This window comes from Brevundimonas sp. AVps4 (assembly GCF_058681525.1).
The window spans coordinates 2,211,983-2,268,518 of record NZ_CM178741.1 but is presented as its reverse complement, the minus strand read 5'-3'; the positions used below and the strand labels follow the sequence as shown (position 1 = coordinate 2,268,518).

51 protein-coding genes, 4 tRNA genes and 2 pseudogenes (2 of these 57 cut by a window edge) are annotated in these 56,536 nt (G+C 64.8%); 40 read left to right on the top strand and 17 right to left on the bottom strand.

Annotated features, from left to right (window positions below):
- The 3 genes from rpsI to msrB form a co-directional block, all read left to right on the top strand.
- Positions 1-308, top strand: the 3' portion of a protein-coding gene (rpsI, locus tag ACW178_RS11210; RefSeq protein WP_054765954.1) for a 30S ribosomal protein S9. Its footprint begins 184 nt before the window's first position; 308 of the gene's 492 nt are visible here — the last part of the coding sequence; its start codon lies beyond the left edge, outside the window; the stop codon is at positions 306-308.
- Between the two features lie 103 nt (positions 309-411).
- The gene (argC, locus tag ACW178_RS11205; protein WP_152950367.1) at positions 412-1,350 is read left to right on the top strand and encodes an N-acetyl-gamma-glutamyl-phosphate reductase; all 939 of its coding nucleotides are present in this window, start codon (positions 412-414) and stop codon (positions 1,348-1,350) included.
- A gap of 51 nt (positions 1,351-1,401) precedes the next feature.
- Positions 1,402-1,899, top strand: coding sequence for a peptide-methionine (R)-S-oxide reductase MsrB (msrB, locus tag ACW178_RS11200; protein WP_054765952.1), 498 nt, complete (start codon positions 1,402-1,404; stop codon positions 1,897-1,899).
- Here msrB and ACW178_RS11195 read toward each other — a convergent pair.
- Both ACW178_RS11195 and phaC read right to left on the bottom strand, forming a co-directional pair.
- Complete coding sequence (locus ACW178_RS11195) at positions 1,896-2,273, bottom strand: hypothetical protein (RefSeq protein ID WP_228184286.1); 378 nt, start codon at positions 2,271-2,273, stop codon at positions 1,896-1,898. The genes msrB and ACW178_RS11195 overlap by 4 nt on opposite strands.
- Positions 2,270-4,291, bottom strand: coding sequence for a class I poly(R)-hydroxyalkanoic acid synthase (gene phaC, locus ACW178_RS11190; RefSeq protein WP_492024576.1), 2,022 nt, complete (start codon positions 4,289-4,291; stop codon positions 2,270-2,272). The genes ACW178_RS11195 and phaC overlap by 4 nt, the downstream gene beginning before the upstream one ends.
- A 130-nt stretch (positions 4,292-4,421) precedes the next feature.
- On the opposite strand from phaC, the gene ACW178_RS11185 reads away from it, so the two are divergent.
- The 12 genes from ACW178_RS11185 to ACW178_RS11130 all read left to right on the top strand — a co-directional run bounded on the left by ACW178_RS11185 (position 4,422) and on the right by ACW178_RS11130 (position 12,239).
- A complete protein-coding gene (locus ACW178_RS11185) occupies positions 4,422-4,859 on the top strand; it encodes a hypothetical protein (protein WP_054765950.1) in 438 nt (145 codons plus the stop codon).
- Between the two features lie 39 nt (positions 4,860-4,898).
- Positions 4,899-6,710 (top strand): single-stranded-DNA-specific exonuclease RecJ, encoded by a 1,812-nt coding sequence (gene recJ / locus ACW178_RS11180; protein WP_492025055.1) that lies wholly within the window; start codon positions 4,899-4,901, stop codon positions 6,708-6,710.
- Positions 6,711-6,805: 95 nt separating this feature from the next.
- Positions 6,806-6,880 (top strand) — tRNA-Glu (locus ACW178_RS11175).
- Between the two features lie 233 nt (positions 6,881-7,113).
- Entirely contained in the window at positions 7,114-7,656 is a 543-nt protein-coding gene (locus ACW178_RS11170) for a cold-shock protein (protein WP_464158738.1), read from the top strand.
- A gap of 19 nt (positions 7,657-7,675) precedes the next feature.
- Complete coding sequence (locus tag ACW178_RS11165) at positions 7,676-8,155, top strand: DUF192 domain-containing protein (RefSeq protein ID WP_054765944.1); 480 nt, start codon at positions 7,676-7,678, stop codon at positions 8,153-8,155.
- A 46-nt stretch (positions 8,156-8,201) separates the two neighbouring features.
- A tRNA-Pro gene (locus ACW178_RS11160) sits at positions 8,202-8,278 on the top strand.
- 78 nt (positions 8,279-8,356) lie between these two features.
- On the top strand, positions 8,357-8,662 hold the full coding sequence (locus ACW178_RS11155) for an ETC complex I subunit (protein WP_492024575.1): 306 nt from the start codon (positions 8,357-8,359) through the stop codon (positions 8,660-8,662).
- Positions 8,663-8,679: 17 nt separating this feature from the next.
- Positions 8,680-8,756: transfer RNA gene (locus tag ACW178_RS11150), tRNA-Arg, on the top strand.
- A gap of 31 nt (positions 8,757-8,787) precedes the next feature.
- Positions 8,788-9,747, top strand: a complete 960-nt coding sequence (gene trhO / locus ACW178_RS11145; protein WP_492024574.1) for an oxygen-dependent tRNA uridine(34) hydroxylase TrhO — start codon at positions 8,788-8,790, stop codon at positions 9,745-9,747.
- A gap of 218 nt (positions 9,748-9,965) precedes the next feature.
- Positions 9,966-10,334 carry a plasmid mobilization relaxosome protein MobC gene (gene mobC / locus ACW178_RS11140; protein ID WP_492024573.1) on the top strand — a complete coding sequence of 123 codons (369 nt, stop codon included), beginning with the start codon at positions 9,966-9,968 and terminating at the stop codon, positions 10,332-10,334.
- Positions 10,331-11,614, top strand: coding sequence for a relaxase/mobilization nuclease domain-containing protein (locus ACW178_RS11135; RefSeq protein WP_492024572.1), 1,284 nt, complete (start codon positions 10,331-10,333; stop codon positions 11,612-11,614). Before mobC ends, ACW178_RS11135 begins: the two co-directional genes overlap by 4 nt.
- A gap of 454 nt (positions 11,615-12,068) precedes the next feature.
- Positions 12,069-12,239 (top strand): hypothetical protein, encoded by a 171-nt coding sequence (locus tag ACW178_RS11130; protein ID WP_492024571.1) that lies wholly within the window; start codon positions 12,069-12,071, stop codon positions 12,237-12,239.
- A gap of 56 nt (positions 12,240-12,295) precedes the next feature.
- Here ACW178_RS11130 and ACW178_RS11125 read toward each other — a convergent pair whose 3' ends face one another.
- The 5 genes from ACW178_RS11125 to ACW178_RS11105 are packed head-to-tail and all read right to left on the bottom strand — an operon-like array spanning position 12,296 to position 19,463.
- Positions 12,296-15,283: a type I restriction endonuclease subunit R gene (locus ACW178_RS11125; RefSeq protein ID WP_492024570.1), complete on the bottom strand. Its 2,988-nt coding sequence runs from the start codon at positions 15,281-15,283 to the stop codon at positions 12,296-12,298.
- A complete protein-coding gene (locus ACW178_RS11120; RefSeq protein WP_492024569.1) occupies positions 15,280-15,996 on the bottom strand; it encodes a TIR domain-containing protein in 717 nt (238 codons plus the stop codon). The genes ACW178_RS11125 and ACW178_RS11120 overlap by 4 nt, the downstream gene beginning before the upstream one ends.
- Entirely contained in the window at positions 15,993-17,249 is a 1,257-nt protein-coding gene (locus tag ACW178_RS11115) for a restriction endonuclease subunit S (RefSeq protein ID WP_492024568.1), read from the bottom strand. Before ACW178_RS11115 ends, ACW178_RS11120 begins: the two co-directional genes overlap by 4 nt.
- Positions 17,246-19,270, bottom strand: coding sequence for a type I restriction-modification system subunit M (locus ACW178_RS11110; RefSeq protein WP_492024567.1), 2,025 nt, complete (start codon positions 19,268-19,270; stop codon positions 17,246-17,248). The genes ACW178_RS11115 and ACW178_RS11110 overlap by 4 nt, the downstream gene beginning before the upstream one ends.
- Entirely contained in the window at positions 19,260-19,463 is a 204-nt protein-coding gene (locus ACW178_RS11105; protein WP_492024566.1) for a type II toxin-antitoxin system Phd/YefM family antitoxin, read from the bottom strand. The genes ACW178_RS11110 and ACW178_RS11105 overlap by 11 nt, the downstream gene beginning before the upstream one ends.
- A 593-nt stretch (positions 19,464-20,056) precedes the next feature.
- Here ACW178_RS11105 and ACW178_RS11100 point away from each other — a divergent pair.
- The 4 genes from ACW178_RS11100 (at position 20,057) to ACW178_RS11085 (ending at position 24,208) form a co-directional block, all read left to right on the top strand.
- Positions 20,057-20,251, top strand: a complete 195-nt coding sequence (locus tag ACW178_RS11100; protein ID WP_492024565.1) for a hypothetical protein — start codon at positions 20,057-20,059, stop codon at positions 20,249-20,251.
- Positions 20,252-20,337: 86 nt separating this feature from the next.
- Entirely contained in the window at positions 20,338-21,108 is a 771-nt protein-coding gene (locus ACW178_RS11095) for a hypothetical protein (protein WP_492024564.1), read from the top strand.
- A 141-nt stretch (positions 21,109-21,249) separates the two neighbouring features.
- A protein-coding gene (locus ACW178_RS11090) for an IS3 family transposase (protein WP_433935296.1) occupies positions 21,250-22,436 on the top strand; the annotation gives its coding sequence in 2 pieces (ribosomal slippage) (positions 21,250-21,511 and positions 21,511-22,436; 1,188 coding nt in all).
- Positions 22,437-22,561: 125 nt separating this feature from the next.
- Positions 22,562-24,208 carry a type IV secretory system conjugative DNA transfer family protein gene (locus ACW178_RS11085; protein ID WP_492024563.1) on the top strand — a complete coding sequence of 549 codons (1,647 nt, stop codon included), beginning with the start codon at positions 22,562-22,564 and terminating at the stop codon, positions 24,206-24,208.
- Here the strand turns inward: ACW178_RS11085 and ACW178_RS11080 are convergent.
- Complete coding sequence (locus ACW178_RS11080; RefSeq protein ID WP_492024562.1) at positions 24,180-25,055, bottom strand: hypothetical protein; 876 nt, start codon at positions 25,053-25,055, stop codon at positions 24,180-24,182. The two genes, ACW178_RS11085 and ACW178_RS11080, sit on opposite strands and share 29 nt — an antisense overlap.
- Before the next feature lie 165 nt (positions 25,056-25,220).
- Here ACW178_RS11080 and ACW178_RS11075 point away from each other — a divergent pair, with 165 nt between their 5' ends.
- The 3 genes and pseudogenes from ACW178_RS11075 to ACW178_RS11065 form a co-directional block, all read left to right on the top strand.
- Entirely contained in the window at positions 25,221-25,673 is a 453-nt protein-coding gene (locus ACW178_RS11075) for a hypothetical protein (protein ID WP_492024561.1), read from the top strand.
- Positions 25,674-25,915: 242 nt separating this feature from the next.
- Positions 25,916-26,215, top strand: coding sequence for a hypothetical protein (locus ACW178_RS11070; protein WP_492024560.1), 300 nt, complete (start codon positions 25,916-25,918; stop codon positions 26,213-26,215).
- Positions 26,212-26,607, top strand: a pseudogene (locus tag ACW178_RS11065) (recombinase family protein); the annotation flags it as partial. The gene ACW178_RS11070 and the pseudogene ACW178_RS11065, both read left to right, overlap by 4 nt.
- A gap of 204 nt (positions 26,608-26,811) precedes the next feature.
- Here the strand turns inward: ACW178_RS11065 and ACW178_RS11060 are convergent.
- Positions 26,812-27,111 carry a hypothetical protein gene (locus ACW178_RS11060; protein ID WP_492024559.1) on the bottom strand — a complete coding sequence of 100 codons (300 nt, stop codon included), beginning with the start codon at positions 27,109-27,111 and terminating at the stop codon, positions 26,812-26,814.
- Positions 27,112-27,114: 3 nt separating this feature from the next.
- Between ACW178_RS11060 and ACW178_RS11055 the strand changes: the two are divergent.
- Positions 27,115-27,186, top strand: a pseudogene (locus tag ACW178_RS11055) (hypothetical protein); the annotation flags it as partial.
- Between the two features lie 538 nt (positions 27,187-27,724).
- Here ACW178_RS11055 and ACW178_RS11050 read toward each other — a convergent pair.
- A tRNA-Ser gene (locus ACW178_RS11050) sits at positions 27,725-27,814 on the bottom strand.
- A gap of 146 nt (positions 27,815-27,960) precedes the next feature.
- Between ACW178_RS11050 and ACW178_RS11045 the strand changes: the two genes are divergently transcribed.
- The 6 genes from ACW178_RS11045 (at position 27,961) to ACW178_RS11020 (ending at position 32,733) form a co-directional block, all read left to right on the top strand.
- Positions 27,961-28,713, top strand: coding sequence for a septal ring lytic transglycosylase RlpA family protein (locus ACW178_RS11045; RefSeq protein WP_492024558.1), 753 nt, complete (start codon positions 27,961-27,963; stop codon positions 28,711-28,713).
- 38 nt (positions 28,714-28,751) lie between these two features.
- Complete coding sequence (gene tmk, locus ACW178_RS11040; protein ID WP_152950353.1) at positions 28,752-29,384, top strand: dTMP kinase; 633 nt, start codon at positions 28,752-28,754, stop codon at positions 29,382-29,384.
- Entirely contained in the window at positions 29,381-30,373 is a 993-nt protein-coding gene (locus ACW178_RS11035) for a DNA polymerase III subunit delta' (RefSeq protein WP_492024557.1), read from the top strand. The genes tmk and ACW178_RS11035 overlap by 4 nt, the downstream gene beginning before the upstream one ends.
- The gene (locus ACW178_RS11030) at positions 30,373-31,155 is read left to right on the top strand and encodes a TatD family hydrolase (RefSeq protein WP_287103596.1); all 783 of its coding nucleotides are present in this window, start codon (positions 30,373-30,375) and stop codon (positions 31,153-31,155) included. The genes ACW178_RS11035 and ACW178_RS11030 overlap by 1 nt, the downstream gene beginning before the upstream one ends.
- The gene (locus ACW178_RS11025) at positions 31,152-31,946 is read left to right on the top strand and encodes an MBL fold metallo-hydrolase (RefSeq protein ID WP_191558014.1); all 795 of its coding nucleotides are present in this window, start codon (positions 31,152-31,154) and stop codon (positions 31,944-31,946) included. The genes ACW178_RS11030 and ACW178_RS11025 overlap by 4 nt, the downstream gene beginning before the upstream one ends.
- Positions 31,947-32,046: 100 nt before the next feature.
- Entirely contained in the window at positions 32,047-32,733 is a 687-nt protein-coding gene (locus ACW178_RS11020) for an acyl carrier protein (protein ID WP_183215323.1), read from the top strand.
- A gap of 129 nt (positions 32,734-32,862) precedes the next feature.
- On the opposite strand, the gene ACW178_RS11015 is transcribed toward ACW178_RS11020, so the two are convergent.
- A complete protein-coding gene (locus ACW178_RS11015; RefSeq protein ID WP_191558013.1) occupies positions 32,863-34,476 on the bottom strand; it encodes an NAD(P)/FAD-dependent oxidoreductase in 1,614 nt (537 codons plus the stop codon).
- A 91-nt stretch (positions 34,477-34,567) separates the two neighbouring features.
- On the bottom strand, positions 34,568-36,655 hold the full coding sequence (recG, locus tag ACW178_RS11010; RefSeq protein WP_191558017.1) for an ATP-dependent DNA helicase RecG: 2,088 nt from the start codon (positions 36,653-36,655) through the stop codon (positions 34,568-34,570).
- A 144-nt stretch (positions 36,656-36,799) separates the two neighbouring features.
- On the opposite strand from recG, the gene ACW178_RS11005 reads away from it, so the two are divergent.
- Together ACW178_RS11005 and mfd are read left to right on the top strand one after the other, a co-directional pair.
- Positions 36,800-37,126, top strand: coding sequence for a succinate dehydrogenase assembly factor 2 (locus tag ACW178_RS11005; RefSeq protein WP_182713089.1), 327 nt, complete (start codon positions 36,800-36,802; stop codon positions 37,124-37,126).
- Positions 37,126-40,593, top strand: coding sequence for a transcription-repair coupling factor (mfd, locus tag ACW178_RS11000; RefSeq protein WP_492024556.1), 3,468 nt, complete (start codon positions 37,126-37,128; stop codon positions 40,591-40,593). The genes ACW178_RS11005 and mfd overlap by 1 nt, the downstream gene beginning before the upstream one ends.
- Positions 40,594-40,597: 4 nt before the next feature.
- Here the strand turns inward: mfd and ACW178_RS10995 are convergent, their stop codons facing one another.
- Complete coding sequence (locus ACW178_RS10995) at positions 40,598-41,905, bottom strand: diguanylate cyclase domain-containing protein (RefSeq protein WP_287104691.1); 1,308 nt, start codon at positions 41,903-41,905, stop codon at positions 40,598-40,600.
- Positions 41,906-42,189: 284 nt separating this feature from the next.
- On the opposite strand from ACW178_RS10995, the gene ACW178_RS10990 reads away from it, so the two are divergent.
- The gene (locus ACW178_RS10990; RefSeq protein ID WP_492025054.1) at positions 42,190-43,053 is read left to right on the top strand and encodes a YihY/virulence factor BrkB family protein; all 864 of its coding nucleotides are present in this window, start codon (positions 42,190-42,192) and stop codon (positions 43,051-43,053) included.
- 10 nt (positions 43,054-43,063) lie between these two features.
- Here the strand turns inward: ACW178_RS10990 and ACW178_RS10985 are convergent, their stop codons facing one another.
- Both ACW178_RS10985 and ACW178_RS10980 read right to left on the bottom strand, forming a co-directional pair.
- The gene (locus tag ACW178_RS10985) at positions 43,064-43,291 is read right to left on the bottom strand and encodes a sulfurtransferase TusA family protein (protein WP_054765913.1); all 228 of its coding nucleotides are present in this window, start codon (positions 43,289-43,291) and stop codon (positions 43,064-43,066) included.
- Positions 43,288-43,779 (bottom strand): CinA family protein, encoded by a 492-nt coding sequence (locus ACW178_RS10980; RefSeq protein ID WP_191554049.1) that lies wholly within the window; start codon positions 43,777-43,779, stop codon positions 43,288-43,290. Before ACW178_RS10980 ends, ACW178_RS10985 begins: the two co-directional genes overlap by 4 nt.
- A 40-nt stretch (positions 43,780-43,819) precedes the next feature.
- Between ACW178_RS10980 and ACW178_RS10975 the strand changes: the two genes are divergently transcribed.
- A complete protein-coding gene (locus ACW178_RS10975) occupies positions 43,820-46,117 on the top strand; it encodes a spermidine synthase (RefSeq protein WP_287104694.1) in 2,298 nt (765 codons plus the stop codon).
- A gap of 10 nt (positions 46,118-46,127) precedes the next feature.
- Here ACW178_RS10975 and ACW178_RS10970 read toward each other — a convergent pair whose 3' ends face one another.
- Positions 46,128-47,282 (bottom strand): bifunctional 2-C-methyl-D-erythritol 4-phosphate cytidylyltransferase/2-C-methyl-D-erythritol 2,4-cyclodiphosphate synthase, encoded by a 1,155-nt coding sequence (locus ACW178_RS10970; protein WP_191554048.1) that lies wholly within the window; start codon positions 47,280-47,282, stop codon positions 46,128-46,130.
- Between the two features lie 93 nt (positions 47,283-47,375).
- Here ACW178_RS10970 and dusB point away from each other — a divergent pair, with 93 nt between their 5' ends.
- The 7 genes from dusB to ACW178_RS10935 all read left to right on the top strand — a co-directional run bounded on the left by dusB (position 47,376) and on the right by ACW178_RS10935 (position 56,283).
- A complete protein-coding gene (gene dusB, locus ACW178_RS10965; protein WP_287104696.1) occupies positions 47,376-48,431 on the top strand; it encodes a tRNA dihydrouridine synthase DusB in 1,056 nt (351 codons plus the stop codon).
- A complete protein-coding gene (locus ACW178_RS10960) occupies positions 48,428-50,695 on the top strand; it encodes a sensor histidine kinase NtrY-like (RefSeq protein WP_492024555.1) in 2,268 nt (755 codons plus the stop codon). The genes dusB and ACW178_RS10960 overlap by 4 nt, the downstream gene beginning before the upstream one ends.
- A gap of 10 nt (positions 50,696-50,705) precedes the next feature.
- Positions 50,706-52,112, top strand: coding sequence for a nitrogen assimilation response regulator NtrX (gene ntrX / locus ACW178_RS10955; RefSeq protein ID WP_287395385.1), 1,407 nt, complete (start codon positions 50,706-50,708; stop codon positions 52,110-52,112).
- On the top strand, positions 52,112-52,975 hold the full coding sequence (locus ACW178_RS10950) for a D-amino-acid transaminase (RefSeq protein WP_054765906.1): 864 nt from the start codon (positions 52,112-52,114) through the stop codon (positions 52,973-52,975). Before ntrX ends, ACW178_RS10950 begins: the two co-directional genes overlap by 1 nt.
- Before the next feature lie 104 nt (positions 52,976-53,079).
- Complete coding sequence (hfq, locus tag ACW178_RS10945) at positions 53,080-53,325, top strand: RNA chaperone Hfq (protein ID WP_054766962.1); 246 nt, start codon at positions 53,080-53,082, stop codon at positions 53,323-53,325.
- The gene (gene hflX / locus ACW178_RS10940; protein WP_287104702.1) at positions 53,326-54,639 is read left to right on the top strand and encodes a GTPase HflX; all 1,314 of its coding nucleotides are present in this window, start codon (positions 53,326-53,328) and stop codon (positions 54,637-54,639) included. It abuts the gene before it with no gap.
- A 3-nt stretch (positions 54,640-54,642) separates the two neighbouring features.
- On the top strand, positions 54,643-56,283 hold the full coding sequence (locus ACW178_RS10935) for a Na+/H+ antiporter (RefSeq protein WP_287104703.1): 1,641 nt from the start codon (positions 54,643-54,645) through the stop codon (positions 56,281-56,283).
- Between the two features lie 3 nt (positions 56,284-56,286).
- Here the strand turns inward: ACW178_RS10935 and ACW178_RS10930 are convergent, their stop codons facing one another.
- Positions 56,287-56,536: the 3' end of an HAD family hydrolase gene (locus ACW178_RS10930; RefSeq protein ID WP_287104704.1), read on the bottom strand. Its footprint extends 407 nt past the window's final position; 250 of the gene's 657 nt are visible here — the last part of the coding sequence; the start codon falls outside the window, past its right edge; it ends in the stop codon at positions 56,287-56,289.

Genomic DNA, 56,536 nt, shown 5'->3' with positions numbered 1-56,536 from the left:
CCATCAACGGCAAGGACCAGGAGCAGTATTTCGCCCGTCCCGTGCTGCGCATGATGATCGCCCAGCCGCTGACCGTTTCGGACCGCGCCACCCAGTATGACGTGATCTGCACCGTCGAAGGTTCGGGCCTGTCGGGCCAGGCCGGCGCCATCCGTCACGGCCTGTCGCACGCCCTGACGCATTTCGAACCGGAACTGCGCAAGGTCCTGAAGCCGCACGGCTTCCTGACCCGCGACAGCCGCGTCGTCGAGCGTAAGAAGTACGGCCGCGCCAAGGCTCGCCGCAGCTTCCAGTTCTCGAAGCGCTGATCGCGGTCTCGCGGTTTGGATTTGGGGCGCTTCGGGGAGACCCGGAGCGCCCTTTTTCTTGCCCATCTCCTCCGGCAGGAGCGGGACGGCCAGGGAGCAGCCTATGACGACCCACACCATTTTCATCGACGGCGAAGCCGGCACTACCGGACTGGAGATCCGCGAACGTCTGGAGGCGCGTGGCGATCTGGACCTGATGCTGCTGGGCGACCGGCGGCGCGATGTGGACGCACGGCGCCAAGCGCTGAATGCGGCCGATGCGGTGATCCTGTGTCTGCCTGACGACGCCTCGCGCGAAGCGGTGGCCATGATCGAAAATCCGTCAGTCAAGGTGATCGACGCCTCGACCGCCTATCGGGTCGATCCGGACTGGACCTATGGCTTCGCCGAGATGGATGCGGACCAGCGCGCGGCGATCGCCGCCTCGACACGGGTGTCCAATCCCGGCTGCTATCCCACCGGCTTCATCGCCCTGATGCGGCCCTTGGTGAAGGCCGGGCTGGTCCCGGCCGAATGGCCGGTTACGGTCAACGCGGTGTCCGGCTATTCCGGGGGCGGCAAGGCCATGATCGCAGAGTTCGAGGCCGACGACGCCTCGACCGCCTATCGCGCCTACGGCCTGACGCTGAAGCACAAACATGTGCCCGAGATGACCAAACATTCGGGCTTGTCGCGCCCCGTCCTGTTCGCTCCCGCCGTCGGAAACTATCGCCAGGGGATGCTGGTCGAGGTTCCGCTGCATCTGTCCGCCCTGCCGGAGACGCCGTCGGTCGAGCGGCTGCACGGCGCCCTGGTCGAAGCCTATGAGGGCCAGCGGTTCGTCGAGGTCGCCGACCTGGAAGAGACCGAGGCCCTGACGGGGATCGAACCCGAGGCCCTGAACGGCACCAATCGTCTGCGTCTTCACGTCTTCGGCGACCGGGGCGGAGAGCAGGCGCGCCTGGTCGCCCTGCTGGACAATCTGGGCAAGGGGGCGTCAGGCGCGGCGGTGCAGAATCTGAACATCATGCTGGGACTGGATGAGGCGACCGGGCTGAACTGAGCTTGGAGGACGGGAGAGAAACCTTTTCCGACTCGCCTTCGTACTGAGAGCATGACCCTGTCCGTGCTCCCCCATCGCCGCAGCCTCTTGACCGGCGTCCTCGCCCTGGCCGCCTGCTCGCCAGAGCCTACGGCGGCGGGCGAGGCCCAATACGCCGCCTCGCCCTATCGCCGGATTTCGGACGCGGAATGGCGGCGGCGGCTAGGCGACGCCGCCTGGCGGGTTCTGCGGCATGAGGCGACCGAACGTCCTTTCACCAGTCCCTTGAACGATGAGCATCGACGGGGGACCTTCGTCTGCAAGGGGTGCGACCTGCCCCTGTTCCGCTCGAGCTGGAAGTTCGAGTCCGGCACCGGCTGGCCCAGCTTCTATGAGGTCATGGGCGCCAACATCGGCCGCAAGCGCGATTTTGCGATCGGCATTCCTCGCACGGAATATCATTGCGCCCGCTGCCTGGGACACCAAGGCCACGTCTTCAACGATGGTCCCCGCCCGACCGGACTGCGTTATTGCAACAACGGCGCGGCCCTGAGGTTCGTTGCGGCCTAGGCTCGATTGGCCCGGATGGCGGAATCGACCGCCACGCCGAACCAAACCGAGGCGATTAGGATCAGGAGGCCATAGTCATGACCCGGCAGAAAGACCGGCGCGGCGGCGGCGAAGATCAACACCAAGGGAAACAGGCCGGCCCAGACGGCGGAGGCTGCGGAGGCCGGATGGATCATCGGCTGGGGCGTGGGGCGTTTCAGAAGCCGGTTCATCCCGCCGTTGAAGGCGACGAACAGGGCCGAACAGACGACGGCGGTGATCAGATATTTCGCCGCCTGGCCCGGCGCTCCGAACGCCGTCGCCGTCATGATCAAGAGCGCCAGGGCGACGCCCGTGCTGAAGGCCAGCATGAGGTTGGGTTCCAGACGGTTCAAGACTTCACCTTCACATAGGCGCCGGGGGCGGGTTCAAGCGGGGGCAGGGGGCCGGCCGACGGATCGCGCGCCGCGACGGGCTCGCCCGATCGCGCCCGCAGCCAGGCCGCCCAGTGTTCCCACCAGCTGCCGGGCGCCTCCACCGCGCCCGCCTGCCATTCGGCCAGGGTGTCGGGCAGTTCGGCGTTGGTCCAGTGCTGATACTTCTTCGCCGTCGGCGGATTGATGACCCCGGCGATATGGCCCGAGCCCGCCAGGGTGAAGGTGACGTCCTTGCCGCCGAACAGTTTGGCGGACCGATAGACCGAGTTCATCGGGGCGATGTGGTCCTCTCGGCTGGCCTGGAAATAGAGGGGGATTGTCACCTTGGAGAGATCCGCTGTCAGCCCGCCGATCTTGAACGCCCCCTGGGCCAGGGCGTTGGCCCCGTACATCTGGCGCAGATAGGCCAGGTGAAGGGCCTTGGGCATCCGGGTCTGGTCGGCGTTCCAGAACAGCAGGTCGAAGGCGGGCGGATCCTTGCCCAACAGATAGTTGCTGACGAAGAAGGACCAGATCAGGTCATTGGACCGTAGGGCGTTGAAGGTGTCGGCCATGGCCGCGCCGGGCAGGACGCCGCCGGCGGCGTCCATCTGGCGCTCGATCTCGGCGATCCAGTGGTCGTCTGTGAACAGCAGGAGGTCGCCCGCCTCGGCGAAATCGTGCTGGGCGGCGAAGAAGGTGGCCGCAGCGATCCGCTTATCGTCCCTGGCGGCCATATGGGCCAGGGCTGCGCCCAATAATGTGCCGCCGATGCAATAGCCGACGGCGTTGAGCCGATCGGTCCCGGCCTGCTCCAGCGTCTTTTCGACGGCGCGGTAGACCCCCTTCTCCAGATAGTCGTCAAACCCGTAGCCCGCCTTGTCGCGATCGGGATTGACCCAGGAGCAGACGAAGACGGTGAAACCCTGGCTGGACAGCCAACGGATCAGGGAATTGCCTGGCTGAAGGTCGAGGATGTAGAATTTGTTGATCCAGGGCGGGAAGATCAGCAGCGGAATCCGGTGCTGGGTCTCGGTCGCTGGGGCGTACTGGATCAGTTCGAACAGATCGTCGCGCCAGACCACCTGCCCCGGCGCGGTGGCGACGTTCTGACCGACGACGAACTTGCCGTAGTCCGCCTGGCTGATCCGCAGCGATCCGGCGCCCCGTTCCAGATCGGCGGCGAAGTTCTGCATGCCCTTGACCAGCGATTCGCCGCTCGTCTCCGCCAGGGCCTTCAGGGCGACGGGATTGGACGCCAGGAAGTTCGACGGCGAAAAGGCGTCCGTCAGCAGACGGGTGAAGAACTGGGCGCGCCGCTTCACCGCCGGATCGACGTCCTCGACCCCCGCGATCAGGCCGTTCATCCAGTCGGACGTCAGCAGATAGGAGCGGCGCATCAGGTCGAACATCGGGTTCTCGGACCATTCCGGATCCTTGAACCGCTTGTCGGCGGGGGCGGGCTTCGCCGGTTCGCCGGCCGCCTGACGCGCCGTATCGGCCCACAGGTCCATGTAGCGGCCGAACAGATCGGCCTGGGCCTGAAACAGCTTTTCGGGGCGCGCCGCCAGACCGCCCATGATCGACGTCAGGGCGGGCGCGATGTTGAAGGGGTCGGGCGACAAGGCCGCCGGACGGTCGGCCTGCGACAGGGCGGCTTCGGCCAAGGCGCCCTGCGCCATCATCGCCGCCTTGGCCAGGTTCATCGACAGAGTCTCGATCAACTGGGCCTGGTCGGCGCCGAAGGGCGGGGCGACGTCCTCGGTTTCGGGCGGCCTCGTATCCGCCGGAGCGGGCTTGGGACCGCGCTTAGCGGCGGAGGCCGCAGCCTCCGATGCGTCGGCCTTCGCGGCCTTCGCGGCCTTGGGGGCCGTCTTGGCTTTTGAAGGGCGGGGCTTGGCCGAGGTCGGGCGTCCCGCCTTTCGCGGGCTCTTGGCGGTCGGCTCGGCGCGGGGCGCGCCCGGCTTGGGCGGGCTGTCTTCGGGAGCGCGGGCCATTGGTTTCCTCCACCTTCTTGTTCGCGTCACGCCGGTTCGAACCCGCGCCCTTCCGCAGAGGACGATGATGGCATAAGACGAACCTCGAAATGAACGCGCACTTATCTAAAATGAAGCCGGCGGGCCGAAAATGAGGCGAGCCGCCTCCGTCGTTTGTCTGACGGGTCTCATCGCAGCCTCGGGCGGTTGTGCGCGGTCGCTGGGTCTGGACACCGATCCCGCCTCGCCGATCGCGCCGCGCGTCCAGGCTCTGGTCGACGCCAATCGAGACTATCCGCGCTGGCGTGATTTCCCCGCCGCCCCGACCGATCTGCCGCAGGTCGCTGAGGTCGGGCGATCAATCGATCGGCTCCAGGCCGAGGGCTCGACCCTTGCGCAGGAGGCGGCGCGAATCGAATGGACGATGACCGACGCCGAGGCTGAAGCCGCGGCTGTCCGCGCCCAGGTTGGGGCCGTTCCCGTATCGCCCGACGCGGCCCGCACCCAGGCGGATATCGAGGCCTTCGCTCAGGAACTGAGAGATCGCGCCAAGGCGCCGCCGCCGGTCGATCGCCGACCGATCCCATGAGGCGGTCGCCGGGGCGGAGAATCCCCGGATGATGCGATGATGGCGGACGACGGCGGCTTCAAGATCGACAGCGGTTTCCTGGGCGTGTCCCAGTCCCTGTCCGGGCGGGCTTGGCGGCAACGCCCGGCGGACCCGGCCCTGATTCGCGCCCATCGTCAGGGCCTAGGTCTCGAGGAGCCGGTAGCGCGGGCGCTGGCGGCGCGCGGCGTGGGCGCCGATCAGGGAGCGGATTTTCTGACCCCGACCCTGCGGGCGCTTTTCCCCGATCCGTCCAGCTTCATGGATATGGACAGGGCGGCCGAGGCGATCGTCGATGCATTGCTGGCCAAGGCTCGGGTGCATGTCTTCGCCGACTATGATGTGGACGGCGCGTCGAGCGCGGCCCTGCTGGTGCGCTGGTTCCGGGCCATGGGCGCCGACCTGCCCCTGTATGTGCCCGACCGTCTGACCGAGGGCTATGGCCCGTCGGCTCGCGCCTTCGATACGCTGAAGGCGGCCGGGGCCGATCTGGTCGTGACGGTGGACTGCGGCGCGGCGGCGAACGAAGCCCTGGCCCACGCCGCCGCCATCGACCTGAAGGTCGTGGTGATCGACCACCATCTGATGCGGTCGGAGCCGCCGCAGGCCCTGGCGGTGGTCAATCCCAATCGACCCGGCTGCAACTCAGGTCAGGGCAATCTGGCCGCGGCCGGGGTGGTCTTTGTGCTGTTGGCCGCCTTGAACCGCGAGGCGCGGCGGCGAGGCCTGTTCGCCGACCGGCCTGAGCCCGACCTGCGCCAGTGGTTGGACCTCGCCGCCCTGGGGGCCATCTGCGACGTCACCGGCCTGACGGGGTTCAACCGCGCCCTGACCAGCCTGGGTCTTAAGGTCATGAGCGACTGGAGAAATCCCGGTCTGCGCGCGCTTCTGGCCGCTGCGGGCGCGGAACAGGGCGCGGCCAAGAGCCATCACGCCGGCTTTATCCTGGGGCCGCGCATCAATGCAGGTGGTCGGATCGGGCGCGCGGACCTGGGGGCCCGATTGCTGTCGACGGACGATCCGGCCGAGGCGCAGCAGCTGGCGCTGGAGTTGGATGCGCTGAACCTGTCTCGGCGCGACGTCGAGCGCGCTGTGACCGACGCCGCCGTGCGCAAGGTGGAGGCGACCGGGGCGCACATCGATGATACGCCCGTGATCGTGGTCGCCGGTGAAGACTGGCATCCCGGCGTGGTCGGCATTGTGGCGGGGCGTCTGAGGGAGCGCTGGCGCAAGCCCGTGATCGTCGTCGGATTGGATCCGGTGACGGGAGTGGGCAAGGGGTCGGGCCGGTCCCAGCCCGGCATGAACCTGGGCCGGGCGGTCCAGGCGGCTTGGGAAGCAGGGCTGCTGCTGGCCGGGGGCGGCCACGCCATGGCGGCCGGGTTGACGGTCGAAGGCGGCCGACTGGCCGAACTGACCGCCTTTCTGGCGGAGCGGCTGTCCGGCGAACGGGAAGACGCCGTGGCGATGGATGTGCTGGAGATCGACGCCCTGATCGATCCGGCCGCCGCTCGCCGCGATCTGTTCGAGTCGTTCGAACGTCTGGCGCCGTTCGGTCCGGCCAATCCCGAACCCGTCTTCGCCCTGGCCGGGGTCCAGACCCGGGAGGCGGTGCAGATGAGCGGCGGTCATGTGCGCTGTCGTCTGGTCGGTCCTGACGGGGCGTCCGTCCGCGCGGTGGCCTGGCGTTGCGCCGATCTGCCGATCGGCCGGGCCCTGCTGTCGGGCCAGGGGGGGCTGAATGTCGTCGGTCGTCTGAAGGCGGACGACTGGAACGGCCGGCGCGGCGTTCAGTTCGAGATCGAGGACGTGGCCGATCCCCGTCGCATATGACGGTCGCCGCTTCGAGACCAGGCTGCTGAAAAACTCGAAATCCGCGCTTGCACCCTTTTGAGGGCGCGGCTATATCGCCGGCTCTCCCGCGCAGCGGTCCCTTCGTCTATCGGTTAGGACGTCAGGTTTTCAACCTGAAAAGAGGGGTTCGATTCCCCTAGGGACTGCCACGCGGTGAAGCTGAGGCTCTGGCCTCCGGCTGCCTCACCTACAGAAATCCTCGCCAATTCAATCGTTGAGCGGTGCGCCGGATCGGTGTCGTTGGTGCGACACAACCGAGGCGTTTCTGCTGACCTGAGGCAATATTCCCACCCTCTGCGGCCAGATTCCGCTTTCCAAAGATTCGCGGAACAGTGTTAAACGGAATCTAAGGGTCCGTAGAGGAGCGGACGGGGGTATTAGGTTGACTGACTACCACGGGATTGAAACGGCGGAGACCGTTCGTGTCGTCGGTCGCGTCAAATGGTTCGATCCGACGAAGGGCTATGGCTTCATCGTTCCGGATGATCCGACTTTGACCGATCTGCGGGACGTGCTGCTGCACATCAGCAGTCTGAGAGACAAGGGGCGCGACCATGCGGAAGAGGGCGCGCCCATCGTGTGCGACTGCGTGCGGCGCGCCAAGGGATGGCAGGCCGTCCAGGTTCACGACCTGGGCGTCGGCGACGTCGCGGCGGTGGCGAGACGGCCCGGTACCGAGGCCGACAAGCCGGCGCCGCCGCTTGACGCCGGCGCGACGCTGGAGCCCGCCGTGGTCAAATGGTTCAATCGCACCAAGGGCTACGGATTCGTCGTGCGTGATCGCGAACCCGGCGATATCTTCGTCCATATAGAGACGCTGCGCCGTTGTGGACTGGACGATCTGGTTCCCGGCGACGCGGTTCAGGTGCGGTTCGCCAGCGGCCCCAAGGGGCTGGTGGTGGCGGAAATCAGAACGGGCGGCTGAAGGCCGCCCCGGAGGGCGGATGGTCGATCTGGTGCGACGTGCGTTTTCAGCCGGCTTGATGGCGCTGGCGCTGGCTGGGTGCGCCGCCAAGGCGCCGGTGGGCGTGAACGGCGAGCCGATGCAGCGGCTGGCGGTCGTCACCGCCTCGGGCGAACACGCCTTCTGGGTTGAGATTGCGGACGATGAGCCCGAACGGCAGCGCGGGCTGATGTTCCGTCCCCCGTTGGCGGACGATCAGGGCATGCTGTTCCAATGGCCGGGAGAGCCGCCGCGCGAACAGAGCTTCTGGATGCGCAACACCCCCAGTTCGCTGGACATTCTCTATATAGATCCGAAAGGGCGAATCGTCTCCATCGCCTCGCACGCCACGCCCTTTTCCGAGACGCCGATCCCCTCGAACGGCGCCGCCAACGGGGTTCTGGAACTGCGCGCGGGGCGGGCCTCCGAGATCGGCGCCAAGCCCGGCGACAAGGTTTTGCACCCTTATTTCAAGCCATGATTTGCGGATTGCGCGCTGAAGTGCCAATAGAGCGCTCCGTTCGGTCCGGGGTGTAGCGCAGCCTGGTAGCGCATCTGGTTTGGGACCAGAGGGTCGGAGGTTCGAATCCTCTCGCCCCGACCAAGGAACGGCCGCTGGATTCCGTGTCCGGCGCGCGTTATGGCAGGTCCACAGGACCTGACGATCACTAGGGATTTCGCCATGCTCGCCCGCATCTACCGCCCGGCCAAGACCGCTATGCAGTCCGGCAAGGCCAAGAGCCGCGATTGGCGCCTGGAGCTCGAACCGGCCTCGGCCCGCACGATCGACCCGCTGATGGGCTGGACGGGCAGCTCCGACATGAACGGCCAGGTGCGTCTGACCTTCGATTCGAAGGAAGAGGCCGTCGCCTATGCCGAACGTCACGGCATTCCGTTCCGGCTGCACGAGCCGCACGAGGCGCCGACGATCATCAAGGCCTATGCCGACAACTTCGCAACCAACCGCAAACAGCCCTGGACGCACTGACGTCGGGCCTTTGCCGAGCGCCCTTAGCTCAACCGGATAGAGCACCCGCCTTCTAAGCGGACGGTTGTAGGTTCGAGTCCTACAGGGCGCGCCATTCTCCGGCGGCGGCGATCAGAGCTTTCTCGATGACAGACCCCGCTTTCGCCTCTCCTCAGATTCGAGTCGCCGCCCTGTATCGGTTTGCGCCGATAGGGGAGAACGAGCTTGTCCTGGTGCGGGATCGGCTTCAGGCGGTCTGCGACGCGTGCGGCGTCAAGGGCACGCTTCTGGTCGCGACCGAGGGGCTGAACGGCACAATCGCCGGGCCGGAGGCGGGGATTGAGACGGTGCTGGGTGAGATCCGCGCCTTGCCGGGGTTCGCCGATCTGGACGTCAAATACGCCTGGACGGGGGAGGCGCCCTTCCTTCGGATGAAGGTCCGCATCAAACGCGAGATCGTGACCATGGGTCAGCCCGATCTCGACCCGGCGCGCCAGGCGGGGGTCTATGTGGCGCCTCAGGACTGGAACGCCCTGATCGCTGATCCGACCACCTTGGTCATCGACACCCGCAATGACTATGAGGGCGAGATCGGCGCTTTCGAGGGGGCGGTGCAGCCGAACACCGGCAGCTTCCGCGACTTTCCCGACTGGTTCCGCACGGAAGGCCGGGCGCTGCTGGACGAACGCAAGCCGCAGCGGGTCGCGATGTACTGCACCGGCGGCATTCGTTGCGAAAAGTCGACCGCCTTTCTGAAAGCGGAAGGGGTGGAGAACGTCCACCATCTGGAAGGCGGCGTCCTGCGCTATCTGGAAGAGGTCGATCCCGCCGACAGCCTGTGGCGGGGCGACTGTTTCGTTTTCGACGAGCGGGTCTCCGTGGGGCACGGTCTGGTCCGGGGCGAGCACACGCTCTGCCGGGGCTGCCGCATGCCTATGGATGCGGCGGGGCGGGCCTCGCCCCATTTCATCGAAGGCGTCTGTTGCGACCGTTGCAGGGACACGCGCGACGACGCCCAGAGGCTGCGCTATGCCGAGCGGCAAAGACAGATCGAGTTGGCCCGAAGGCGAGGGCAGGCGCATCTGGGGCGTAGCGGCTCCGACTAAGTGGCCGAACGGCCCCGAACAGGCGGTCGGCGGACCTGATGGGATCAGGTTCGAACCAACTGTCGGACATGCTAATGGAATGGTCAGCCGTTCTCAAGCATTCCAGCCTCGGTTGCCCACAGGCCGAAAACAACAATGACCGGAAGGATGGACGCGCCCCGCGCGATAGCCGTCCGGCTGTCGGGCGGAGGCGCAAGACGGCATAGGCGGGGGGCAGCATGGCGGACAAACGCCCAGCCCCTTTCTCGCTCAGGCTCACTTTCGAGCAACGCGCCCGATTGGAACAGGACGCGGGCGGCATGTCCCTCGCGGCCTATATCCAGTCGCGCCTCTTTGATTCTGAAAATCCCGCCCCGCGTCGCCGGGGCAAACGTCCGGTCAAGGACCATCAGGTCTTGGCACAGGTGTTGGGCAAACTCGGTCAGTCCCGGCTCTCGGCAAACCTGAACCAGTTGGCCCGGTCGGCCAATTCGGGGAGCCTGCCTGTCACCCCCGACACGGAGGCGGCGCTTCTCGCCGCCGTTGCCGAAATCCGGCAAATCCGCCTCCTGTTGATCGAGGCGCTGAATCTTGAGGTCGAGCCATGATCCTCAAGGGCTCCCAGCGCAGCGGCGCAAAGCAGCTCGGCCTCCATCTGATGAAGACGGAGGAAAATGAGCATGTCGAAGTGCATGAGGTCAGCGGCTTCATGTCCGACGATCTCATGGGTGCGATGAAGGAAGCCCATGCGCTGTCGCTCGGGACCAAGTGCAAGCAATTCCTTTTCTCGGTGTCTCTTAATCCGCCTGTCTGCGAGTCGGTTCGGATCGAGGTTTTCGAGAAGGCCTGCGACGTGATCGAAGAGCGGCTAGGACTGAAAGGCCAGCCGCGCATGATCGTCTTCCATGAAAAGGAAGGGCGTCGTCATGCCCATGCGGTCTGGTCGCGCATCGACGCGGACACGATGACCGCGAAGCCGCTGCCGTTCTTCAAAACGAAGCTGCGGGACATCGCCAAGGAACTCTATCTCGAAAACGGCTGGAAGATGCCGGAGGGCTTTAGGGATTCCAATCTGCGCGATCCCCGCAATTTTACGCTCGACGAATGGCAGCAGGCGAAGCGGGCGGGCCTCGACGCCAAGCAAATCAAAGCGACTATTCAAGAATGCTGGGCCATGTCGGACAACGGCCCTGCCTTTGCGAAGGCGTTGGAGGAGCGCGGCCTGTTCCTCGCGCAAGGTGATCGGCGCGGGCATGTCGCTGTCTCGATAGAGGGCGAGGCGTTCGCCATCGCCCGCATGATCGGCAAGAAATCGAAGGAAGTCACGGCGCGGCTCGGCGATCCGAAGGCGCTACGCTCGGTGACAGATACCGCCCGCCATATAGGCGAGACGGTTGCTCCGCGCCTTTCGCGCTTCATTTCGGAAGCCAAGCGCGTAGCCCAGAACGCCATCAGGCCGCTTAATGAGCAAAAGGCGGCGATGAAGGACGCCCATCAAGTAGAGCGGGCAAAGCTGGACCGGATGCAACGCGAGCGTCGGGACAGCGAACAACGTGATCGCTCGGCCCGCGTCCGCACGGGCGCGAAGGGTCTATGGGACATCGTGACCGGGCGCTATTTCAAGGTGCGGAAGCAGAATGAGGTGGAAGCCTTCTTCGGGCTTCAACGCGACCGGGCGCAGCGGCATGATCTGGTTTCGGCTCAGCTTAAAGAGCGGGCGGGCTTGCAATCTCAAATGAGCGTCATGCGTGATCGTCATGCAAGACAGTTGCTCGGCCTCTATCGGGACGCGGCCCAATATCGCCGCATGATGCGGGATGGACAGTTTGATCGCGATGACACGGAACGCGCTCGGCCTGCGCCGCGCGGCCCGGAGTTAGGGCGATAGTTTAGTCAGTCACCAAGACATTCATTGCAAATAATAACTCCGCCCGCATTCGATCCTTCCCCTAAATTGAACCGCTTGTGGCAATGGACACATTCGAATTCATAGCAATCATTTTTGACATCCATTCAGGACCTTCCAGCTTTTTCAAAGATATAATTTTATCAGACTGCCGGGATAAATGCCAACAGTCCAAATTGACGTCATATACCCCACTGACCGTTTTCACCGCATCATATCGCTTTGGCCTTCCAGTTTTCCTCCGATGTCTTTCGCGCCCCGCCGGGTCGCGTTGTGATCGTTTTATCGTCCGGTGAATGTCGATGGGTGCAAGGCGTGTGAACAGCCTTCTCCACGTCCGTTTCGCTTGGCGGGCAATGCACCTCATTCATCCGGCCTGATTTCTCCGTCTCAACGCGGCCCAACGGGGGCGGCGCAAGACAGACAGGAGGAATCCATGTTCAAAATGACCAAAGGCGATCTGGCCTCGAAAACGAACGCTCAGCTTTTCGCTATCTTTCAAGAGGCAAGCAAAGGCCTGATCGCCACCAAATCCGACCTCGCATCGGCTCAATCGCTTCTCGCGATGATCCGCGCCGAAATCGCGAAACGCGGTCCTTCCCCATAGGGAGGCGAAGGGGCGCTATCCGCGCCCCTTTTTTCAGTGATCGCCGTTAACCTACTTCACGCAGAAGGTCGTACTTCTCGGAGCGCACGATTGAAAAAATGACGAGTCGCTTGATCGCGAGCGGCGGCGTCTGTTAAAACGATATTTCGCATTTCATTGTCACGCTGGAACATGCGAATTGCTCCTTGGAAGAATGCCTGCGCAAAGGCGGTGTAAACAACATCCGGGGGATTGTTGAGGAGCATCTCCGATAGGTCCGTATTCAAAATCTCGGCGTTGACCTGCTCGAAGCGTATCATGTCGGCCTCGGTGAATTGCGTCCCGTGGCGTTCGTTGAACGCCTTCACAATCTGCGAAAGCTCCTTCTTCTCATCCTCGGTGTAGGGTTTTGCCCCGAACTCGCTGATTGCTTTTAACGGGCTCATGTCACCTGCGGCGAGCGAGGCGTCACTTTGCTCCTTCTGAACCACCTTAAACTTCTGAAGACGAAGCATGGCATCGGTGATTTCGACTTCCGGCGGGATTTCCCGATTAGGGAGCAAGCGAGCGAGCCATGAGCCATAGGAATAGAGCTTTTCCAAGCCCGTATCCTCCAGCTTCATCACCTGCGCGATGAAGCTGTAGAAGCGCATGTAGCTGCGCAGAAGCTGGCGAAACTCCTCCTGCCGCCCCTCATCGTCATCGACCTCAAACCGGCCGACGGCTTGACGGACCAACCCTTCGAGCCGCGCACGGTCACCGCCGTCGAGCGCCCCCTTATAATAGGTCGCCGCGAACCGTTCGATCTCGTCCTTGTCTAGATAAGCGAATTTGAACAGCCGTCCTTCAAGATCGTAAACGAGATTGGGGTCGGAATTGGCTTCGAGCGCTGTCACCTCGAAGTAGGGCCGAAAAGCGTCTTGTATGTCCTCGATGGTGTTCTGGAAGTCCAAGATGAAGGTCTGATCCTTGCCGGGGCGGGTGCGATTTAGGCGGGACAGGGTTTGCACTGCCTGAAGGCCTGCCAGCTTGCGATCCACATACATGGCGCAGAGCTTGGGCTGGTCGAAGCCGGTCTGATATTTCTCAGCAACGATCAGGATTTGATACTGCTCGGGATAAGATGTGCCGTCAGGCTTGAAGCCGTCGAAGCGGCCCGGAAGTTCAGTTTCGCTAAAGCCCGTCAGGTCCGCTTCAGTGTAGGTATGGCCATCGACGGTCAACTCGCCCGAGAAAGCGACAAGCGCGCGAAGGTCGGCATAGCTCTGTGCTTTGATGTAGTCGCGCACACCGAAGAAGTAACGCAAGGCATGATCGCGGCTGCCAGTGACAATCATGGCCTTGGCCTGTCCGTCCAGCATTTTGGCGACATGGCGACGGAAATGCTCGACGATGATTTCGACCTTCTGGCCAATGGCGGTGGGATGTAGATTGGCGTAGCGCGCAACGCGGCGCTGGCCCCGTCGCCCGCTCAGTTGCGGGTCGTCCTCAATGGCCTTTTCCAGCTCGTAATACGCTTTGTAGGTCATGTAATTCTGGAGAACGTCCAGAATGAATCCTTCTTCGATAGCCTGACGCATTGAATAGAGATGGAAGGGTTGCGGCAGCCCATTCGCGCCTTTGGTCCCAAAGCGTTCCAGCGTGACATTTCGCGGAGTTGCAGTAAAAGCGAAGAAACTGATGTTCGCCTGCGGGCCGCGCGCCTTCTGATACGCGGCGATGATGTCCTCGATGTCGTCGCTGGAGTCCGCCTCACGCGTGAGCGCGTCGGTCATGGCTTGGGCGGATTTGCCGGACTGACTGCTGTGTGCCTCGTCCACGATGACGGCAAAGGTGCGGCCACCCTGGCCGGAAATCTCTTTCAGGTGCTCGGTCGAGAATTTCTGGATCGTGGTGACGATGATACGAGCGCCTTTGGCGATAGCCTGTCTAAGCTGCTTCGATGTGCCGTCAATCTTGCGCACGACGCCCTGCGTCTGCTCGAACTGCGAGACGGTGCTTTGAAGCTGGCGGTCCAGAACGATACGGTCGGTGACGATGATCGCGGTGTTAAATACCGCCTTGTCACCTGCGTCGTGCAGGTTGATCGCGTGGTGCGCGAGCCAGCCGATAGTGTTGGATTTGCCTGAACCGGCGGAGTGCTGGATCAGGTAGTTGCGCCCCGCACCAAACTCGCGCGCGTGCGCCATGAGGCTGCGCACGGCGTCAAGCTGCTGGAAGCGCGGAAAGATCAGGGCTTCTGCCTTTCCACTGGTGTCGAGGTGTATGAAACGCCCGATGATGTCTAGCAGCACGGCTCGCGAGAATATCGCTGCACCCCATTCGCCAGAGTTATAAAGATAGGCGACGCGGAACTCGTTCTCAATGTCAGGATTCCCGGCCCCTCCATCGCGGCCGCGGTTGAAGGGCAGGAAATGTGTGCGACCATTCTGAAGCCGCGTGGTCATGGATACGTTATCTTCGTCCAGCGCGAAATGGACCAAGGAGCCGCGCTTGAAGGTCAGCAACGGTTCGCCCGCTGGGGAGCGGTCCTGCCGGTATTGCTTCTCGGCGTGGCGGAAATTTGAGCCGGTAAGGAGGTTCTTCGCCTCCATCGTGGCGACGGGTAGGCCGTTGAGGAACAAGGCCACGTCCAACCGACCTCCGTGGCGTTCGCTGTATTCAACCTCCTTCATCACCGAGAGAATATTGGCCTCGTATTCGGCGACGCGTTTAGGTTCCAATCCGCTGGCGGGGCGGAAGTAACAGAGCGCAAACTTGATGCCGGGGACAATTTTGATCCCCTGCCGCAGCACGTCCAGCAGCCCGCGATCTTTAAGGGATTTTTCGAGCTGCTTGAAAAAGGTGTCTTCCGCCGCTGTGGTGTAATGCCCTTCCAGCCTGGCCCATTCGTCGGGCTGGGTGCCTTGGATGAATCGCAAGACCAAAGCCCTGTCCATCGCCAGCGCACGGTCATAGTCAGCCTTGGCATCGCGCAGTTCATAGCCCTGACCGGCGACGAGCCGGGCGATCAGGTGATCCTGCACTACCTGTTCTTTGTGGGCATTATGCGCAGTGGTACTCATGCAGACGCCCCTGCAATGCTTCTAGGGTCGATGTTGAACCCTGCGCCTTGAAGTCGCTGCGCCAGCTTAGGAACGATTTCCCGCACATGGTCGTTGAACTCGATGTAGAGAATGCCCGCCGCATCAGAAGGCATTTCAAGCGCGCCTTTCTTGAGGATGACCATTTTGTCTCGCCCGAGCGCTGCCATCACCATGCCCATTTCGAGGATCACGTTTTGCCGAGCGCGTGGTTGCTTTTCAGTTTCCCCAGCGGCCTTGGAATATCCGAAGTCGTCAGGGGTAAGAAGAACTATACCGAAGGCGGCCTCCCGGTAGATGTTCTTCTCCAAAGCTTCGATGACGGTTTTGCTTTCGCCATCGGAGTTTTGAAGGATGAAAGGCTGCAATCCAAGCCGCATGAGGACCAATTCCAATTGGTCCCGTGCATCGCGGTCATGACCATGCACAACAAATATCTTGGCGCTTGTCGCTACTGCTACAGCGCTAACCGGGCCAGCGCCACTTATAGCTGCATTCAATGAAGTTCGGAACGCGTCTGCATTGCTGCCCTGAAATTGAAGCGTTCCGCTGCTTGGCCACCAGTTCAAAACCTCCCCAGTCCGCCCCCGGAATGAGTGGTTGTTCGCCTTTACATTGTCGGTCCAAACCCCAACCAAACCGCAGGAATCTACCGCGGACTTTAGCTCATCAATAGCCCCATGAAATTTGCTCATACTTTCATGCCCCCCCCAATCTTATCAAATTGTCGCTCCGTCTGGCCTCGCTTGTGCCAGCTCGCCACATTGATCCGGCCGGTAACGGCGGCCGTGATTAGGGCTGCGCGAAACTCCCCCAACCGGGCAATCGAATGTTCTGTTTTTCTCTTCAATCGTCGTTCGAATTCGACCGCCTGCTCAACAGCCTTTTGCAACTCTGATCCGGGGACGGGGATTTTCTCCTTTCCAAGGCGGCGCGCGTTTAGGGGTCTGTTACGGCCAGCCGAACCTCTCGATGCTTCGTTGAGAAGGAAGTCACCGTAGCTGCTTCGCAAGAGGCCGAGCAAATAGGAGTTGTTAACCCCGGACTTGCCACGATAGACAGGGTACCGGTGTGAAACAACGCAACCTTCTTCTTCGGCAGTGGCGAGGGCCACTGCACCCTCCCATGCGAACTGACCGCTAAGGATTAGGTCTCCAGCTTTAACGAAGAAGAACTCGGAATCGCCCATGCCTTCTTCATCGGCGGCGGGCTTTTTGAAAATGCCGCGCCCCCGGTTATAGAGGCCAAGCCGAACCAGCTCATCATGCTCGGACAGCGTGACAGGCCGAGAAACACGGTGTGTTAGGTGTTCAAATCGTATATGTGGCACATTGGGGTCTGAAATCGCTTGGTCAACAAGAGCCTCGATCCGGCGCGCCACGCTCATCAAGAAACGACGTTTTTTCTCGATTAACTGGTCGATGCGGGCTGTTTCGCGGTCCAGAAAATCGGCAATAGATTTCTGCGTTTCGAGATTAGGCGTCCTTACCCAGTCGTTTGGAAAATCGTTGAACTTAATGGACTGGCGAACGCCCGCCCCAAGTGAATAGTAATATTTGGCGAGATCGAGCGCGAGAAGCGTATAGGCCCAAAATCGCGCGTCATGCTCCTTGGCAACCTCCAAGGCGTCATAAGCCGACGTGATGATCCCGCGCTCCGTTACCAAACCTTGCCGGATGCTACGCTTATCGTTTTGCAGGTCCGTGAGCCGCATAACTATATTGCCCGGTTCAACGATCTGGTAGGTTTCAAAGCTCTCCGGTAACAAACCTTCGTTGGCGTCGATGTCCTTCCGGATTATACGGCCATAACTGAGGGAAAGCAGGTTATCCTCCTGCATACCCGTGTTCTTCATTCCCCTGCGGACGTGCAGGACATTACGGAGCTTGTTCGCTTGCCAACCGGCTGGCGGCAATGTTCCGTGAACGCGCTCTTGCAGGGTAATCACGCCGCCACCTCTTGCAGCAGCCCCGCGATCTCGGCCTCAAGCGCCTTTAGCTCCGTGTCAATCTCGTCCAACGGACGGGGCGGCGTGTAGCGGTAGAAATAGCGGTTGAAATTGATCTCATAGCCGACGCGGCCAATCTCGCGGTCGCGGGCATCACGGTAGGATTCGTCCACCCAAGCGTCGAGAGCGAAGGGCGTTACCTCGCGTGCGACATACTCACGCCAGTCCTCCTTCAGTGGTACAAGCTCGTGGTCGCGCCGTTCAGTATCCGGTTCGGGGTTGCCGTCCTTATCGATGCAGATGTCCGCTTCCTCATCGCGCCTGGAAAGTGCCGCGAGAATTGCCTTCTTTACTGGCCCGGCGATCCTCACGCCTTCGGCTTTGAAAGCCTTGGTCAAAGCCTTTTCAAAAGCGTCGCGATTGGTGAAGAGCGTGTCCCGCAACGCCAGCAAGACGACCTCGATTTCTTCCTTTTCGTTCTCGGACAGGCGGGCAAAAACCTTCTCCTCCGCGAGGCGCGCGATGCGCTCCTGACTTGCCTGAAAATTCAAGCGCAGCGGACGTTCGACCCGGATCTCGCGGTAGCCGAAGTCGGCAACATCGAAGATTTTAGCAACGTCGCCTTCGCCGTGCCCACCGTTCAGAAAACCCTCGTAGATGCGCACGATGTCGGCGCGAGCCTCATCCGGAATCTCGCGGCGTTTTGAGCCGAGGGATTTACGCATGGAGCGCCAGAATCGCTCGCCGCTGGCATCGATTAACTGCACCTTGCCCCGTCGATTGGCGGGCTTGCGGTTAGTCAGCAACCACACATAGGTCTGAATACCGGTATTATAGAACAAGTCGGTTGGTAGGGCGACAATCGCCTCGACCCAATCGTTCTCGAACATCCAGCGGCGAATTTCGCTCTCGCCAGACGCAGCCCCGCCAGTAAATAGCGGCGAACCATTCATCACGATACCTATGCGCGAGCCGATTTCATCATCGCGCATTTTCGAGATCATGTGTTGCAAGAATAAAAGCTGACCATCAGAGATGCGCGGTGTTCCTGCACCGAACCGACCTTCGAAGCCCATTGATACCGCTTCGTCCTTGATCGGGTCTTGATACTTCTTCCAATCCACGCCGTAAGGGGGATTGGACAACATGTAGTGGAACTTCTTATCTTTGTGGGCATCCTGCGTAAGCGTATTGCCAAAGGCAATCTGCTCGGGATCGTGGCCCGTCACGAGCATATCCGACTTACAGATACCAAACGACTCGCCGTTCAACTCTTGTCCGAACAGTTCGACACGGATCGACGGGTTGAATTCCTGCAAGGCAGCTTCGGTGAGGGCTAGCATACCGCCCGTGCCGCAAGCCGGGTCATAGACCTGCCGAATGATGCCGCGCCCGGTCAGCTTGGTGTCATCGTTGGCGATCAGCAAGTCAACTATAAGGCGGATCACCTCCCGTGGAGTGAAGTGTTCACCTGCGGTTTCGTTGGAGATTTCGGAGAAGCGGCGGATCAGCTCCTCAAAGAGGTAGCCCATCTCGATATTGCTGACCGCATCGGGGTGCAAGTCTATCTCGGTGCAACGCTCAAAGACATTCCAAAGAATCCCGCCTTCCTTTAGTCGTTTCAGCTGATCGGTAAATAGAAACTTATCGAGAAAGATGTCGCGGACATTGGAAGAAAACTTCGTGATGTAATCGACTAAATTAGCGTGGAGTTGGCCAGGTTCCTGTCCCTTTAGTGTAGCAAACGTGAAACGCGAAAGGTTGTAAACCTTGATATTGCCGCCGACCGTGCCGAAAAGGATCATGTCGCGGGTTGCGTCGTCCACCCCCTCAGGAAGAGATTTGGCGGCCTCCAACAACGCATCCTTCTTTTCCTCAAGGATGCAGTCGAGTCGCCTTAGCACGACGAAAGGCAGAATAACTTTGCCGTATTCTGACTGCCTGAAGTCTCCCCGGAGAATTTCAGCAATCGACCACGCGAAGCTGCTGAGCTTCTGGACGGTAGCGTTACTAGACGGCACGGTTATCCCCCGGTTGCGAGTTATCCGGTGGAGAATGGGACGAAGCGCCACCCGCCAGCCGGTCATATTCTTCGATGCTGATGACCACGACCACCGCGCGATTGTGCTTCTCAATCAGGACGGGTTCGTGGCGGGCGAGATCAATAAGGTGACCGAAGGCGTTTTTCGCCTCGGCAGCAGAGAGCCTTTTCATGATCCCCTCCCAAGAGGGGCCCATAATGGCCAATTTAGCCAGATTCGGCAATGGTCCTGTTTCACGGCTGGATGACCGCCTCGATGGGCGCAACCATCGTGCAGGGTCCAGGGCGGCAAACGGTTTGATCGAGGTGTCCAGAGGAGCGCGAAAGCACCTTGGTCATGGGTCAATGGGAGCAGGAACGCTCCTTTGCCGCGCTGGAGGCGGCTGGGTTCCATAGGGGCAGGAACGCTCCTTGGTCGTCTCAAGGGGCGAAACCATTGTGCAGGGTCCACGGGCGGCATACGCTCTGGTCATGGGTTCAAAGGGAGCAGGAACGCTCCTTTGTCGATGGGGTGTGGGGAGCGCCGGAGGCTCCCCATTGGTGCGGAACAGGCTCGATGCCGTATGCCGCGCCACTGCCAGAGGGATGCAACGGGAGAGCGCAGCGTCTCCCTTGCCAAGATAGGCGTGGTACTACCACGCACATCTTGCGGTAAGCGTAAGCCCGTCTTTTCTTCTGCCTTCTCGCTGTCACATACTCGTATGCCCCCGGCCTGCAAGCACCAGAATGCAACGCATGACGCCTAACCCGAAGAGGAGGCAAGGTCATGATTCACGTCGCTAAGGTGAGCCAATTCTCGTTCAGCATCCAGTTCGATGATGGCATGAAGGAAACGCTTGCCGAGATCGCCCAATGGGGGCCAGTCGAAAAATCCCTTCAGGGCTTACTGTCAGACTTTCTGCTCGGTCCAACTTTACCGGAAGACTGCGATGGCGGTCCGGACAACGATTATCCTTTCTGATCCTTATCCCCCCGCTCCGAACTGAGCGGGCCTTATCGCTTCATGAAGCCGCAGGGTGCTGCGGCTTCACTCTTTAGGAGGCGATAGTGCAGAACAATCCCCCCGATCTCCCGCCCATGAAGCCCGTGGGAACAGCAAAACCGTCACCTTCAGCTGCTGGTCCGCTTCCTTCCGCTACGCCTTCGGCGCGTACTGAATTTCGCGGCACACGGCGGATGAAGCAAATCCTCATGGCCATTACTGGCGGCGGTTTGCTTCTCACTGCGAGCGTCGGTGTAGGCGAGCTGGTTCTGCGGCCCGGTATCCGGCCCACTGATATCCTCGCCACCATCGAGGCACGGACGGAACTCGGCATCTTCAATCAGAAGATGGGTGCAGCTCCCGGCGAGTTTTCGATGACAGAGGATCAATACCGCCTCAAGATCGCCGAAGCTGAGCGTGCTGGCCAAGCGAAGGCTGAACTCGCTTATCAGCGCGATCTTGCCGCTGTCCAAGCCGACAAGGAACGTGTGGTTGGGGCGTATCAGGCCCTATACGAGCGGACGGGTATCATCGTGCAGGCCGCTGTGCAGATGGAAGCCGTTGCCCAGCAGTTTCGCCAACGTCTGGTGGAACAGACCAATGGAGGCCGCGCCGTCGTCATTAGTGTCTATGACGGCCTGTGCGCTCTGGGCAGTCCCGAAGCTTGCGAGTCTGCCCGGCAGGCGAGAGAAGGCATGATCCGGGAAGCTGGGCAGCTGACGGAAGGTAATCTGGCGCAGAAGATGGCTGAGCTGATGCAGGGCATCCCAGACCCTGCCACTTTCGTCGCGAATGAAGACATTCGCAGAAACGGCTCTCCCGCTTTGCAGCGGTGAAGCGAAGCATCCGAAATCCGGCCCCGGCGCGTCACATGATGCGTCGGGCTTTTTCTTATGGATCGAAACATGACGATTGACGTGCCCCTGAGAATTTCCTCCACGTGGAGCTAGAGTCCGGCCCTTGAAAGGACGGACGGAATGAAACGAGCGAGATTCACGGAAGAGCAGATCATCGGGATCCTGCGGGAGAACGAGGCCGGCGCCAAAGCGGGCGAGCTGGCGCGCAAGCACGGCGTGTCGGAAGGCACGATCTACGCCTGGAAAGCCAAGTTCGGCGGGATGAGCGTGTCGGACGCCCAGCGCCTGCGCGCCCTGGAAGATGAGAACGGAAAGCTGAAGCGCCTGCTGGCCGACGCCATGCTCGACAAGGCGGCGCTGAACGATCTGCTCTCAAAAAAGTGGTAGGGCCCGCGGCGATGCGCCAGGCCGTCGCCCATGTGAAGGCGACGTTCGGCGTCAGCGAGCGGCGGGCCTGCTCCATCATCAAGGCCGACCGCAAATCGGTGCGCTATCGCTCTTGCCGCCCGCCAGACACGGCGCTGCGGGAGCGGCTGCGCGCCCTGGCTGTCGAGCGGCGACGGTTCGGTTATCGCCGGCTGTTCGTGCTGCTGCGACGTGAAGGCGAGCCTTCGGGCAAGAACCGGATTTACCGGCTCTATCGCGAGGAAGGCCTGACGGTGCGCAAGCGCCGCTCACGCCGTCGGGCCATCGGCACGCGGGCGCCGATCCTGGTCGAGGCCAGGCCGAACGCCCGCTGGTCGCTGGACTTTGTGCACGACCAGTTCGCCACGGGCCGCCGCTTCCGCATTCTCAACGTGGTCGACGACGTCACCCGCGAGTGCCTGGCGGCGATCCCCGACACCTCGATCTCGGGACGCCGGGTCGCGCGTGAGCTGACAGCGCTGATCGCTCGGCGGGGCTGTCCTGCCATGATCGTCAGCGACAACGGCACGGAGTTCACGTCCACGGCCATCCTGGCCTGGGCGCAGGATCATGGCGTCGACTGGCACTACATCGCGCCGGGCAAGCCGACCCAGAACGGGTTTGTGGAATCCTTCAACGGCCGGATGCGCGACGAACTGCTCAACGAGAGCCTGTTTTTCAGTCTGGATCACGCCCGCCAGAAGGTCGCTGCCTGGGCGCTGGACTACAATACCCGCCGGCCGCACTCGTCTATCGGCTACCTCACCCCGGAGGCTTTTGCCGCCAGTCTGACCGCAACAGGCCGACCCGCTGCGCAGGATGAAAGCTGCGCGGTCCGGCCTGTTGCTCATCCCACGCTGCGAGGCGTAACTAACCCAAGGACTCTGGTCGCCGCTGGATGAAAATTCAGAGGCACGTCACGATCTTGGGTGATTTTCCGCGCGGTGTTCCGGGCGACTCTTCACATGACGCGCCTCTCGGAACGGCTCGATGGGCGGATATCTCGGCGGAATGGCGAGAAGGTCTGTTGTGGCTCGGACGCAATGACGATGGCACTGCCATCGGGCACGGCGATGATCGGCATGTCATCACGCTCGCCGGGTCTCGCTCAGGCAAGGGGCGATCCGCCATAATCCCGAACGTCCTGCTCTGGCCGGGAAGCTGCGTCGTCACCGATCCGAAGGGTGAGAACGCCTCTCGCACGGCGGTCGCTCGTGCGACGCGCGCCGGGCATCGCGTCGCCGTCATCGATCCCAGTCGCGCGTCCGATGTCCCTGACGCCCTTCGCATGGGGTTCAATCCGCTCGACCTGATCGACGGCGATGCAGAGGATGCCATCGATCTGGCGGCTGCGATTGGCGATCCCGTGATGGTCGATAGTGGCGACGGCAAGGACATTCACTGGGTCGAAAGCGCCCGCCAGATTTTCGAAGCCGTCCTGCTTCATGTTGCCACAAGCGAGGTGGGGCAGAGGCGCTCCCTGATTCGTGTTCGCCAACTCCTCACCGTAGGTGATCCTGAATATGCCGATCAGCTCTATGCCGAGCGCGTGGCAAAGAAGGGAGACAAGGCGGTCGAAGTCTCTCCGCTCGATGCCCTTTGGATTCAGATGTCCAGCTCCATTGCGTCCAACGGGGCGGTGCGCGATGTGATCGCCGGAGCCGCGAATTCGATCCGCGATATGGGCGAGAACGAGCGGGGGAGCGTTCTATCCACCGCGCGGCGGAACACTAAATTTCTGGATAGCGTATGGCTGCAATCCTGTCTCGATGGGTCGGGAGGAGCCTGCCTGAATATCGACGACCTGAAAGAATTCGCTGGTGGGCTTTCGGTTTATCTCTGCCTTCCTGCGCGGTTCATTCCGACGCATGCACGGTTTCTGCGCCTGATGCTGAACCTCATGCTGTACCGGATGGAAGCGCAGGGGCTGGAGCAACCGCGCTGCGGCTACCCGGTTCTCTTCGTCCTCGATGAGTTCGCAGCCTTGGGCCGGCTAGAGGTGATCGAGAAGGCGGCGGGCCTGATGGCAGGCTATGGCGTCAGGCTGTGGCCGATCTTGCAGGATTTGGGTCAGCTCAAGCGTCACTATAAGGAATCTTGGGAAACCTTTCTCGGCAACGCCGGAATTTTGCAGTTTTTCGCGAATGCCGACCTGACGACGCTCGACTGGCTGTCCAAGCGCATGGGGCAGATTGAATTGGTGCGCGAGACGCGCGGGTCGTCGAGCGCGAGGACAACCCAGATGTCCAGGAGTCAGAGCAGAACGGAGAGCGCAGGCTGGACGGAGTCGAATGGCACGTCTCAGGGGCAATCGGAGATGCCTGATCTGTCGCGGCTCGCGGCGCGTGATGGCGGATCGGGCCTTCTGCCCTTCATTGCCCGGTCCTCGGCCAGCGGCACTGGTCACAGCGAAGGCGTTACGAACCAGAAGGGCGTCTCTGGCGGCGAGAGCATTCAGCACGGTGATAGCAGCTCGTCAGGTTCAAGTGAGACCGACACGATCAATCAGGGGTTACACCGGACCCCGCTGCTCAATCCGGATGAAATCGCACGCCTCTTCGACCGCCAGACAAAACGCCAGATCGTCTTCATCAATAGCCTCCCGGTGGCTCTCTGGCGCACAAACTGGGACGAGGACGCCATGTTCAACGCCAGCCAACCACGCCGCGCCTGAGAAACTGTGTGATCTCCTTGTGAGCGCGTATCTCGGCTTTGAAGCGATCCGGTTCAAAGGTCTGGGGAACGAATGGCTTGGCAGCGCGGCGCATCGTGATCGGATACGCGCTCGATAAAGTTCCCCGCGCGCCAACCAGCAGCGTTCCGTCACCGCGCGAATAACCGCCCGATTTCGGGTCTATCGGAAAACTCGACATGACGAAGATGAACGGTGCGCCCGTTTCTTTGAGGCGTCCCTGAAAGAGGATGCAGTCCTGATAGGGAATTGCGAAACCCTCGACCTGCTCGGTGGAGGGTTCATCCTCGTCATCTAAAAACGCCATTTCGATCTGGAATCGCGAAGGGTCGTCGTCGGTGCCGCACGTCATTGACATCAGCATGACGTGATCGAGGTTCACGAACGAGGGGCGGTAGACCGCATACTCGCCTCTGAGCAGTTCAAGCGCAGGAAGGTCTATCGCCTTCTGGCTGGGTGAAAGAAGGGCGTGAAGCGCAGGCGCGACCGCGTTCGGCACGCTGACATGTTGATCTGGCGTCGTATACCAAAGCGGCTCGATAAGGTAGCGGTGCTGTTCGAAGAACCAGTTCCAAGCAAGCAGGGGCAAGTCACGTTCGTTGGACGTGTAAGTGGCATCGCGCGCGACAAAGCGATGCCACTTCCTGCGATCGATACTCACCGCATAAACACCCTGCCAGCGGGAAGCGTTCTCGCGCGACCATGCAGTGATCCGCTCGGCCTGAGCGGCGAGGGACATATAAGGCTGCAACGCCTTCGCTGCCGCCTTCAGAACCGCAATCGATCTCGGCGTCCCGTCGTAAGTTGGCGCTTCCGCTTCCCCGGTCATGTCGCAGAGATGTCGCGGCGTGTCGCGCTTTTGTCAACGTCCTGTGCCGCTCGAAAACAGGTTGAGCTTGCGACATCGCCGAGACGGAGGCGCGTTTCCTAAGTCCTTTGGGGAACGTCATCTTCTCAGCATCTTCTCCTTGAGTTTGGTGGAGGAGAAAAGCAAATGAACAACTGCGGCATCTGCAAGCTCTCGGGCCTTGCCTGCACCTGCGGCGCAGCCGCGAATGACAACTGCCAGTTCGATCCCACCTTCATCCGGCTGCCGCCAGATGGTGTTCTCGCGAACGAGTCAGCCGTTCATCGGCTGGCGATGGCCTATCGCGGCAAGGGCCTGTCACGTCGCGCGATCCTCGATCATCTGACCGATGCGTTCGTTTCGTTTGAAGGTGTGGCCGTCGATGCGCGCGGCAATCGCATCGAAGTTCCGGGAATCGAAGTGGACGATACCTTCCGCACAGAAGACGATCCCTCCGAACGCTGGATTTCGGATTTCCTCCGCGCTGGCGTCGCTATGCCAAGGCGAAAAGCGCAGGCAAGAGTTCTTCCTCGCTTGCGGCTGTTGTGGCTGGCTCTGGCTATAACCAACCGCGTGCAGGCTGAACTGGCAGTCGCCTGATGAGGAGCGCCGCGATCAAGGTCGCGGGCTTCGTTGCAAAAGTTGCAATAAAGCCAAGCATCATGGTAATATTATTACATGCGCGTGAGATGCGCGCGGGGCCATCGGGGGGAACTCAGGCCCTTATGATTTAACGAATGCGCTTGGGGAGAGTAATTCCCCCCGACTGCCAAACAGGCATCTGTAAATCGGACTGACCTTGCTCATTCGAGCGCTGCTAAATGCGGCGGGACAGGCTTTCGATGAAGACGCTATCGCCCGAAGAGTTGCTGGAACTGCGCCAGGAGATTTCCGGCATTGCCATTCCGCAAGATCGCGCGGACGAACTGATCCGCCTCATCGACGCCATCGCCATATCCTTCATCGATCAGCATTTCGGATTGGATAGCGTCCAGCTCTCTCTTTCTGCGCGGGCTAACTACGCTTTTTCCTGCCAAGACTCTTGCGAAAGAGTCCAGTCATCCGATAGATTCAACGCAATAGCTGCGGATAATAATCACGCGGCTCTAACAGATAGTGCGGCGAGGCACTTAGCGCCATGACAAGAAAAACCAATCAACAGGCTCTTATTTACTGCCGTGTCAGCACGAAGCGGCAAGCTAAGGAGGGCAACGGCCTTTCCTCGCAGGAAACAAGATGCCGTGAATATTGCCAACACCGGGGCCATCAGGTGCGAGCCGTATTCACGGATGACGTGTCTGGTAGCCTCGCTGAGCGTCCCGGCTTCGACGATATGCTCGCCTATGTGCGCAAGAACCGGAAGCTGGGGCTGGTTGTCGTTATCGACGATATCAGTCGGATGGCTCGTGACGTTCGCCATCACTTCGACCTTAAAGAGCTGATCTTCCGCGCAGGCGCTACCCTTGAGTCTCCTTCCATCGAGTTCGGCGAAGACTCCGACAGCATCCTGATCGAGCATCTGCTCGCCAGCGTATCCCAGCATCAGCGTCAGAAGAATGGCGAGCAAGCCAAGAACCGGATGCGTGCGCGTATGCTCGGCGGGTACTGGGTGTTCAACGCGCCTATCGGCTATCGCTATCAGCGCAGCCCGGCTGGTGGCAGCATCCTTATCCGTGAAGAACCCGTTGCCTCTATCATCAGCGAAGGGCTGGAAGGCTACGCAAGCGGGCGCTTCAACTCACAAGCTGAGGTGAAACGCTTCTTCGAAGCGCACCCGCAATTTCCCGTGACGCGCCACGGCCACCTGACGAACGAACAAGCCAATCGGATCATGACCAATCCGGTTTATGCCGGATATGTCGAGAGCGAAGTCTGGGACGTGTCTCTTCGCAAAGGGCAGCATGAAGGCGTCATCTCGCTTGAGACGTTCCAGCGGGTTCAGGAACGGCGCGCCGGAAAGCCCGTCGCGCCCGCACGGGCAGACATCCATGCTGACTTCCCGCTGCGCGGCTTTGTCGTCTGCGGCGATTGCAGCCATCCCATGACCGCAAACTGGACCAAGGGCCGCACCAACACATACCCTTATTACGTCTGCCGCCATCACGGTTGCGAGCGCTTCGGCAAATCCGTGAAGCGCGCCGTTGTCGAAGGGGCCTTCGAGGAACTGCTGCGTCAGCTTGTGCCGAGTGCGGACCTCTTCAATCTTTTCTCCAAGCTGTTCCGCAAGCGGTGGGCCGAAGCGGAGTCGAAGGTGAAGGAGATACGCGCCGCGCTGAAGCTTGAAGGCGCTGCCATCGAAAAGAAGATCGCTCAGCTGCTCGACCGCATCGTCGAGTCTGAAAGCCAGACGGTGATCGGCGCGTATGAGCGCAAGGTTGAAGAGCTGGAGCGCGAGAAGCTCGTCATCGCGGAAAAGACTGCCCGCTGCGGCACTCGTGCAGACAGCTACGACGAGACTTTTCGAACCGCTTTCGAGTTCCTCGGAAACCCTTGGAAACTATGGGAAAATGGCACGTTCGAGGATAAGCGAATTGTGCTGAAACTGACGCTCGCCACTCATCTGGAATATGACTGGGATGAGGGCGTTCGAACCGCTGAAATATCCTTGCCGTTCAGGCTGTTACAGGATGTTTGCGACCGAGAAAAGGTGATGGCGGAAGCGGTGGGATTCGAACCCACGGACGGCTCGCACCGTCGCTGGTTTTCAAGACCAGTGCCTTAAACCACTCGGCCACACTTCCTTGCCGGATCGCCCGGTCGGGCGGACGCCATAGCAGGCGAACGCCCCATTAACCAAAGCGGAAATGTCTTCGGTCATCCTGTTTTTGGACGAGTGTGACGAGGCGTGCCGATGCGAATTGGACAGTGGATCCGGAGCGGCCTGGTTTTGGGGCTGTTCTCGCTGCTGGCGGCCTGTTCGACATTGGGCGGCGGGCGAGGCGGCGGCGCCGCGCCGGTGGTCAAGGATCCGGCCCCGATCGTGTCGGGCACGATGCGGCCCTATCAGGTGCGCGGGCGGTGGTATACGCCCAAGGAACAGCCCGATTATGACGAGGTCGGTCTGGCCTCCTGGTACGGCGACGCCTTCAACGGTCGGCCGACCTCGACCGGCGAACGGTTCGACATGCGCCAGCTGACCGCCGCGCATAAGACCCTGCCGCTGCCGGGCCTGATCGAGGTCACCAATCTGGAGAACGGCCGGCGGATCGTGGTGCGGGTCAATGATCGCGGGCCGTTCGTCGATGGGCGAATCATCGATCTGTCGCGGGGCGCGGCGCAGGAGCTGGATCTGCTGCGGCAAGGCGTGGGGCGGGTGCGGGTTCGCTATCTCGGCCGTGCGCCGCGACTGGGCGGAGGCGCTGTGCTCAGGGCCGAGGCGGCGGCGCCCGCTCCCTCGACCTCGGCCGAAGCCCCGGTCGGCGCGGGCGGCGGCTTCTGGGTCCAGGCCGGGGCGTTCAGGGATCAGAACAGCGCGCGGCGGACCGCGCGCAGGCTGGGCGAGCGCGCGACCGTGGACGAGACCGGCGGACTGTACCGCGTTCTGGTCGGTCCCTGGGGCGACGCCAATGCGGCCGAGACGGCCCGTCAGGCGGTCGTGGCGCGCGGATATGCGGACGCTCTGTTGATATCCGGCGGCTAAGGCTTGCCTCCCGCGCTGCGGACGCCATTAGTGCGCCCGTGACCCGTGGGAAATTCATCAGCTTCGAAGGCGGAGAAGGCTCCGGCAAGTCGACTCAGGTCGGGCGGCTGGTCGAGCGGCTGCAGCCCGTTCTGGGCGACCGCCAGGTGGTCCGCACGCGCGAGCCGGGCGGATCGAAGGGGGCGGAGGTGATCCGCAACCTCGTCGTGGCCACCGACGCCGAGCCCTGGTCGGCCATGACCGAGACCCTGCTGATGTACGCCGCGCGCTCGGATCACCTGGAGCGGACCATTCGGCCGGCGCTGGCGGCGGGCGACTGGGTGGTGTGCGACCGGTTCGCCGACAGCAGTCGAGCCTATCAGGGCGCGGGCGGGGGCGTCGCCCAGAGCTTTATCGAACAGATCGATGCGGGCGTGGTCGGAGACGATCAGCCGGACCTGACCTTGGTGTTCGACCTGCCGGTCGAGGTGGGGCTGGAGCGGGCGTTCGGGCGCGGCCTGTTCGAGACGCGGTTCGAATCCAAGGGGCTGGAGTTTCATCAGCGGCTGCGCGAGGGCTTTCTGCGCATCGTCGAGGCCAACCCTAATCGGTGCGTGCTCATCGACGCCGTGGGTTCACCGGACGAGGTCGAGGCGCGGGTCTGGCGGGCGGTGCAGGACCGGCTGCTGTGAGCGAGGACCACCCGCGCGACCGGTTCGACCTGGTCCCCGACGCGGCGGCGGAAACGGCCTTTCTGGACGCCTGGGAGCGGGGGCGGCTGCACCACGCCTGGCTGTTGTGCGGGGTCGAGGGGACGGGCAAGGCGACCTTCGCCTATCGCGCGGCGCGGCGGCTGCTGGGGGCGGCGGCCGATCCAGGGCGGGGGCCGCTGGGGGCGCGGCGTGACGATCCGGTCAGCCGGCTGATCTCGGCCCAGTCCCATCCCGACCTGCTGGTGCTGGAACGGATGGTCGAGGGGGGCAAGACCAAGAAGTCGATCTCGGTCGATCAGTCGCGCGACCTGCCCGAGTTCTTTTCCAAGAGCCCTTCCCAGGCCCAGCACCGGGTGGCGATCATCGATGCGGCCGACGACCTGAACATCAATGCGGCCAACGCCTTGCTGAAGGTTCTGGAGGAGCCGCCCGAGCGGGGGGTGCTGTTCCTGGTGACCCATGCGCCGGGGCGGCTGCTGGCCACGATCCGGTCGCGCTGCCGGCGGCTGAGCTTCCCCATCTGGACGCCGGAGCGGCTGGAGACCCTGGTGCGGAACCGGACGGGGGCGGAGCCGGAGGCGGCCGAACATGCGGCGGCCATGGCGGGCGGGTCGCCGGGCGCGGCCCTGGCCCTGGCGTCGGGGGCGACCTTCGAGATGGACCAGTTGGCGCGGCGCTGGGTCGAGGGGGATGTGGACCGGGCCGAGGCCCTGGCCATAGCCGACAGGTTCCGGGGCGCGGAAGGGCAGGAGCGGTTCGACATCCTGATGGACCGGCTGATCGCGGCGGTGCGGATGCGGGCCCTGAACAGTGCGCCCGGCTTCGGCAACCGTTGGGCCGAGCTGTGGGAGCGGCTGCAGCCGTTGCCGGAGCGGGCGGCCGGGTTGAACCTGGACCGGGGCGATGTCCTCGCCGGGGCGCTGGCCGACCTGAAACGGGTTCAGGCGCAAGAGGAACGGAGAGGCTGATGCTGATCGACAGCCATGTGAACCTGCACGCCCCCCAGTTCGACGAAGACCGGGACGCGGTGATCGCCCGGGCGCGCGAGGCTGGGGTCGGTCTGATGGTCGAGATCTCCGACAAGCTGACCACCTTTGAAGCGACCCACGGGATCGCCATGGCCAACGACGACATCTGGTGTACGGTCGGGGTCCATCCGCACGAGGCCAAGGACGCGGCGGACCTGACGGCGGCGACCCTGGTGGAGCTGGCGCAGCGGCCCAAGGTGGTGGGGATCGGGGAGTGCGGGCTGGACTTCCACTATGACTTCAGCCCGCGCGAGATCCAGGCGGCGGTGTTCCGCCAGCATGTGGCCGCAGCGCGCGAGACCGGTTTGCCGCTCGTGATCCATACCCGCGAGGCGGATGAGATCATGGGGGCGATCCTGAAGGAGGAGCACGCCGCCGGCCCGTTCAAGATGCTGATGCACTGCTACACCAGCGGTGCGGAACTGGCCGGAATCGCTGCGGAACTGGGGGCCTGGTTCTCGGTCTCGGGGATCGCCACCTTCAAGGCGGCCGAGGATGTGCGGGCGGTGATCCGGGACATGCCGGCCGACCGTATAATCGTCGAGACCGACTGCCCCTATCTGGCGCCCATCCCGCATCGGGGGCGGCGCAACGAGCCGGCCTATATCGGCCATGTGCTGGACAAGCTGGCCGAGATCCGGGGCTGGAGCGCCGAGGAGGCGGACCTGAGAACCACCGAGGCCTTCTTCGGCCTCTTTGACCGGATACCGAGATCGGCATGAGCTTCGAAGTCGTCATCCTGGGCAGCGGTTCGTCGGGCGGTGTGCCGCGCGGCGACGGCGACTGGGGCGTCTGCGACCCGGCCGAGCCGAGGAACCGGCGGACGCGCTGCTCGATGCTGGCGCGCAAGACCGGGCCGGAGGGGACGACCAACATCCTGATCGACACCTCGCCGGACCTGCGCGAACAGATGCTGGCCAGCGAGACCCGGCATGTGGACGCCGTCCTCTATACCCACGACCATGCGGACCAGACCCACGGGATCGACGATCTGCGCACCTTCGCCACGCGGGCGCGCAAGCGGATCCCGGCCTGGATGGACGAGGCGACCCGAACGTCCCTGTCGCACCGGTTCGACTATATCTTCGAGAGCAAGTTCGGCTATCCGCCGCTGCTGGACGCCCAGGTCATTCCGCCGCACGGCACGACCTGGTCGGTGGAGGGGCCGGGGGGCGCGATCCCGGTCGTGACCTTCGACCAGGGGCACGGGCCGATCCGGTCGGTCGGCTATCGGCTGGGCGACATGGCCTATTCCAGCGACGTGTCCGACCTGGACGAGGCGGCGATCCGCGCGGTGGCGGGGTGCCAGGTCTGGATCGTCGACGCCCTGCGCTACACCCCCCATCCGACCCACGCCCATCTGGACCGGGCGCTGGAATGGATTGCGGCGGCGGACGTCGAGCGGGCCGTGCTGACGAACCTGCATATCGACATGGATTACAAGGAACTGTCGGCGATTGTTCCGGCCAATGTCGAGGTCGGGTTCGACGGCTGGACCTGCATGATCGGCTGAGTTTTTGGCAAGGTTCCGCTGGAAAGCGGACGTTTGGGACATCTGTTCGGGGTGAAAGGCGGAACTTGCCGATAGAGGCGGTTTGAGCGACGTTCGGTGTATGATCGCGACTCCCGCCCCATTGACGACGCTCGGGTTAGCTGGCGATGGCGATGACCTCGACGTGCTGGTCGCGATTGAACGGTCGTTTGGCCTTTCTTTCAAGGACGAGGAAACTTCTTCCTGGGAGACCGTAGGCGACTTTTACGAAGCCGTTCTGAGCAAGCTCGCCACGACGGTGATACAAGGCAAGTGCTCGACTTCGATGGCGTTCTATGACGTGCGGCGGTTTCTACGGAGCAGGGGAAGCGCCGGTGTTATTCGCCCATCGACAAAGCTCCGGGACCTAACGCGAATACGTCAGGCTGCCGTGCTGAAGGCTTTGGCCCAAGAGACGGAAACGGCGCCTGTTCCTCTGACCTTGGGGGGGAAGACTTTTTTGGGGATCGCGCTGCTGATATTCGGCATTGCTGGCCTTCTAGCCTCTCATTCCCCGATCATGGCTGTTCTTTCGGCCATGGGAATTGTTGCGGGCTGGGTTGTCGTGCGCTCTGGTGTCGCATCATTCGGAACGATGTCCGTTGGCGATCTTTCGACGGGAATCGCGCTGTCCAACTTTGCCGTTTTCGCCGCAAAGGGCGCTGACGCTCGGCCGACGACAGTCTGGCGGATATTTCGAGATTTGCTAGCGCGGGAAGCTGGCGTTCGTCCGGAGTTGATTTCCCGCCAGACAAGGTTGTTGGCGTAGCGCCGAGCAGACCATCCGAACGTCGCATATGGGGCGGGAACCGTCTTAGGCTAGCGGCCAGAAAGCCGATCAGCCCCCTCTGACGAGGGCCGGATTGTCGCACGATCGCAGCGATGCGCCACCTTTTGTCTACGCCGTCCCCTCCGCGACCATCGACCGGGCGACGGCTTCGGCGACCTTGATGCCGTCGACGGCGGCCGAAAGGATGCCGCCGGCATAGCCGGCGCCTTCGCCGGCAGGGAAGAGGCCGCGCACGTTCAGGCTCTGGAAGTCGGCGCCGCGGGTCATTCGGATCGGGGATGAACTGCGGGTTTCGACGCCCGTCAGAACCGCCTGGGCGTCGTCGTAGCGGGCGATCTTGCGGCCGAAGACGGGCAGGGCCTCGCGCATGGCGGCGATCACATAGTCGGGCATCAGGGGCGCCAGGTCGGTCGGGCGCACGCCCGGTTTGTAGCTGGGGACGACCTCGCCCAGCGCGGTCGAGGGGCGGCCCGCCAGGAAGTCGCCGACCAGCTGGCCCGGCGCGAAATAGTCGCCGCCGCCGGCCGCATAGGCGCGGGTCTCCAGATCCCGTTGCAGTTCGATGCCCGCCAACGGATGGTCGCTCGGATAATCCTCGGGCGAGATGCCGACCACGAAGCCGGAGTTGGCGTTGCGCTCGTTGCGCGAATACTGGCTCATGCCGTTGGTCACGACGCGGCCGGGCTCGCTGGTGGCCGCGACCACCGTGCCGCCCGGGCACATGCAGAAGCTGTAGACGGTGCGGCCGTTGCTGCAATGGTGCGAAAGCGAATAGGCCGCAGCGCCCAAGTCGGGGTGGCCGGCGCAGGGGCCGAACATGGCCTTGTCGATCCACGACTGCGGATGCTCGATGCGGAAGCCGATCGAAAACGGCTTGGCCTCGATATGGACGCCGCGGTCGTAGAGGGTCTGGAAGGTGTCGCGCGACGAATGGCCGATGGCGAAGACCACGTGGTCGGCCTCCAGCGTCTCGCCGGTGTGCAGGCGCACGCCCCGAAGGACGCCCTTGTCGAGATCGATGTCGGTGACCCGGTGCTCGAAGCGGTACTCGCCGCCCAGCCGTTCGATCTTCTCGCGCATGGCCTCGACCATGGTCACCAGGCGGAAGGTGCCGATGTGCGGGTGGGCCTCGGTGAGGATTTCCTCCGGCGCCCCGGCTGCGACGAATTCGGTCAACACCTTGCGGGCCAGGAAACGCGGATCCTTGATCTGGCTGTAGAGCTTGCCGTCGGAGAAGGTGCCCGCGCCGCCCTCGCCGAACTGCACATTGGATTCCGGGTCCAACTTGCTGCTCCGCCACAGGCCCCAGGTGTCCTTGGTCCGCTGCCGAACCACCTTGCCGCGGTCGAGGATGATCGGCTTGAACCCCATCTCGGCCAGGATCAGCCCGGCGAACAGGCCGCACGGCCCGGCCCCGATCACGACCGGCCGAAGGCGCTCGGTGCTGGGGGCAACGGCGACCGGGCGATAGGCGACGTCCGGCGTCGGCGCCACGTGCACGTCGTCTGCAAGGCGGGCCAGCACCGCCGCTTCATCCCTCACCTCGACATCGAGGATGTAGACTTTCAGAATCGCGGATTTCCGGCGGGCGTCGTGCGCCCGCTTCCATATCGACCAGGAGACAAGATCGTGCGGCGGCACGCCCAGCCGGGCGGCGATCGCGGCGGGCAAGGCCTCCGGCGGGTGGTCGAGGGGCAGTTTGAGTTCTGACAGGCGCAACATCCGGGGCGTTCTAGCCGGTCGAGTCTTTGGATCCTAGGCGCAAGGTCCAGGATCACGGGTGTGGGGTGCGGGGCGGGCGTGGCTGTCCCCTTCAATCCGCCCCTGCCTTATGCCCCTTCCAGTCGAACAACTCCTCCAGCACCTGAACCGCCTGACCGCGCTCGGACGCCAGGTCGGGGTCGCGGTTCAGGATCAGGCGGGCGTCGTCGGCGGCGGCCAGCATCAGGGCGCGGTGGCGGATCGGGTCGGCGAAGCGGTAGGCGGGGAAGCCGCTCTGTTTCAGGCCCAGCGGGTCGCCGCCGCCGCGCAGGCGGAAGTCTTCCTCGGCGATGACGAAGCCGTCCTCGGTGCGGCGCAGGGTTTCGAGCCGTTCCTTGGCGGTTTCACCCAGCGCCCCGTCCTGGCCGCCGTACAGCAGGATGCAGGAGCTGGCCTTTGCGCCGCGGCCGACGCGACCGCGCAGCTGGTGCAACTGGGCCAGGCCGAAGCGATCGGCGTGCTCGATGACCATGATGGAGGCGTTGGGCACATCGACCCCGACCTCGACCACGGTGGTGGCGACCAGCAGGGGAATGCGGCCGTCGGCGAAGTCGGCCATGACGGCTTCGCGCTCGGCGCCCGGCATCTGGCCGTGGGCGAGGCCGACCTCGACCCCCAGCAGGCGGCGCAGGTCGTCGGCGCGGTCGACGGCGGCGGCCAGGTCGATGGCCTCGGATTCGGCGACCAGGGGGCAGATCCAGTAGGCCTGGGCGCCGGCGTCCAGCGCCGTCTTCAACCGGGCGGCGACCTCGCCGATGCGGGCCAGGGGGACGACGGCGGTGGTGACGGGGGTGCGGCCCGGCGGCTTCTCCATCAGACGGCTGACATCCAGCTCGCCGTATTGGGTCAGCTCCAGGGTGCGGGGGATGGGGGTGGCCGACATGGTGAGCAGGTGGACGGCGCCCAGACGCGGGTCGCCCTTGGCCTGAAGCCGCTGGCGCTCGCTGACGCCGAACCGGTGCTGCTCGTCGATGACGGCCAGGGCCAGGCGGTCGAAGCGGACGGCGTCCTGGAACAGGGCGTGGGTGCCGATGGCGACCTGGGCGTGACCGGAGGCCAGGGCGGCCAGCTTCTCGCGCCTCTGGCCGTTCGCATCCCGGCCGGTGAGCAGGACGGAGGCGACGCCGGCCGCCTCCAGCAGGGGGCCGAGTTTTTCGTAATGCTGGCGGGCCAGGATTTCGGTCGGGGCCATCAGTGCGGACTGGAAGCCGCTGGAGGCCGCGTCGGCCAGGGCCAGGGCGGCGACGGCGGTCTTGCCCGAGCCGACGTCGCCCTGAAGCAACCGGCCCATCTGTTTGCCGGAGGCCAGGTCGCGGCGGATTTCGGCGACGGCTTGGGCCTGGGCGTTGGTCAAGGTGAAGGGCAGGGCCTGGAGCAGGCAGTCGGAGGCGGCGCCGGGTGCGATGACGGGGGCGGGCTTGATCTCGCGGGCGCGGCGACGGCGGGCCAGGGCCAGCTGGTGGGCCAGGAATTCGTCATAGGCCAGGCGCCGGCGGGTCGGGGCGTCGGGCGACAGGTCGGGCTCGCCCGCCGGGGCGTGCAGGGCGTCCAGGGCGGCGCGCCAGCCTAGCCAGTTCTGCTTCTTCAGCCAGGCGGGGTCCTGCCATTCCGGCAGGTCGGGGGCGGCGGGCAGGGCGGCCTGGACCAGTTTGCGCAGCTGGCGCGAGGTCAAGCCTTGCGTCGCCGGATAGACGGGTTCGGAGGCCGGGATGTCGGCGGCCTTGTCGGGCGTGACGATGTCCGGATGGACGATCTGGACCTCGCCGTTGAACCGCTCGACCTTGCCCGAGACCAGCCGGGTCTCGCCGCGCGGCAGCAGCCGGTCGATATGCTGGGGCGAGCCTCCGAACCAGACCAGGTGGACGAAGCCGGTCGGGTCGCTGGCGCGGACCTTCAGCGGGGCGACGGGGCGGCTGGGGACGAACAGGCGGTCGATGACGATCTCGAAGATCCCGACCTCGCCGTCCACGGCGGTCGCCGCCTCCATCGGCCGGCGGACGATGACGCCGGAGGGGCTGAGGAAGACCAGATCACGCACCAGCGGCCCCGCCACCTTCTGCACCAGGGGCAGGATGCGGGGGCCCACGCCCTTCAGGCTGGAGACCTCGGCGAACAGGGGGAAAAGAATCTGCGGACGCATCGCCGTGAACATAGCGTGACCATGACGGGTGGCGAAGTCCGTTCAGGAACGCTATCTGCGCTTCTTCCATTTGAGGACGCTAACGCTCGCCACGCGGTGGCTCGCTGCTTGAGCGTCCATCAACTTTGCCGGGCAAGGATTCTTGTGGCCGAAATCGACGCGCGTTTTGAAGACGAGATGACTCCCGAGCGGAAGCAGAGGCTGGGCCGGATTCAGTTCCGATGCTGGCGGCGGGGCTTCCGCGAGGCCGACATGGTGCTGGGGCCGTTCTCGGACCAGGTGGCCCCGACCCTGACCGAGGCCGAGCTGGACGTGTTCGAGCGGCTGATTGACGAGGAAGACCAGTGGCTCTACGGCTGGATCATCGAGCGTGATCCGACGCCGCCGGAGTTCGAGACGCCGGTGATGGCCAAGGTGCGGGCCTTCATGCGCGAGCATGTGGCCGCCGAGGTCGGCAAGGGCATCGGCTGATGGATCAGCAGGTGATTGTGCGCCGGACCGACGCCGATCTGGGCGGCGCGCCGGAAGGTCTGGACGCCCTGGTCGTGGCGGAGCGGGTCAAGGCCGACGGCGGGGTCGGGGTCTTTGTCGCGCGCGACTATCAGCGAGCCGGCGGCTTTGTTCAGGCGTTCCGATTCTTCTCGCAAGATATCGAAATTCTGGAATATCCGGCCTGGGACTGTCTGCCCTATGACCGGCTGAGCCCCACGGCGGGGATCGCCGCCCAGCGGATGGCGACCCTGACGCGCCTGGCCCAGCGCAAGACCGGCGACGCGCCCGTTCTGGTGGTCACGACGGTCGGTGCGGCCATGCAGAGGACGCCGCCCCGGTCGGTGACGACCCAGGCGGGGTTCGAGACCAGGGTCGGCCGCGATCTCGATATCCAGGCGCTGGAGCGGTATTTCGCCGCCAACGGCTATGTCCGGGCCTCAACCGTGTCGGAGCGGGGCGAGTTCGCGGTGCGGGGCGGGGTGGTGGACGTCTATCCGCCGGGCTTCGAGGAGCCGGTGCGGCTGGACATGTTCGGGTCGGAACTGGAATCGATCCGCACCTTCGACCCTGAGACCCAGCGCTCGACCGGGCAGATGACGGCCGTGTCGCTGGCGCCCGTGTCGGAGGCCCTGCTGGATGCTGACGCCATATCGCGCTTCCGCACCGGCTATCTGAAGCTGTTCGGGGCGCCGGGCGACGATCCCCTGTATGCGACCATCAGCGAGGGCGCGCGGCGTCAGGGGATGGAGCAGTGGCTGCCGCTGTTCTACGAAAGCCTGGACAGCCTGTTCGACTATCTGCCGGATCAGGCGCAGGTCTTTCTGGACAATCAGGCCGAAAGCGCGCGGGCCGAGCGGTGGGATCTGATCGTCGACGCCTATGAGGCGCGGGCCGAGGCGGCCAAGGCCCAAAAGGGGAAGGGGGGAGGGCATGCGGCCGCCAATCGCGCCCTGCCGCCGCAATCCCTCTATATGGACGCCGGCGACTGGAACCAGGCCCTGGCCGGGCGGTCGGTGCGGCGGCTCACGCCCTTTACGGGCGGGGGCGAAGACGCGGGCGGACGGCTGGGACGGACCTTCGCGGCCGAGCGATCACAGGACAGCGTCAACCTGTTCGAGGCGGTCGCGGCCCATGCCGCGGCCCTGAAGGCCGAAGGCAAGCGGGTGCTGTTCGCCTCGTGGACCGAGGGCTCGTCGGAGCGCCTAGCCACCCTGCTGAGCGACCACGGCCTGGACCATATCGTCGCCGTGCGCGACTGGGCCGACGTGCTGGCGGCGCCGAAGGACCTGTATCTGCGGGGCGTCCTGCCGGTGGAGCACGGGTTCGTCACGGAGGAGGTTGCGGTCGTCTCCGAGACCGACATCCTGGGCGACCGGCTGGCGCGGCCGAGGAAGAAGCGTCGGGCCTCCAACTTCCTGGCCGAGGCCTCGGCCCTGACCACCGGCGACCTGGTGGTCCACCTGGATCACGGCATCGGGCGGTACGAGGGGCTGAAGACCCTGGACATCCAGGAGGCGCCGCACGACTGCCTGGAGCTCTTGTACGCCGGTGACAGCAAACTCTATCTGCCGGTTGAAAACATTGATCTTCTGACCCGGTACGGCACGGACGCCGACGGGGTGCAGCTGGACAGGCTGGGCGGCGCCGGCTGGCAGGCGAGGAAGGCCAAGGCCAAGGAACGGCTGCGCGCCATGGCCGAGGGTCTGATCGCCCTGGCCGCCAAGCGGGCGCTGCGCGAGACGGAGGCGGTGACGCCGGCGCCGGGCCTGTTCGCCGAATTCTGCGCCCGCTTCCCCTATGAGGAGACGGACGACCAGCTGAACGCCATCGGCGACGTGCTGGAGGACCTGGGCAAGGGCACGCCGATGGATCGCCTGATCTGCGGCGACGTGGGCTTCGGCAAGACCGAGGTGGCGCTGCGCGCCGCCTTCGTCGTGGCCATGACCGGCAAACAGGTGGCGGTGGTGGCGCCGACTACCCTGCTGGCGCGCCAGCACTACAAGACCTTCACCGAACGCTTCGCCGGCTGGCCGGTCAAGGTGCGCCAGCTGTCGCGGATGGTGACGGGCAAGGAGGCGACCGAAACGCGGGCGGGGCTGAAGGACGGCTCGGTCGAGATCGTCGTCGGCACCCATGCGGTCCTGGCCGAACAGGTCGGTTTCCGCGACCTGGGCCTGGTGATCGTGGACGAGGAGCAGCACTTCGGCGTCAAGCACAAGGAAAAGCTGAAGACCCTGCGCGCCGACGTCCATCTGCTGACCCTGACCGCAACCCCGATCCCGCGCACCCTGCAGATGGCGCTGTCGGGCATTCGCGAGATGTCGATCATCGCCACCCCGCCGGTCGATCGCCTGGCGGTGCGGACCTATGTGACGCCGTGGGACCCGGTGCTGGTGCGCGAGGCCCTGCTGCGCGAGAAATATCGCGGGGGGCAGGCCTATTATGTCGCGCCGCGCCTGAAGGACCTGCCGGACATCGAGAAATTCCTGCGCGAACAGGTGCCGGAGATCAAGTTCGTGGTCGGCCACGGCCAGATGTCGGCGACCCAGCTTGAGGAGGTGATGAGCGCCTTCTACGAGGGGGAGTACGACGTCCTGGTCTCAACCACCATCGTCGAGAGCGGACTGGATATTCCGACGGCCAACACCCTGATCGTGCACCGGGCCGACATGTTCGGCCTGGCGCAGCTGTACCAGATCCGGGGCCGGGTGGGTCGGTCCAAGGCCCGGGCCTTCGCCTATCTGACCACCGATCCGGTCAAGCCGATGACCCTGTCGGCCGAGCGGCGGTTGCAGGTGCTGCAGTCGCTGGACAATCTGGGCGCCGGCTTCCAGCTGGCCAGCCACGACCTGGACCAGCGCGGCGGGGGCAATCTGCTGGGCGACGAACAGTCGGGCCATATCCGCGAGGTCGGGGTCGAACTGTACCAGCAGATGCTGGAGGACGCGGTCGCCGAGCTGCGCGAAAAGGGCGAGGGGCTGAATGTGGATCGCGGCTGGTCGCCGTCGATCAACGTGGGCGCTTCAGTCCTGATTCCAGAGGACTACGTGCCGGATCTGAACGTCCGTCTGAGCCTGTATCGTCGCTTGTCCGACGCCGAACAGGCCGAGGATCGCGAAGCTCTGGCCGCCGAACTGATCGACCGGTTCGGACCCCTGCCGGACGAGGCGCAGCAGCTGCTGAAGATCGTTGGCATCAAGGCCAACTGCCGCCGAGCCTGTATCGAGAAGATCGACATCGGGCCGCGCGGCGCGGTGCTGACCCTGCGCGACAACAGCTTCCCCAATCCGGTCGGCCTGGTCGGGTTGATCCAGAAGAACCACGCCTTCTGGAAGATCCGGCCCGATCAGAAGATCGTCGTGACGGGGGACTGGCCGACGGCCGAGGACCGGCTGAAGGTGGCGGAGCGGATCACGGCCGATCTGGCGCGGGTGGCGGGGGCGTAAGGCCCTAGCGCACCTTGTCGAACAGGTCGGCGGAGGCGCGTTCGAGGAGAGCGGCGGCGGATTCGCCGGGGCGCATTTCGGCGGCGCCGACGTCGAATTCGGCGACGAAGGGCGAGCGGTCGGGGCCGGCGTCGAAGGCGGTGCAGCCGATGACGGCGGCGATCCGTTCGGCGGCCAGGCGAGCGGCCTCGCCGCGCGTGGCGGGCAGGGCCAGGGCGAAGACCTCCTTGGCCAGACGGGCCGGCGTATCCTCGACCCGAACCAGGCGCGAGACCATGGCGCCGATCTGGGGCATGGCCCGGTCCAGCCAGCCGCCCTGGCGCGCCCAGGTGACGGGCTCGGTCTCGCGCACCCTGAGAACGCAGACGGACAGGGAACGTTTGCGAACGCGAGACGCCTCGGCGACCCGACCCAGGTGGGCGGCGAAGAGTTCGGGCGTGAACAGGCCGGTCGAGGCGTCCATCAGGTCCAGACTGCGGACCGAATCCAGCGCCTTTCTGATGGTCAGGTGGCGGCGGTGGGCGCCGGCCATGGCCAGGACCCGCTCCGCCGTCTCCTGCTCCGGCGTTTCGGTCGAGGCGACGTCGGCGAAGCCCCGATTGAACAGTTCGTTCAGGCTGATTTCGTCGGCGCCACGCAGATAGAGCATCAGCGGGATATGATACAGGCGCGTGTTGCGCTTCATGCCTGCGGCGATCGACAGGGCGGGGGTGTGGTCCTTGGCGCCCCACAGTATGGCGGCGTCGAACAGGGTCTCATGCAGATAGTCGAAGGCGGTGTAGGGGGTGGGCGCCGCCACCACCTCGGCCCCCGCAGAGGTCAAGGCGTTGGACAGGGCCAGGAAGCGACGGTCCGCAACCCCGGCCGCCAGGATCCGCAGAGGCGCCGCCGCGCCGGGGTCGGCGGCCAGGCTGATGCCCCGCAGGCCGAAGGTGGCGACCCGCAGGTGAAACTCTTCCTCGGCGATGGCGGCGCGTCCGAGCTGTTCGAGACGCAGGGCGGCCTGGGCCGGGTGCGGCGGAACCGACATGGCGACATCTGCGCCCTCGACCGAGTCGGGGGCTGCGCCGACCACCATGATGGGCAGGCGGCGCGGTTGGGCCGCCGCGCGCAGTCGGACCGCCGCGTCCGGCGTCAGGGAATCGAAGTCGATCACGGCGGCTTCGAGCGGCAGGTCCAGAAGCGTCGCCTCAGCCGATCCGACGTCGCGGGCGGTGACGGTGGTCCAGCCAAGCGCGTCCAGGCCGGCGGCGAGCGGCCCGATACGGGCGTCATCAGCCGCCAGGATCAAAACGCGCGCGTCGAAAGCCAAGCCAGTCCCTCCCCATTGGTCGCTGGGGCCATAGCCGCATGCGAGGCGGACCACCATAGCGCGACGCATTTTATAGATGACTATCGCCTTCGCAGACCGCCCCCAAAGGCGGGTGCGTCGACAGGGCTTTTCCCCGTTCCAGAATCCTTTAAGTTTGGGGGTTTGTTGTAACGGTTGTGGGGACCGGATTGAGCGATCAGTTGACCCGATCGGTTCTGAAGGCGCCCGGATTCTGGGGCGGTCTGGCCGTGCGCGCCTTCACCCGCAGCTGGGGCCGGGACGTCATGCTCTATACGGGGGGCGTTTCCTTCTTCGCCCTTCTGGCCGTCTTCCCGGCCATCGCCATCCTGATCGGCGTCTATAAGCTGGGCCTGTCGATCAATGAGGTCAGCGCCCAGGCCGCCGCCCTGTCCGACCTGTTGCCGCGCGCGGCCCAGACCATATTTCACGACGAGATCGCCCGGCTGGCCAAGGCTTCCGCCCGGACCGTCTCGGCCCAGAGCGCCTTCGCCCTGTTCGTCGGCGCCTACGCCGCCCATCGAGGATTCAAGGCGTTGCTGGCGGGACTTAATCTCATTCACGATGAGACTGAGCCTCACGGCTTCTTCAAATTCAATCTGCTGGCCTTCTTCGTCGCCACATTCGCCTTCGCCCTGTTCACCGTCGTGTCCGGCGCCGTGGTGACGGCGCGGATTCTGGCCCATGCCGCCTCGCCGGGGGCGAGGGGGGACAATGCGGGTCTGATGCCGCTCGACGCCCTGCTGCCCGCCCTTGGCCTAGTGGTGGGGCTGACGTTGCTCTATCGCTACGCCATGAGTCACCGGACGCCGGTGGCCTGGCTGCCGTCGATCACCGGAGGGCTGGTGGCCACCCTGATGTCGGTGGTCTCATCCTGGCTCTGCGCCATCTATGTCGAACAGATCGCGCCTCTGGGAGCGACCTATGGCTCGGTCGGGGCCGTGGTGGTTTTGCTGATCTGGCTGTCCTGGAACGTCAACGCCATCTTCTACGGCGGCGCCTTCGCGACCGAGATGGAGATCGCCGCCGGGGCCGAGAGGGCGGAACAGGCGCGCAGGGCCTCCGCCGCGGCGGATGTGGTCGATCTGTCGGAACGGCGGGCCAGCCGCCGCACGCGGTCGCGGACCTAGGGTCGAAAACTCAGCCCGCTTCGACCAGAAGGCGCAGGACGCCGTCGACCTCTTCGATCGAAATCACGCGGCCCTGCTTCTGAGCCATTAGAAACGGCGCGTCGATGCGCGCCATAGGGTCGGTCGCCAGAAGGACGAAACGGGCGCCGGCCGCCGCCCCGGCCATGGCCTTTTGCAGCCTGAGGCTGGGCGCCGGGCAGCGGTGGCCTCGGGCGTCGACGACGACGGGTTCGGTCACGATGCGGCTCGCTCCGCCAACATCTCCAAGGCGACCCTGAGCGCCGCCATCCGGACCGCGTCGCGCCCCAGGTCGCCGAACCGCTCCATCCTGTGGACCAGCCCGCCCGGACCCACGGCCGCGAAATGGACCAGGCCGACCGGCTTGTCCGGGCCGCCGCCGCCCGGCCCCGCAATTCCGGTGACGGAGACGCTGACGCTCGCGTTCGACTGGGCTGCGGCGCCTTCGGCCATGGCGCGGGCCGTCGGCTCGGAGACGGCGCCGTGGGCGATCAGGGTCGCCTCCGGCACGCCCAGCATCTGTTGCTTGGCGGCGTTGCTGTAGGTGACGAAGCCGCGATCCAGAACCGCAGATGAACCGGGGACGGCCGTCAGGACGGCGGAGACCAGGCCGCCGGTGCAGCTTTCCGCCGTGGCGATCATCAGGCCCCGCTCGGCCGCGGTTGCGACGATCTGTTGCGCCAGTCGCAGGATGTCTTGTGAGAACATGCGCTTTCCATAGGCCGCGAGTCCCGCTCTAACCAGCACCATGACCGATGTGGTTCAAGCCGAAAGCGCGGCGCGCCCGAACCCTGGGCGGCTGACGCCTCTCCTGTTCGCGCTGGCCGTCTTCACCTCGGCCTGTCTGGTCTTCGTCGTTCAGCCGATGGCGACCAAGCTGATCCTGCCCAGCCTGGGCGGATCGCCGTCGGTGTGGAACGCCGCCATGGTCTTCTTCCAGACCGCGCTGCTGGCCGGCTACGGCTACGCCCACGCCCTGCAGCGCATCGGGTCGATGCGGCTTCAGGTGCTGGTTCATCTGGCGCTTCTGCTGGCCGCAGGCCTGTCTTTGCCCCTGCGGATCAGCGGCGTCCTGGGCGATCCCGATCCAAACGCGCCCACGGCCTGGCTTCTGGCGACCCTGACCCTCTCGATCGGGGCCCCCTTCGCCATTCTTTCGGCCACCGCGCCCCTGCTTCAAGCCTGGTATGCGCGGGCGCGGGCGGGCCAGGCGGACGCGAAGAACCCCTATGTCCTCTATGCCGCTTCGAACCTGGGCAGTTTTCTGGCCCTGCTGGCCTATCCGGTCCTGATCGAACCCCTGGCCAGTCTTTCGCTCCAGCGCCTGGGCTGGAGCCTGGGCTATGGTCTGTTCCTGGTGATGGTCGCCGGCCTGGGCGCCCTGGCCTGGTCCGGCCGCGGGGTCCGAACGGGTGCGGCGGCAGAGCCCGCGCCCCTGGAGGCGGGGCCGCTGATCGCCTGGCGCGAGAAGGGGTTGCTGATCCTGCTGGCGGCCGTTCCGTCGAGCCTGATGCTGGGTGTGACGGCGCATCTGTCGACCGACGTGGCCTCTGCGCCCTTCCTCTGGGTCATTCCTCTGGCCCTCTATCTGCTGACCTTTGTCATCGCCTTTCAGAACCGACCGGTCCTGCCGCTCCCCCTGACGCTGGCGATCCAGGCGGGGGTGCTGGCGGCCGGCTGCGCCCTGGTCGCCTTTCGGACCACGGAGTGGCTGTTCGTCTTCGTCGTCAATCTGACAGCCTTCTTCTTCTGCGCCCTGATGTGCCATCAGCGGATGGCCGAGCGGCGTCCTGCGCCGGGCCGGCTGACGGAATTCTATCTGCTGCTGTCGCTGGGCGGCGTCCTGGGCGGCGTCTTCAACGCCCTGATTGCGCCCCTGATCTTCAACATGGTCTGGGAATATCCGCTGGCGCTGGTCGCCGTCGGCCTTTTGCGGCCATGGGGCGAAGGCGAGGTGCGGCGATGGGAGATCATCGCCTGTGTGATCGGGGGCCTGGTCGCCCTTGCCGGACCGCTGGGTCTGGCCCTGGTGCGCTACGCCCCCGACATTCGCGCGGTCGTCCCGGACGCCGAACTGGTGCGGATCGCCCAGGCGGTGATCGGCGTCGCCGCCCTGTTCGCCTTCCTGCTGAGGGACCGGGCGATCATGTTCACCGTCGTTCTGGGAGCCATGGTCTGGTCCGGCTACCATGTCGCGCGGGGCTATGACTGGGCCCTGACGGAGCGCAGCTTCTTCGGGGTCATGCGTGTGGCCAATACCGACGTCGTGGGTCTGGGCGGACCGGTTCATGTGCTGATGCACGGCACCACCCTGCACGGCGCCCAGGCGCAGTCGGAGCCGCACCGTTGCTCGCCAACCCTCTATTACGCCACGGCCACGCCTCTGGGGCAGGCGGCCCTGACGGCCCAGGCGCGGCGGCCGGACGGCGCCCGGATCGGGGTCGTGGGCCAGGGATCGGGGGCCATGGCGGCCTATAAGCGCCGTCAGGACCAGATGAGCTTTTTCGAGATCGACCCGATGGTGGATCGTCTGTCGCGCGATCCGCGCTGGTTCAGCTTCATCAATGGTTGCGCCGAAGGACCGATCCGGACGGTGCTGGGTGACGCCCGACTGACCATGGCGCGGGAGGCCGCCGGTTCCTATGACCTGCTGATCATCGACGCCTTCAGCTCCGACGCGGTGCCGACCCATCTGCTGACCCAGGAGGCCATCGCCGGCTATCTGCGACTCTTGAAGCCGGACGGGGTGGTGGTGCTGCACCTGTCCAACCGCAATCTGGACATCACACTGCCGGCCGAGGCGGCGGCTGCGGCCCTGGGGGCGCCGGCTCTGCACCAAATTTATCGGGAACGGCCGGATGCGCCGCTGATGGTGGAATCCTCGACCGAGGCCCTGGTGATCGGCAAGAGCGAAGCGGCCCTGGCGCCCTATCGCGAAGATCCGCGCTGGCGCAGGCTGTCGCCCACGCAGGTGCGGCCGTGGACGGACGACTACGTGAACCTGTTCGGAGCCCTGGTGCGGCAGATGCGGCTGGCCGCGCGCTGAAGGCGCCGGATCAGGCCGAGACCGGCATCTCCACCGTCGCCGCAGCCTGGGCGGCCAAGCCCTCGCCTCGGCCGGTGAAGCCCAACCCTTCGGATGTGGTGGCCTTCACGCTGACGCAGTCCAGCGGCAAGGCCAGCAGATCGGCGATCCGTTCGCGCATGGCCTGACGGTGCGGCTTCACCTTCGGACGTTCGCAGATCAGGGTCACGTCAACATTGACGATGCGGCCGCCGCGCGCCGCCACCAGTTCGGCGGCGTGGATCAGAAACTGGTCGGAGGCGGCGCCCTTCCACTTCGGGTCGGTGGGGGGGAAATGATCGCCGATGTCGCCGGCGGCGATCGCTCCCAGCAGGGCGTCGGTCAAGGCGTGCAGCCCGGCGTCGGCGTCCGAATGGCCGATCAGGGTCTGATCATGAGGAATCTCGATCCCGCACAGCCAGACTGAATCGCCGGGCCCCCAGCGATGGACGTCAAAACCCGTCCCCATGCGGGTCTGGTAGCGGGTCTCTTGCGACAGCAGGGCCTCGGCCATGGTGAAATCCTCGGGATAGGTCAGTTTAATCAGCCGGGCGTCGCCGGCGACCAGGGCGATCCGGCCGCCGTGACGGCGCACCACCACCGCCTCGTCGGTCGGGGTCTCGGCCGGGTTCCAGGCGGCATAGGCCGATTCCAGGAGTCCACGCCGGAACGCCTGGGGGGTCTGAGCCCGCCAGAGGTCCTCGCGGTCCACCGCCTCGGCCATCAGCCCGTCCGATCCCCGACGCAGGCTGTCGGCGACGGGCAGGACGGGCAGGGCGCCGTCGGCCTGATCCAGGGCGGCGACCACGCGGGCGATGACGGCGGCGTCCAACAGCGGCCGGGCGGCGTCGTGGACCAGCACGGGCTGGTCGTCGGGACAGGTGAGGGCCGCCAACCCCGCGCGAACGGACTCCGCCCGCGTCGTCCCGCCGACCACGGCGCGCCACCCCGTCAGCCCGTCCAGCACCTCGGCGGCGCGATCCCAAGCGTCGGAGGCTACGACCACGACCAGCTCCTGGGCGCCGGCGTCCAGAAGCGCTTGGGCGGACCAGCGCAGAACCGGCTTTCCGCCCAGGGTCCGCCACTGTTTTTCGCCGCCGGCCCGCGTTCCGGAACCGGCCGCGACAATGATGGCTGAGAAGATCATGACGTCTTCTAGAGCGCGACGTTCAGCGGGGAAACCGTCAATCCGCCGCTGTCGCGCTTGACGAAAGGGCGCGCAATGCGGCGAAAGGCGGGAATGTCCAAGTCCTTGACCATCGGCGACGTCACCGTGCCCGGCCGCGTGCTGATGGCGCCGATGACCGGCGTCACCGATCTGCCGTTCCGCATCCTAGCCTCCAAACTGGGCGCGGCCTATGTGGCGACCGAGATGGTGGCGGCCAAGGAGCTGGCGCGGGCTCGGCCCGACGTGGTGCGGCGCGCCGCCGTCGGCGCGGGCCTGCCGCTGACCGTGATCCAGCTGGTGGGGCGCGATCCGGGGCAGATGGCCGAGGGGGCGCGCATGGCCGAACAGGCCGGGGCGGACATCGTGGATCTGAACTTCGGCTGTCCGGCCAAGGAGGTGACGGGCTCGGCCGCCGGATCGGCCCTTATGCGGACGCCTGACCTGGCCTGTCGCATCATGGAGGCCGTGGTGGGGGCCACCGGTCGTCCGGTCACGGTCAAGATGCGGCTGGGCTGGGACGACGACAGCCGAAACGCTGCGGATCTGGCGACGCGGGCCGAGGCGCTCGGGGTCAAGGCGGTGACGGTCCATGGACGAACCCGCCAGCAGTTCTATACCGGAAGGGCGGATTGGGACGCCGTAGGCGCCGTAAAGGCGGCCGTTCGCATTCCCGTCATCGTCAACGGCGACATCGTTACGCCTGAAGACGCGCGCACGGCCCTTGAGCGGTCCGGCGCCGACGGTCTGATGCTGGGACGAGGCGTCTACGGCCGGCCCTGGCTGGCGGCCCATTTGGAACAGGCTCTGAGCGGCGCGACGGCGCCCCAGGAGCCGGGGCCGGAGGCGCGGCTGGCGATCGTGAGCGACCATCTGAGGGCCTCGATCGACTTCTACGGCCTGCCGCTGGGGCTGAAGATGTTCCGCAAACATCTGGGCTGGTACATCGAACAGGCGCCCTGGCCGGCCGATCCGCAACACCGTCGCGAGGCCAAGGCAAGAATTTGCCGCCTGGACGATCCCGCGGCCGTCGAGCAGGAAATGGCGGGGCTGTGGCGGCGAAATTTACCTGACTGTTTCAATTCGGCTGTTGAAACGCCGCCACAGTTCGCGGACACTGCTGTGGCATGACGGATACGCCCTCAGCTGTGACCTCTCGCACCGACCCTTCGTCGGGCGACGAGTCGTTCTGGGGGCGTTTTGAAACCGAGCGGGCGCGGGCGGGCTTCGGTTTAGCCTACGCCTTGGCCGTCATCATCACGGCGGCGGCGGTATGGCTGGTCGCGGTGGCGCCGGGCGCCAGCGCCGGCGCTGCGCGAGGATCGGCCGGTCAGATCGTGCTGTTCGTCCTGATCGCCAATCTGATCCTGATTTCGGGTCTGGCCTTCATCGTGGGACGTCGCGTCCTGGTCCTAGCCCGCAGCACCAGCGAAGCGGGTTCGCGCCTGCACCTGCGGTTCGTGGCCCTGTTCTCGACGGTGGCGGTGATTCCGGCGGTTCTCATCGCCCTGGTCTTCGGTGTGCTCGTGACGCGGGGGGTCGATCAATGGTTCAGTCAGAACGTCCAGGCCTCGGTCGAAAACGGCGCCGTGGTCGGGCGCGCCTACATCCAGGACGTCGCCACAGCCGTCGATGCGGATCTCGTCGCGATCGCGGATCAACTGACCAGCGCACGCGGACTGTTCGACGACCGTATTCAGTTCAACGACGCCTTGGCTCAGATCGGAGACATCTTCGGCTATCCCGCGATCTATATTCTTGACGGTGATCGGGAGGTGCTGGCGCGAGCCGAAGGACCGGGGGCGCCGCCCTATCTGGCTCCGCCGCGTTCCTATCTGGAAGACGCCGTCCAGGGCGGCAAGCCGCCGACGGACGTCACCCAGCACCCCGACACCGTGCGCTCCCTGATCGCCCTGCCAGCCTATGGCGACGCCTATCTTTATCTGGTGCGGCCGCTCCAGGACGGTCTGGTGGCGCGAATGAACGCCTCGAGCCAGTCGATCCAGGCCTATCGCGAAGCCCAGGAGAGCCGCGCCCGAATTCAATCGGCCTTCATTCTCAGCTATCTGGAGACCGCCCTGCTGGTTCTGGTTGGAGCGGTCTGGCTGGGCATGTCGGCGGCCAGCAGCATTTCGGCCCCGATCGGGCGGCTGGTGAAGGCGGCCGGCCAGGTGGCGGGCGGCGACTTCAGCGCCCGGGTGGACAGCGACGGGGCGCCGGGTGAAATCGCCACCCTGTCGGAGGCCTTCAACCGCATGACGGGCGACCTTCAGGCCCAGCAGTCGGCGCTGAAGGCGGCAAGCGAAGACGCCCAGGATCGCAGCCGCTTTATCGAGACGGTGCTGTCAGGCGTCAGCGCCGGGGTGATCGGTCTGGATCGGCGCGGACGAATCTCGGCCATCAACGACAGCGCCCTGCAACTGTTGCATATCGAAGAAGCCGAGGTTCTCGGCCGTGAACTGGCGACCCTGTCGCCCGAGCTCAGCGATCTGGTCGGACGGGTCGAGGCCCATATCGAAGAGGACATCGATCTGAGCCGCGAAGGCGAGACCCTGCGTCTGCGTGTGCGCATCGAGGGCGGTCAGGGCGGAGAGATGGTGCTGACCTTCGACGACATCACCCGGCTGGTCACGGCCCAGCGCAACGCCGCCTGGCGCGACGTGGCGCGGCGTATCGCCCATGAGATCAAGAATCCCCTGACCCCGATCCAACTGTCGGCTGAAAGGCTTAGGCGGAAATACAGGGACAAGGTGGACGAGGTGGAGATCTTTGACCGCTGCACCGACACGATCATCCGCCAGGTCGGGGACATCGGCCGGATGGTGGACGAATTCTCGTCCTTCGCCCGCATGCCCGCGCCGCGTTTCGGTGCGGCCAACCCCGCCGAAATGCTGCGAGAGGCGGTGTTCGCCCAGCGGGTGGCGGCGGCGGACATCGGCGTGGACCTGATCGAACCCCTGCCCAAGACGAGCCTGCGCTGCGACGCCCGGATGGTGGGACAGGCGCTGGTCAATATCCTGAAGAACGCGGGCGAATCCGTGGCGGCGCGGCGTGCCGCCGAAGGCGCAGCGCCCGCACCCGAGGCGGCGGCCATCATCGCCTCCCTGATCATCGAGAACGAGACGGCCGTATTTGTGGTGGAGGACGACGGCGTCGGCCTTCCCGCCAAGGACCGCGATCGCCTGATTGAACCCTATGTCACCACGCGCGAGAAGGGCACGGGCCTCGGCCTGGCCATCGTCAAACGCATCTGCGAGGACCACGGCGGCGAGCTGAAGCTGGCGGACGCTGAGACCCTGCGCGGCGCGCGTGTGTGCCTGATCTTCCCCTTGAAACCCCACGGCAAGACCGGCGATGCAACGGAGCGCAAGCTCCAGAGCGTCGCCGCCGAATAAGCGAGGCAAGATGCGACCTACCGGTTCCGACATTCTGGTCGTCGACGACGAGGCGGACATCCGCGATCTGGTTTCGGGCCTGCTCGAGGATGAAGGGCACGCCGTGCGCGTGGCCGCCAACTCCGACGAGGCCCTCGCGGCGATCCGCGCACGGAAGCCGTCGCTGGCCATTCTCGACATCTGGATGCAGGGCGGCGGTCTGGACGGGCTGGAACTGCTGGAGGTGGTCAAGGAGATCGACCCCGACCTTCCGGTGGTGATGATCTCGGGCCACGGCAATATCGAGACGGCGGTGACCGCGCTGAAGCGCGGCGCCTATGACTTCATCGAAAAGCCGTTCAAGTCGGATCGGCTGGTGGTGGTGGTCGAGCGGGCGATCGAAGCAGCGACGCTGAGACGCGAGAATCGCCGTCTGCGCGCGCAGACGATGACGCCGTCCGGCCTGATCGGCCGCTCCCAGGCGGCCCAGGCCCTGCGCAGCACCATCGCCAAGGTGGCCCAGGCCAACAGCCGGGTGCTGATTTCCGGCCCGGCCGGGTCGGGCAAGGAGCTTGTGGCGCGTCAGATCCACGAAGCCAGTCCGCGCGCGCGCGCCGAGTTCGTCGCCATCTCGGCCGCCGGAATGACGCCCGAGCGATTGGATGTCGAACTGTTCGGGGAAGAGGGACAGGACGGCCGGCCGCGCAAGATCGGGGTGTTCGAGCGGGCGCACAACGGCACCCTCTATCTGGACGAGATCAGCGACATGCCGCGTGAGAGCCAGAGCCGCATCCTGCGGGTTCTGGTGGATCAGCGCTTCCGTCGAGTCGGCGGCGAACAGGACGTGCAGGTCGATGTGCGCGTCGTCACATCCACTTCGCGAGACCTGAAGACGGAGATTGCCGAAGGCCGGTTCCGTGAAGACCTGTTCCACCGCCTGAACGTCGTGCCGATCCGGGTGCCGGCCCTGTCGGAGCGGCGCGAAGACATCGCCGAACTGGTCGATTATTTCGTCGAAACCATCAGCGCTTCGCAGGGCCTGCCTCGGCGTTTGGTCGGGGAGGACGCAGTGGCGGTGCTGCAGGTCCATCCCTGGCCGGGCAACATCCGCCAGCTGCGCAACAATATCGAACGGCTGCTGATCCTGGCGACAGGCGATCCGAACGAGCCGATCACCGCCGACATGCTGCCGCAGGAGGTCGCCACCTCGAACAGCCCGTCTTCCAGCCTGGGGGCGGAGCGCACCATCGCCCTGCCGCTGCGCGAGGCGCGCGAGGTGTTCGAGCGCGAGTATCTGGCCGCCCAGATCATGCGCTTCGGCGGCAACATCTCCCGCACCGCCGCCTTCATCGGCATGGAGCGGTCGGCTCTGCATAGAAAGCTGAAGTCGCTGGGTGTCTCTCCCGCGCGAGGCGGAGATGAGGACGAGGCCGACTGATGTCCCGCGTCGCCTATGTGAATGGAACCTATCAGCCGCACGGCGAAGCCGTGGTCCATGTGGAGGATCGGGGCTTTCAGTTCGCCGACGGGGTCTATGAGGTCTGGTCCGTGTTCGACGGTCGGCTGGCGGATTTCGACGGCCATATGACGCGGCTGCATCGCAGCCTCAATGAACTGCGCATCGACATTCCCATGTCGGTCGCCGCCCTGACGCGGGTGCTGCGCGAGACGATCCGGCGCAACCGGGTGAAGAACGGCATCGTCTATCTTCAGGTGACGCGCGGCACGGCGCGGCGCGACCATCCCTTCCCCGCGCCGGGGACGCCGCCCAGCGTCATCGTCACCGCCAAGTCCATCTCGCCCGCACGGGGAGAAGCTCAGGCGAAAAAGGGCGTCGCCGTGTTGACCCAGCCCGACATCCGCTGGGGACGCTGCGACATCAAAACGGTGGGGCTCTTGCCGAACATCCTGGCCAAACAGGCGGCGCGGGAGGCCGGCGCCTATGAGGCCTGGTTCGTCGACGACATGGGCCTGGTGACCGAAGGCTCCTCGACCAACGCCTGGATCGTGGATGAGAACGGAAAGCTGCGGACCCGCGACACCCAGGCCAACATCCTGAAGGGCTGCACGCGCACCACCCTGATGACCCTGATCGAGGAACAGGGCCTCGAACTGGACGAGCGCCCCTTCAGCGTCGAGGACGTCAAGCGCGCGCGCGAAGCCTTCTTCACGGCCGCCGGCGCTTTCGTGACCCCCGCGATTTCGATCGACGGAACCAAGATCGGGGACGGCAAGCCGGGGCCGATTACGTTGAAGCTGCGGCGGCTCTATCTTGAACGCGCGCGTCGAGAGGCCATTTAGGGCGTTGCCGGGGCGGGGAGGCGCCGTCTAAGGTCGCTGCCGGCCCGTTCGGCCCCGACGCCGCTCCCATGGCGACGAACAACCAAGAACAGGAAAAACCTGCCATGTCGCAAGACAAACGCCAGAACCTTCAGGACACCTTCCTCAACTCGGTCCGCAAGACCAAGACGCCGCTGACCATCTTCCTGGTCAATGGGGTCAAGTTGCAGGGCATCGTGACCTGGTTCGACAACTTCTGTGTGCTGCTGCGCCGCGACGGCCAGTCCCAACTGGTGTACAAGCACGCCATCTCCACCATCATGCCGTCCGCGCCCGTGCAGCTGTACGAGCCCGACGCCGAAGACGATTGATTGACCCAAAAACTGATTGATCACGCCGCCCCGGTTCAGCGGGCGGTCGTCATCCACCCCGACGGACGGTCGGAGTCGCCGCGCCTGGCCGAAGAACGCCTCGAAGAAGCGTCCGGCCTGGCCCGCGCCCTGGACCTCGACATCCGGGGCGAAGAGATCGTGCGCGTGCGCAAGGTCGCGCCGGCGACCCTGTTCGGATCGGGCAAGGTGGACGAACTGGCCGCCCTGATGCGCGCGGCCGAGGCCGATGTGGCCGTCATCGACGACGCCCTGACGCCCGTTCAGCAGCGTAATCTGGAGAAGGCCTGGGAGGTGAAGGTCATCGACCGCACCGGCCTGATCCTGGAAATCTTCGGACGCCGCGCGCGGACCAAGGAAGGTCGGCTGCAAGTCGAACTGGCGCGGCTCGACTATGAACGGTCGCGTCTGGTGCGGACCTGGACCCACCTGGAGCGCCAGCGCGGCGGCACCGGCTCGACCGGCGGTCCCGGCGAAACCCAGATCGAACTGGACCGGCGTCTGATCGCCGACCGGATCGTGCGGCTGAAGGCCGAGCTGGAGGAGGTGCGCCGCACGCGCGGCCTGCATCGCAAACAGCGCCAGAAGGTCCCGTTTCCGACCATCGCCCTGGTCGGCTACACCAACGCCGGCAAGTCGACCCTGTTCAACCGGCTTACGGGATCGGAGGTCTTCGCCAAGGATCTGTTGTTCGCCACCCTGGACACGACCCAGCGCACCATCCGCCTGCCGCAGGGCCGCCCGGCCATTGTGGCCGATACGGTCGGCTTCATCTCCGACCTGCCGCACGAACTGGTCGAAAGCTTCCGCGCCACTCTGGAAGAGGTCGGCGAGGCCGATCTGATCCTGCACGTCCGCGACATCGCCTCGGCCGACAGCGACGCCCAGGCCAAGGACGTCGAGGCCGTGCTGAAACAGATCGAGACCCCCGAGGGCAAGACCCGCCGGGTGCTGGAGGTCTGGAACAAGATCGACCTGCTGGACGAGGAGGCCCACGAAACCATTCTTGGTCAGGCCGAACGTCTGGCCAAGGACGGCGAGGCGGTCGCCGTCTCGGCCTGGACGGGCGAGGGGATCGAACGCCTGCGCCAGACCATCGCCGGCCTGATCGACGACGATCCGGAGACGCGGCTGACCCTGTCGCCCGAACAGGGCGAGGCGTTGGCCTGGCTTTATGAACATGGCCGGGTGACGAGGCGGGACGCGGACGAGGATGGCCGCACCCATGTCACAGTGAGGCTTCACCCTGCCGCCCTGGGGCGGTTCGAGCGCCTGTATCCCGACCTGACCGACTGAACCATGCATCTGATCGAGACCGTCCTGCTGCTGCTTCTGGCCGTCGTGGTGTCGGGATCGGTCGCGCGGATCACCCGCATCGCCCTGCCGCTGGTGCAGATCGGTCTGGGGGCCGTCATCGTCCTGGCGACCGGGACGACGGTCGATCTGAAGCCGGACATCTTCTTTCTGCTGTTCCTGCCGCCCCTGCTGTTTCTGGACGGTTGGCGCATCCCCAAGGAGGCCCTGTTTCGCGACCGGGCCGTGATCCTGGAACTGGCCCTGGGGCTGGTGCTGTTCACCGTCATCGGCCTGGGCTTCATGATCTGGTGGATGATCCCCGAGATGCCCTTGCCGGTGGCCTTCGCCCTGGCGGCGATCCTGTCTCCGACCGACCCAATCGCCGTCCAGGCCATCGCTGCGCGGGCCCCGATACCCAAGCGGCTGATGCATATTCTGGAAGGGGAGTCGCTGCTGAACGACGCCACGGGCTTGACCTGTATGCGGATCGCGGTCGTGGCGGCGACCACCGGCGCCTTTTCCTTGGGCGGGGCGGTGGCGACCTTCGCCTGGCTGTCTGTGGTCGGGGTGGCGACGGGCGTGCTGGTCACAATCGCCATCAGCTACGTCAAGGGTTTCGTCAGTCGGCGCTGGGGCGAGGATGTCGGGGCGCAGATCCTGGTCAGCCTGCTGATCCCCTTCGCCGCCTATCTGGTCGCGGAAGAGCTGAGGGCGTCGGGCATATTGGCCGCCGTGGCGGCGGGCGTGACCATGAGCTTCACCGAGCGGGGCGGCGGCGTAGGCGGCCAGTCCCTGGCCATGACCCGCATCCGGCGCGGGGTGGTGTGGGACACGGTCCAGTTCGTCGCCAACGGCATCATCTTCGTGATTCTGGGCCAGCAGATGCCTTCAATAATGGCGCGCGCGGCCGAGGTGGTGCGGGGCACCAGCCGGCCCGAGGTCTGGTGGCTGGCTGTCTATGTCCTGGCCATTGTCGCGGCCCTGGCGGCCTTGCGTTTCGTCTGGGTGTGGACGTCGCTGAGGCTGACCCTGTTTCGGCGCCGCCATCGCGGGCCGCCGCCCAAGGTCGGACTGCGGCTGACCATGGTCATGTCTCTGGCGGGGGTGCGGGGCGCCATCACCCTGGCGGGCATTCTGACCGTGCCCTTCTTCCTCGCGGACGGCTCGCCGATGCCGTCCCGCAATCTGGCGATCTTCCTGGCGGCTGGGGTGATCATCGTCTCCCTGCTGCTCGCCACCTTCGCCTTGCCGCGTCTGATGAAGGGGGTGGAGCTGCCCCCCGAACCGTCACAGGAGCGGGAAGAGGACAGGGGGCGCGTCGCTGCCGCCTCGGCCGCCCTGCGCGCCCTGGAGGATGCGTCCCACGCCATGGCCGAGGGCAAGGCCAACCCTGACCTCTATTCCGACGTCGCCAGTCGGATCATGGAGATCTATCGCCGCCGCATCGAGACCCATACCCGCACCGAAGAAGACGACGCGGCCGTGGCGCGCAAGATCGATCAGGTGGAGCGCAAGCTCTGGCTGGCGGCGCTCGCGGCGGAGCGGGAAGAGCTCGGCCGGATGGCGCGCTTACGCCGGCTGGACGAGGTGACGGCGCGCAAGATGATCCGCGAGGTCGATCTGCAGGAACTGCGCTACCTTTGACGCTCAGCGGTCCATGAAGGCCGCGACCGCCGCATAGCTGTCGGCGATATGGTGGGCGCCGCGGGCGACCAGACGGTCGGCGTGGCCGTCGCGGACATGGCCTCCGGCGGTCAGGCCCACCACCGTCATGCCGGCGGCGACCCCGGCTGTGACGCCCGCCTCGCTGTCCTCGATGACCAGGACGCGGCCCGGATCGACACCCATGCTTTCGGCGGCGTGCAGGAAGATGTCGGGGTGGGGCTTGCCGCGCTCG

What these genes read in the sequence shown, in the direction of transcription:
- argC (WP_152950367.1), top strand. Translation starts at nt 412, where the DNA reads ATGACGACCCACACCATTTTCATCGACGGCGAAGCCGGCACTACCGGA.
- msrB (WP_054765952.1), top strand. Translation starts at nt 1,402, where the DNA reads ATGACCCTGTCCGTGCTCCCCCATCGCCGCAGCCTCTTGACCGGCGTC.
- phaC (WP_492024576.1), bottom strand. Translation starts at nt 4,291, where the DNA reads ATGGCCCGCGCTCCCGAAGACAGCCCGCCCAAGCCGGGCGCGCCCCGC.
- ACW178_RS11185 (WP_054765950.1), top strand. Translation starts at nt 4,422, where the DNA reads ATGAGGCGAGCCGCCTCCGTCGTTTGTCTGACGGGTCTCATCGCAGCC.
- recJ (WP_492025055.1), top strand. Translation starts at nt 4,899, where the DNA reads ATGGCGGACGACGGCGGCTTCAAGATCGACAGCGGTTTCCTGGGCGTG.
- ACW178_RS11165 (WP_054765944.1), top strand. Translation starts at nt 7,676, where the DNA reads ATGGTCGATCTGGTGCGACGTGCGTTTTCAGCCGGCTTGATGGCGCTG.
- ACW178_RS11155 (WP_492024575.1), top strand. Translation starts at nt 8,357, where the DNA reads ATGCTCGCCCGCATCTACCGCCCGGCCAAGACCGCTATGCAGTCCGGC.
- trhO (WP_492024574.1), top strand. Translation starts at nt 8,788, where the DNA reads ATGACAGACCCCGCTTTCGCCTCTCCTCAGATTCGAGTCGCCGCCCTG.
- mobC (WP_492024573.1), top strand. Translation starts at nt 9,966, where the DNA reads ATGGCGGACAAACGCCCAGCCCCTTTCTCGCTCAGGCTCACTTTCGAG.
- ACW178_RS11135 (WP_492024572.1), top strand. Translation starts at nt 10,331, where the DNA reads ATGATCCTCAAGGGCTCCCAGCGCAGCGGCGCAAAGCAGCTCGGCCTC.
- ACW178_RS11130 (WP_492024571.1), top strand. Translation starts at nt 12,069, where the DNA reads ATGTTCAAAATGACCAAAGGCGATCTGGCCTCGAAAACGAACGCTCAG.
- ACW178_RS11125 (WP_492024570.1), bottom strand. Translation starts at nt 15,283, where the DNA reads ATGAGTACCACTGCGCATAATGCCCACAAAGAACAGGTAGTGCAGGAT.
- ACW178_RS11120 (WP_492024569.1), bottom strand. Translation starts at nt 15,996, where the DNA reads ATGAGCAAATTTCATGGGGCTATTGATGAGCTAAAGTCCGCGGTAGAT.
- ACW178_RS11105 (WP_492024566.1), bottom strand. Translation starts at nt 19,463, where the DNA reads ATGAAAAGGCTCTCTGCTGCCGAGGCGAAAAACGCCTTCGGTCACCTT.
- ACW178_RS11100 (WP_492024565.1), top strand. Translation starts at nt 20,057, where the DNA reads ATGATTCACGTCGCTAAGGTGAGCCAATTCTCGTTCAGCATCCAGTTC.
- ACW178_RS11080 (WP_492024562.1), bottom strand. Translation starts at nt 25,055, where the DNA reads ATGACCGGGGAAGCGGAAGCGCCAACTTACGACGGGACGCCGAGATCG.
- ACW178_RS11075 (WP_492024561.1), top strand. Translation starts at nt 25,221, where the DNA reads ATGAACAACTGCGGCATCTGCAAGCTCTCGGGCCTTGCCTGCACCTGC.
- ACW178_RS11070 (WP_492024560.1), top strand. Translation starts at nt 25,916, where the DNA reads ATGAAGACGCTATCGCCCGAAGAGTTGCTGGAACTGCGCCAGGAGATT.
- ACW178_RS11060 (WP_492024559.1), bottom strand. Translation starts at nt 27,111, where the DNA reads ATGGCTGCAATCGCCGCAGACGACAAAGCCGCGCAGCGGGAAGTCAGC.
- ACW178_RS11030 (WP_287103596.1), top strand. Translation starts at nt 30,373, where the DNA reads ATGCTGATCGACAGCCATGTGAACCTGCACGCCCCCCAGTTCGACGAA.
- ACW178_RS11025 (WP_191558014.1), top strand. Translation starts at nt 31,152, where the DNA reads ATGAGCTTCGAAGTCGTCATCCTGGGCAGCGGTTCGTCGGGCGGTGTG.
- ACW178_RS11020 (WP_183215323.1), top strand. Translation starts at nt 32,047, where the DNA reads ATGATCGCGACTCCCGCCCCATTGACGACGCTCGGGTTAGCTGGCGAT.
- ACW178_RS11015 (WP_191558013.1), bottom strand. Translation starts at nt 34,476, where the DNA reads ATGTTGCGCCTGTCAGAACTCAAACTGCCCCTCGACCACCCGCCGGAG.
- recG (WP_191558017.1), bottom strand. Translation starts at nt 36,655, where the DNA reads ATGCGTCCGCAGATTCTTTTCCCCCTGTTCGCCGAGGTCTCCAGCCTG.
- mfd (WP_492024556.1), top strand. Translation starts at nt 37,126, where the DNA reads ATGGATCAGCAGGTGATTGTGCGCCGGACCGACGCCGATCTGGGCGGC.
- ACW178_RS10990 (WP_492025054.1), top strand. Translation starts at nt 42,190, where the DNA reads ATGCTCTATACGGGGGGCGTTTCCTTCTTCGCCCTTCTGGCCGTCTTC.
- ACW178_RS10980 (WP_191554049.1), bottom strand. Translation starts at nt 43,779, where the DNA reads ATGTTCTCACAAGACATCCTGCGACTGGCGCAACAGATCGTCGCAACC.
- ACW178_RS10975 (WP_287104694.1), top strand. Translation starts at nt 43,820, where the DNA reads ATGACCGATGTGGTTCAAGCCGAAAGCGCGGCGCGCCCGAACCCTGGG.
- ACW178_RS10970 (WP_191554048.1), bottom strand. Translation starts at nt 47,282, where the DNA reads ATGATCTTCTCAGCCATCATTGTCGCGGCCGGTTCCGGAACGCGGGCC.
- dusB (WP_287104696.1), top strand. Translation starts at nt 47,376, where the DNA reads ATGTCCAAGTCCTTGACCATCGGCGACGTCACCGTGCCCGGCCGCGTG.
- ACW178_RS10960 (WP_492024555.1), top strand. Translation starts at nt 48,428, where the DNA reads ATGACGGATACGCCCTCAGCTGTGACCTCTCGCACCGACCCTTCGTCG.
- ntrX (WP_287395385.1), top strand. Translation starts at nt 50,706, where the DNA reads ATGCGACCTACCGGTTCCGACATTCTGGTCGTCGACGACGAGGCGGAC.
- ACW178_RS10950 (WP_054765906.1), top strand. Translation starts at nt 52,112, where the DNA reads ATGTCCCGCGTCGCCTATGTGAATGGAACCTATCAGCCGCACGGCGAA.
- hfq (WP_054766962.1), top strand. Translation starts at nt 53,080, where the DNA reads ATGTCGCAAGACAAACGCCAGAACCTTCAGGACACCTTCCTCAACTCG.
- ACW178_RS10935 (WP_287104703.1), top strand. Translation starts at nt 54,643, where the DNA reads ATGCATCTGATCGAGACCGTCCTGCTGCTGCTTCTGGCCGTCGTGGTG.